Annotated in this window: 57 protein-coding genes, 5 tRNA genes and 2 riboswitches; of the genes, 48 read left to right on the forward strand and 14 right to left on the reverse strand. The window is 47.3% G+C overall.

The features are described 5' to 3' along the window. Window positions 1-220: 220 nt before the first annotated feature. Window positions 221-796: a hypothetical protein gene (locus B0H94_RS13295; RefSeq protein WP_106589758.1), complete on the reverse strand. Its 576-nt coding sequence runs from the start codon at window positions 794-796 to the stop codon at window positions 221-223. 123 nt (window positions 797-919) lie between these two features. On the opposite strand from B0H94_RS13295, the gene B0H94_RS13300 reads away from it, so the two are divergent. Further along, window positions 920-1,294, forward strand: a complete 375-nt coding sequence (locus tag B0H94_RS13300) for a hypothetical protein (protein WP_106589759.1) — start codon at window positions 920-922, stop codon at window positions 1,292-1,294. A 59-nt stretch (window positions 1,295-1,353) separates the two neighbouring features. Here the strand turns inward: B0H94_RS13300 and ispG are convergent, their stop codons facing one another. After that, the gene (gene ispG, locus B0H94_RS13305) at window positions 1,354-2,445 is read right to left on the reverse strand and encodes a flavodoxin-dependent (E)-4-hydroxy-3-methylbut-2-enyl-diphosphate synthase (RefSeq protein WP_106589760.1); all 1,092 of its coding nucleotides are present in this window, start codon (window positions 2,443-2,445) and stop codon (window positions 1,354-1,356) included. A 167-nt stretch (window positions 2,446-2,612) separates the two neighbouring features. Beyond that, a complete protein-coding gene (locus B0H94_RS13310) occupies window positions 2,613-2,933 on the reverse strand; it encodes a LysM peptidoglycan-binding domain-containing protein (protein ID WP_106589761.1) in 321 nt (106 codons plus the stop codon). A gap of 155 nt (window positions 2,934-3,088) precedes the next feature. Here B0H94_RS13310 and B0H94_RS13315 point away from each other — a divergent pair, with 155 nt between their 5' ends. After that, window positions 3,089-3,979, forward strand: a complete 891-nt coding sequence (locus tag B0H94_RS13315; RefSeq protein WP_106589762.1) for a DUF1002 domain-containing protein — start codon at window positions 3,089-3,091, stop codon at window positions 3,977-3,979. 149 nt (window positions 3,980-4,128) lie between these two features. Then, window positions 4,129-4,821, forward strand: a complete 693-nt coding sequence (locus B0H94_RS13320) for an NfeD family protein (protein ID WP_106589763.1) — start codon at window positions 4,129-4,131, stop codon at window positions 4,819-4,821. 665 nt (window positions 4,822-5,486) lie between these two features. Here B0H94_RS13320 and B0H94_RS13325 read toward each other — a convergent pair. Further along, window positions 5,487-6,275, reverse strand: a complete 789-nt coding sequence (locus B0H94_RS13325) for a DUF1189 domain-containing protein (protein ID WP_181315413.1) — start codon at window positions 6,273-6,275, stop codon at window positions 5,487-5,489. Between the two features lie 186 nt (window positions 6,276-6,461). Here B0H94_RS13325 and B0H94_RS13330 point away from each other — a divergent pair, with 186 nt between their 5' ends. The 9 genes from B0H94_RS13330 to B0H94_RS13370 all read left to right on the forward strand — a co-directional run bounded on the left by B0H94_RS13330 (window position 6,462) and on the right by B0H94_RS13370 (window position 13,320). After that, a complete protein-coding gene (locus B0H94_RS13330) occupies window positions 6,462-8,087 on the forward strand; it encodes a Na/Pi cotransporter family protein (protein WP_181315414.1) in 1,626 nt (541 codons plus the stop codon). Between the two features lie 948 nt (window positions 8,088-9,035). Beyond that, on the forward strand, window positions 9,036-9,515 hold the full coding sequence (locus B0H94_RS13335) for a DUF456 domain-containing protein (protein ID WP_106589766.1): 480 nt from the start codon (window positions 9,036-9,038) through the stop codon (window positions 9,513-9,515). Window positions 9,516-9,656: 141 nt separating this feature from the next. Beyond that, a tRNA-Met gene (locus B0H94_RS13340) sits at window positions 9,657-9,733 on the forward strand. Between the two features lie 8 nt (window positions 9,734-9,741). Beyond that, window positions 9,742-9,817 (forward strand) — tRNA-His (locus tag B0H94_RS13345). Window positions 9,818-9,826: 9 nt separating this feature from the next. Then, window positions 9,827-9,902: transfer RNA gene (locus B0H94_RS13350), tRNA-Ile, on the forward strand. 14 nt (window positions 9,903-9,916) lie between these two features. Next, window positions 9,917-10,009: transfer RNA gene (locus B0H94_RS13355), tRNA-Ser, on the forward strand. A gap of 110 nt (window positions 10,010-10,119) precedes the next feature. Next, complete coding sequence (locus B0H94_RS13360; protein ID WP_106589767.1) at window positions 10,120-10,353, forward strand: hypothetical protein; 234 nt, start codon at window positions 10,120-10,122, stop codon at window positions 10,351-10,353. Window positions 10,354-10,428: 75 nt separating this feature from the next. Beyond that, on the forward strand, window positions 10,429-11,043 hold the full coding sequence (locus B0H94_RS13365; protein ID WP_106589768.1) for a superoxide dismutase: 615 nt from the start codon (window positions 10,429-10,431) through the stop codon (window positions 11,041-11,043). 171 nt (window positions 11,044-11,214) lie between these two features. Then, window positions 11,215-13,320 (forward strand): peptidoglycan D,D-transpeptidase FtsI family protein, encoded by a 2,106-nt coding sequence (locus B0H94_RS13370; protein ID WP_106589769.1) that lies wholly within the window; start codon window positions 11,215-11,217, stop codon window positions 13,318-13,320. Between the two features lie 47 nt (window positions 13,321-13,367). On the opposite strand, the gene B0H94_RS13375 is transcribed toward B0H94_RS13370, so the two are convergent. Together B0H94_RS13375 and B0H94_RS13380 are read right to left on the reverse strand one after the other, a co-directional pair. After that, a complete protein-coding gene (locus tag B0H94_RS13375; protein ID WP_106589770.1) occupies window positions 13,368-13,865 on the reverse strand; it encodes an endolytic transglycosylase MltG in 498 nt (165 codons plus the stop codon). Between the two features lie 15 nt (window positions 13,866-13,880). Next, window positions 13,881-14,231, reverse strand: coding sequence for a hypothetical protein (locus tag B0H94_RS13380; protein ID WP_106589771.1), 351 nt, complete (start codon window positions 14,229-14,231; stop codon window positions 13,881-13,883). 177 nt (window positions 14,232-14,408) lie between these two features. Here B0H94_RS13380 and rpmG point away from each other — a divergent pair, with 177 nt between their 5' ends. The 7 genes from rpmG to B0H94_RS13410 all read left to right on the forward strand — a co-directional run bounded on the left by rpmG (window position 14,409) and on the right by B0H94_RS13410 (window position 19,690). Then, window positions 14,409-14,558, forward strand: coding sequence for a 50S ribosomal protein L33 (gene rpmG / locus B0H94_RS13385; protein ID WP_106589772.1), 150 nt, complete (start codon window positions 14,409-14,411; stop codon window positions 14,556-14,558). A gap of 100 nt (window positions 14,559-14,658) precedes the next feature. Beyond that, complete coding sequence (locus B0H94_RS13390) at window positions 14,659-15,219, forward strand: 5-formyltetrahydrofolate cyclo-ligase (protein WP_106589773.1); 561 nt, start codon at window positions 14,659-14,661, stop codon at window positions 15,217-15,219. Then, the gene (locus B0H94_RS13395) at window positions 15,216-15,989 is read left to right on the forward strand and encodes a DUF92 domain-containing protein (RefSeq protein ID WP_106589774.1); all 774 of its coding nucleotides are present in this window, start codon (window positions 15,216-15,218) and stop codon (window positions 15,987-15,989) included. Before B0H94_RS13390 ends, B0H94_RS13395 begins: the two co-directional genes overlap by 4 nt. A 15-nt stretch (window positions 15,990-16,004) precedes the next feature. Next, window positions 16,005-17,030 carry a ThiF family adenylyltransferase gene (locus B0H94_RS13400; RefSeq protein WP_106589775.1) on the forward strand — a complete coding sequence of 342 codons (1,026 nt, stop codon included), beginning with the start codon at window positions 16,005-16,007 and terminating at the stop codon, window positions 17,028-17,030. Window positions 17,031-17,089: 59 nt separating this feature from the next. Further along, the gene (locus B0H94_RS15275) at window positions 17,090-17,260 is read left to right on the forward strand and encodes a hypothetical protein (RefSeq protein WP_181315415.1); all 171 of its coding nucleotides are present in this window, start codon (window positions 17,090-17,092) and stop codon (window positions 17,258-17,260) included. Window positions 17,261-17,391: 131 nt separating this feature from the next. After that, window positions 17,392-18,138, forward strand: coding sequence for an HAD family hydrolase (locus tag B0H94_RS13405; RefSeq protein WP_106589776.1), 747 nt, complete (start codon window positions 17,392-17,394; stop codon window positions 18,136-18,138). A 4-nt stretch (window positions 18,139-18,142) separates the two neighbouring features. Further along, window positions 18,143-19,690, forward strand: a complete 1,548-nt coding sequence (locus B0H94_RS13410; RefSeq protein WP_106589777.1) for a rhomboid family intramembrane serine protease — start codon at window positions 18,143-18,145, stop codon at window positions 19,688-19,690. On the opposite strand, the gene B0H94_RS13415 is transcribed toward B0H94_RS13410, so the two are convergent. After that, the gene (locus B0H94_RS13415) at window positions 19,677-20,465 is read right to left on the reverse strand and encodes a hypothetical protein (protein WP_106589778.1); all 789 of its coding nucleotides are present in this window, start codon (window positions 20,463-20,465) and stop codon (window positions 19,677-19,679) included. The two genes, B0H94_RS13410 and B0H94_RS13415, sit on opposite strands and share 14 nt — an antisense overlap. Window positions 20,466-20,557: 92 nt before the next feature. On the opposite strand from B0H94_RS13415, the gene B0H94_RS13420 reads away from it, so the two are divergent. The 5 genes from B0H94_RS13420 to aspA all read left to right on the forward strand — a co-directional run bounded on the left by B0H94_RS13420 (window position 20,558) and on the right by aspA (window position 24,705). Beyond that, on the forward strand, window positions 20,558-21,049 hold the full coding sequence (locus tag B0H94_RS13420) for a hypothetical protein (protein ID WP_106589779.1): 492 nt from the start codon (window positions 20,558-20,560) through the stop codon (window positions 21,047-21,049). Window positions 21,050-21,067: 18 nt separating this feature from the next. Continuing rightward, the gene (locus tag B0H94_RS13425) at window positions 21,068-21,304 is read left to right on the forward strand and encodes a YqgQ family protein (protein ID WP_106589811.1); all 237 of its coding nucleotides are present in this window, start codon (window positions 21,068-21,070) and stop codon (window positions 21,302-21,304) included. Next, on the forward strand, window positions 21,291-22,253 hold the full coding sequence (locus B0H94_RS13430) for an ROK family glucokinase (RefSeq protein ID WP_106589780.1): 963 nt from the start codon (window positions 21,291-21,293) through the stop codon (window positions 22,251-22,253). Before B0H94_RS13425 ends, B0H94_RS13430 begins: the two co-directional genes overlap by 14 nt. Before the next feature lie 77 nt (window positions 22,254-22,330). Then, window positions 22,331-23,227 (forward strand): arginase, encoded by an 897-nt coding sequence (rocF, locus tag B0H94_RS13435; RefSeq protein ID WP_106589781.1) that lies wholly within the window; start codon window positions 22,331-22,333, stop codon window positions 23,225-23,227. 62 nt (window positions 23,228-23,289) lie between these two features. Then, the gene (aspA, locus tag B0H94_RS13440) at window positions 23,290-24,705 is read left to right on the forward strand and encodes an aspartate ammonia-lyase (RefSeq protein WP_106589782.1); all 1,416 of its coding nucleotides are present in this window, start codon (window positions 23,290-23,292) and stop codon (window positions 24,703-24,705) included. A 673-nt stretch (window positions 24,706-25,378) separates the two neighbouring features. Here aspA and B0H94_RS13445 read toward each other — a convergent pair. Then, a complete protein-coding gene (locus B0H94_RS13445; RefSeq protein WP_106589783.1) occupies window positions 25,379-26,572 on the reverse strand; it encodes an ornithine--oxo-acid transaminase in 1,194 nt (397 codons plus the stop codon). Window positions 26,573-26,771: 199 nt separating this feature from the next. Between B0H94_RS13445 and B0H94_RS13450 the strand changes: the two genes are divergently transcribed. From B0H94_RS13450 to B0H94_RS13485, 8 genes are all read left to right on the forward strand, one after another. Continuing rightward, window positions 26,772-28,166, forward strand: a complete 1,395-nt coding sequence (locus tag B0H94_RS13450) for a sigma-54 interaction domain-containing protein (protein ID WP_106589784.1) — start codon at window positions 26,772-26,774, stop codon at window positions 28,164-28,166. A gap of 58 nt (window positions 28,167-28,224) precedes the next feature. Beyond that, window positions 28,225-28,336, forward strand: a riboswitch (TPP riboswitch). Window positions 28,337-28,409: 73 nt separating this feature from the next. After that, the gene (gene thiE, locus B0H94_RS13455; RefSeq protein ID WP_106589785.1) at window positions 28,410-29,045 is read left to right on the forward strand and encodes a thiamine phosphate synthase; all 636 of its coding nucleotides are present in this window, start codon (window positions 28,410-28,412) and stop codon (window positions 29,043-29,045) included. Next, window positions 29,045-29,245 carry a sulfur carrier protein ThiS gene (gene thiS, locus B0H94_RS13460; protein WP_106589786.1) on the forward strand — a complete coding sequence of 67 codons (201 nt, stop codon included), beginning with the start codon at window positions 29,045-29,047 and terminating at the stop codon, window positions 29,243-29,245. The genes thiE and thiS overlap by 1 nt, the downstream gene beginning before the upstream one ends. Window position 29,246: 1 nt before the next feature. Continuing rightward, window positions 29,247-30,020, forward strand: coding sequence for a thiazole synthase (locus tag B0H94_RS13465; RefSeq protein WP_106589787.1), 774 nt, complete (start codon window positions 29,247-29,249; stop codon window positions 30,018-30,020). A gap of 26 nt (window positions 30,021-30,046) precedes the next feature. Beyond that, entirely contained in the window at window positions 30,047-31,156 is a 1,110-nt protein-coding gene (thiO, locus tag B0H94_RS13470) for a glycine oxidase ThiO (RefSeq protein ID WP_106589788.1), read from the forward strand. A gap of 24 nt (window positions 31,157-31,180) precedes the next feature. Then, a complete protein-coding gene (gene thiD, locus B0H94_RS13475; RefSeq protein ID WP_106589789.1) occupies window positions 31,181-31,981 on the forward strand; it encodes a bifunctional hydroxymethylpyrimidine kinase/phosphomethylpyrimidine kinase in 801 nt (266 codons plus the stop codon). Between the two features lie 136 nt (window positions 31,982-32,117). Next, window positions 32,118-32,774 (forward strand): hypothetical protein, encoded by a 657-nt coding sequence (locus B0H94_RS13480; RefSeq protein WP_106589790.1) that lies wholly within the window; start codon window positions 32,118-32,120, stop codon window positions 32,772-32,774. A gap of 2 nt (window positions 32,775-32,776) precedes the next feature. Then, window positions 32,777-33,073: an MTH1187 family thiamine-binding protein gene (locus tag B0H94_RS13485; RefSeq protein WP_106589791.1), complete on the forward strand. Its 297-nt coding sequence runs from the start codon at window positions 32,777-32,779 to the stop codon at window positions 33,071-33,073. Window positions 33,074-33,713: 640 nt separating this feature from the next. Here the strand turns inward: B0H94_RS13485 and B0H94_RS13490 are convergent. Continuing rightward, window positions 33,714-33,788: transfer RNA gene (locus B0H94_RS13490), tRNA-Gln, on the reverse strand. A 311-nt stretch (window positions 33,789-34,099) separates the two neighbouring features. On the opposite strand from B0H94_RS13490, the gene comGA reads away from it, so the two are divergent. The 10 genes from comGA (at window position 34,100) to B0H94_RS13535 (ending at window position 38,776) form a co-directional block, all read left to right on the forward strand. Then, on the forward strand, window positions 34,100-35,122 hold the full coding sequence (gene comGA / locus B0H94_RS13495; protein WP_181315416.1) for a competence type IV pilus ATPase ComGA: 1,023 nt from the start codon (window positions 34,100-34,102) through the stop codon (window positions 35,120-35,122). Beyond that, the gene (comGB, locus tag B0H94_RS13500; RefSeq protein ID WP_106589793.1) at window positions 35,119-36,153 is read left to right on the forward strand and encodes a competence type IV pilus assembly protein ComGB; all 1,035 of its coding nucleotides are present in this window, start codon (window positions 35,119-35,121) and stop codon (window positions 36,151-36,153) included. The genes comGA and comGB overlap by 4 nt, the downstream gene beginning before the upstream one ends. A 25-nt stretch (window positions 36,154-36,178) precedes the next feature. Next, a complete protein-coding gene (locus tag B0H94_RS15280) occupies window positions 36,179-36,331 on the forward strand; it encodes a hypothetical protein (protein WP_181315417.1) in 153 nt (50 codons plus the stop codon). Next, window positions 36,315-36,623: a competence type IV pilus major pilin ComGC gene (gene comGC / locus B0H94_RS13505; protein ID WP_106589794.1), complete on the forward strand. Its 309-nt coding sequence runs from the start codon at window positions 36,315-36,317 to the stop codon at window positions 36,621-36,623. The genes B0H94_RS15280 and comGC overlap by 17 nt, the downstream gene beginning before the upstream one ends. Next, window positions 36,616-37,065 carry a competence type IV pilus minor pilin ComGD gene (comGD, locus tag B0H94_RS13510; protein WP_106589795.1) on the forward strand — a complete coding sequence of 150 codons (450 nt, stop codon included), beginning with the start codon at window positions 36,616-36,618 and terminating at the stop codon, window positions 37,063-37,065. The genes comGC and comGD overlap by 8 nt, the downstream gene beginning before the upstream one ends. Then, window positions 37,052-37,393 (forward strand): prepilin-type N-terminal cleavage/methylation domain-containing protein, encoded by a 342-nt coding sequence (locus tag B0H94_RS13515; protein WP_106589796.1) that lies wholly within the window; start codon window positions 37,052-37,054, stop codon window positions 37,391-37,393. The genes comGD and B0H94_RS13515 overlap by 14 nt, the downstream gene beginning before the upstream one ends. Further along, window positions 37,362-37,787: a ComGF family competence protein gene (locus B0H94_RS13520; RefSeq protein WP_146139955.1), complete on the forward strand. Its 426-nt coding sequence runs from the start codon at window positions 37,362-37,364 to the stop codon at window positions 37,785-37,787. Before B0H94_RS13515 ends, B0H94_RS13520 begins: the two co-directional genes overlap by 32 nt. Continuing rightward, window positions 37,784-38,176: a hypothetical protein gene (locus B0H94_RS13525; protein ID WP_106589798.1), complete on the forward strand. Its 393-nt coding sequence runs from the start codon at window positions 37,784-37,786 to the stop codon at window positions 38,174-38,176. The genes B0H94_RS13520 and B0H94_RS13525 overlap by 4 nt, the downstream gene beginning before the upstream one ends. 36 nt (window positions 38,177-38,212) lie before the next feature. After that, complete coding sequence (locus B0H94_RS13530; RefSeq protein ID WP_181315418.1) at window positions 38,213-38,374, forward strand: YqzE family protein; 162 nt, start codon at window positions 38,213-38,215, stop codon at window positions 38,372-38,374. 165 nt (window positions 38,375-38,539) lie between these two features. Continuing rightward, window positions 38,540-38,776: a DUF2626 domain-containing protein gene (locus B0H94_RS13535; RefSeq protein ID WP_106589800.1), complete on the forward strand. Its 237-nt coding sequence runs from the start codon at window positions 38,540-38,542 to the stop codon at window positions 38,774-38,776. 56 nt (window positions 38,777-38,832) lie between these two features. On the opposite strand, the gene B0H94_RS13540 is transcribed toward B0H94_RS13535, so the two are convergent. Next, window positions 38,833-39,468, reverse strand: coding sequence for an MBL fold metallo-hydrolase (locus tag B0H94_RS13540; RefSeq protein ID WP_106589801.1), 636 nt, complete (start codon window positions 39,466-39,468; stop codon window positions 38,833-38,835). A 324-nt stretch (window positions 39,469-39,792) separates the two neighbouring features. Here B0H94_RS13540 and B0H94_RS13545 point away from each other — a divergent pair, with 324 nt between their 5' ends. Beyond that, window positions 39,793-39,963 (forward strand): DUF2759 domain-containing protein, encoded by a 171-nt coding sequence (locus B0H94_RS13545; RefSeq protein WP_106589802.1) that lies wholly within the window; start codon window positions 39,793-39,795, stop codon window positions 39,961-39,963. A 39-nt stretch (window positions 39,964-40,002) separates the two neighbouring features. On the opposite strand, the gene B0H94_RS13550 is transcribed toward B0H94_RS13545, so the two are convergent. After that, window positions 40,003-40,794, reverse strand: coding sequence for a YqhG family protein (locus B0H94_RS13550; protein WP_106589803.1), 792 nt, complete (start codon window positions 40,792-40,794; stop codon window positions 40,003-40,005). Further along, window positions 40,784-42,295, reverse strand: a complete 1,512-nt coding sequence (locus B0H94_RS13555) for a DEAD/DEAH box helicase (protein WP_106589804.1) — start codon at window positions 42,293-42,295, stop codon at window positions 40,784-40,786. The genes B0H94_RS13550 and B0H94_RS13555 overlap by 11 nt, the downstream gene beginning before the upstream one ends. Before the next feature lie 126 nt (window positions 42,296-42,421). After that, window positions 42,422-42,516, forward strand: a riboswitch (glycine riboswitch). A gap of 178 nt (window positions 42,517-42,694) precedes the next feature. Here B0H94_RS13555 and gcvT point away from each other — a divergent pair. Genes gcvT through gcvPB form a run of 3 tightly spaced genes read left to right on the forward strand, consistent with a single transcriptional unit; the run spans window position 42,695 to window position 46,650 of the window. Further along, window positions 42,695-43,801 (forward strand): glycine cleavage system aminomethyltransferase GcvT, encoded by a 1,107-nt coding sequence (gene gcvT / locus B0H94_RS13560; RefSeq protein ID WP_106589805.1) that lies wholly within the window; start codon window positions 42,695-42,697, stop codon window positions 43,799-43,801. 18 nt (window positions 43,802-43,819) lie between these two features. Beyond that, window positions 43,820-45,169, forward strand: a complete 1,350-nt coding sequence (gcvPA, locus tag B0H94_RS13565; RefSeq protein ID WP_106589806.1) for an aminomethyl-transferring glycine dehydrogenase subunit GcvPA — start codon at window positions 43,820-43,822, stop codon at window positions 45,167-45,169. Continuing rightward, the gene (gene gcvPB / locus B0H94_RS13570; protein WP_106589807.1) at window positions 45,166-46,650 is read left to right on the forward strand and encodes an aminomethyl-transferring glycine dehydrogenase subunit GcvPB; all 1,485 of its coding nucleotides are present in this window, start codon (window positions 45,166-45,168) and stop codon (window positions 46,648-46,650) included. The genes gcvPA and gcvPB overlap by 4 nt, the downstream gene beginning before the upstream one ends. 710 nt (window positions 46,651-47,360) lie before the next feature. Here gcvPB and B0H94_RS13575 read toward each other — a convergent pair. After that, window positions 47,361-47,750 (reverse strand): rhodanese-like domain-containing protein, encoded by a 390-nt coding sequence (locus tag B0H94_RS13575; RefSeq protein ID WP_106589808.1) that lies wholly within the window; start codon window positions 47,748-47,750, stop codon window positions 47,361-47,363. A 156-nt stretch (window positions 47,751-47,906) separates the two neighbouring features. On the opposite strand from B0H94_RS13575, the gene B0H94_RS13580 reads away from it, so the two are divergent. After that, window positions 47,907-48,743: a lipoate--protein ligase family protein gene (locus B0H94_RS13580; RefSeq protein ID WP_106589812.1), complete on the forward strand. Its 837-nt coding sequence runs from the start codon at window positions 47,907-47,909 to the stop codon at window positions 48,741-48,743. A 2-nt stretch (window positions 48,744-48,745) separates the two neighbouring features. Here the strand turns inward: B0H94_RS13580 and dat are convergent, their stop codons facing one another. Continuing rightward, window positions 48,746-49,597 carry a D-amino-acid transaminase gene (gene dat, locus B0H94_RS13585; protein WP_106589809.1) on the reverse strand — a complete coding sequence of 284 codons (852 nt, stop codon included), beginning with the start codon at window positions 49,595-49,597 and terminating at the stop codon, window positions 48,746-48,748. 386 nt (window positions 49,598-49,983) lie between these two features. On the opposite strand from dat, the gene B0H94_RS13590 reads away from it, so the two are divergent. Beyond that, window positions 49,984-52,548 (forward strand): vitamin B12-dependent ribonucleotide reductase, encoded by a 2,565-nt coding sequence (locus tag B0H94_RS13590; RefSeq protein WP_106589810.1) that lies wholly within the window; start codon window positions 49,984-49,986, stop codon window positions 52,546-52,548. The last annotated feature ends 453 nt before the right edge of the window (window positions 52,549-53,001 follow it).

The raw sequence follows: 53,001 nt of genomic DNA on the forward strand, positions 1-53,001 counted from the left end.
CAGGCAACTCCAACAAACCCTAATGTAACGGTGGTTTGAAGCTTCAAATAACAGAAATCAAACGCTACCAACGTGTCCGAAAATAAATTTGAAATCTATGGTTACTGCCGGCCGTGCCAAAAAGAAAACGAAGCAGTTCCTTCTCCTTAAAAACAAGCCCCGGTTCATTTATGAGCCGGGGCTGTTTTAATTCGAATGAGCATATGAAAAAAGAAAGGTGTTACATTGTGAGCCACGCATCGACCCAAGCTTTTGCTTCGTTCCAGTTATTGGCGCGCACAACTTGCTCTGGTGCCGGTTTACGGTTGTAAGGGGTATCGAGGAGCACCACTGGAATATTACATGCTTCAGCAATGTCACATGCATTATCGTGTTTATCTTCAAAAAAGATATCGATGTTGTGGTTTTGGATACTTTCGAGTTTGTCGTGTTTTCCGATCAGTTCGATATGGTGATAAGGAAGGTTGTTCGTTTCCAGCCATTGTTTTGTCGTTGACAACAGGTGCTCACCTCGAGCGCTGACATATGTCAAACGGCCATGCTGCTGCCAACTCTCAAGTGCCTTGTCTACACCGACAGCTAAGTCAGCTTGTTGGTAAATGTGGTGCTCATGCTGCTGCATCCAATTCCAAAAGTCCTCTTGCGTAATATTTAACACATTCGTTAAGTCATACTCGGTAATATCTTCTAAACGGATGGAACGATTAAAGTGATCATTTAAATATGGAACAAATGTAGCTGGATCGGTAACAGTTCCGTCGATATCAAAACCAAAATGAACGTTTGGTGTCGTCATGTATATCACTCCTAGTTATGTGAAAATCTTTAAAGGAACGGGAAACACTTCCTCGATAAAAATCAATGATTGCGTTCATCCTAACCGTATCCGGGTCCTACCGGATAGAAGGGGGAGAGGTAAATGGCTGAACGCTACAACGAGTATGGCGGCGAAGATGTCCGTGAGCCGGATTATTCTGAAGAAACGGCTTCTGAAGCAGCTGCAACAGGATTAGGTGACCGGCGCAATATTGAAGAGCCGGAGCGGCCTGAAGAAGAACAGCGGTCAACAATGGAATCAAACGTTGATGACGATTCAGTAGGCAAAGGTTTAGGGGTTACAGCCTTAATTTTAGCCATTTGTTCACTGTTTTTCTTGCCGATCCTGCTTGGCGCAGGTGCCGTGATTTTAGGTTTCTTTGCTGCCGCCAAAGGCGCACAGTCCCTCGGTTACTGGGGTGTTGGTCTCGGCGCGTTCTCGATTATTATCAGCTTATTTTTCCAGCCGTTCTTTTAACTGCGAAAAAAGCCCGCTCTAGGCGGGCTTTTTTTGTGGAGTTATGTGGTCGGTGTAGACTAAGATTCAGCTTGGGCTGCATATTCTTCAGCTAGTTTGTCTACTTCTTTTTTCAGCTCATCGACCATTGTTTCTTCTGGTACTTTACGGATGATTTCGCCGTGACGGAAAAGAAGCCCCTCGCCTCTGGCACCTGCAATTCCAATATCGGCTTCACGTGCTTCACCTGGTCCGTTAACAGCACAACCGAGCACAGCAACTTTAATTGGTGCACGGATGCTTGAGATGTATTCTTCTACATCGTTTGCAATACTGATTAAATCAATTTCAATCCGGCCGCATGTTGGGCAGGCGATCAATGTTGCAGCATTAGAAGCAAGGCCGAACGTTTTTAACAGTTCACGACCGACTTTAACTTCCTCAACAGGGTCAGTGCTTAATGAAACGCGCAGCGTGCTGCCGATGCCTTTATGCAAAATCGTTCCGAGCCCGGCTGAGCTTTTTACTGTGCCGGCAAACTGTGTGCCGGATTCAGTAATGCCAAGGTGTAATGGATAGTTAATTGCTTGTGCACCTTTTTCATACGCTTCAACAGCAAGATCCACATCAGAAGCCTTTAACGAAACGATAATATCGTGGAAATCGAGTTCTTCAAGAATTTGAATGTGGTGCAAGGCACTTTCAACCATGCCATCAGCTGTAGGGTAACCGTATTTTTCTAAAATGTGCTTTTCAAGTGAACCAGCGTTTACACCGATACGGATCGGTACGCTGTTAGCTTTGGCTGCTTCTACAACCGCTTCGACTTTCCAGCGCTTGCCGATGTTACCAGGGTTAATCCGGATTTTATCAGCGCCGCCTTCAATCGCTTTTAACGCCATTTTATAGTCAAAGTGAATGTCGACAACAAGCGGGATGCTAATGCGTTTTTTAATTTCAGGAATCGCTTCAGCATCTTTCATTTCCGGGCAGGCAACGCGGACGATCTGGCAGCCTGCTTCTTCAAGCCGTAAAATTTCTTCAACTGTAGCTTCAACATCGTGGGTTTTCGTTGTCGTCATGCTTTGAACAACAACTTCATTGTTACCTCCGATGGTTAAGTTGCCGACTTTAACAGCTCTCGTGTTTGTACGGTGGGTCAATTCTGTCATGAATGAATTCGCTCCTTTATTTTTCCAAGCTTTGTGCTTAAGTTTTTAACAAGCACCAGCAGGAGACTACACATCTTCACGTATTCGAACTTATTGTAGCAATAGCTGTTGCTGATTAGCAACCAAAACGTGTAATTGAATAAGAAACATAGATTAACTTTAAGTTGTTAATCGCTTTCATGATATAATGGGAAACGGTACGCTGTTCCCGGTTGAATGTGTTTTGGAGCTTGTCCGTTGTTAAGGGCGGTAAAATCTGTTTGTATTTCCTCAATTGAGACGGGCGGCTGTGTATGATGAATTTTTTCAACAATGGTGAGTACCGTTTCACCAGGCTGTACTTCATGTTTGATATAGTCTGCATCGACTGCGGTTGTATCGGTTTTTACGACAGGTTCATGACTTGAAGGCAGTGTGCCTTGCTGCAGGTCATAAGTAACCGCTAAGCCTATTGTGATTACTGCAAAAAGCCAAAGCCATTTCTTCATATGACATGCCTCCTTCATTCATATATATGCGGGCATTTTGAGGTTTAGACCGAACAATTAGAGATTTCTACAAATGAAAAAAGGTTTCAAAAAAGAGGAAAATATGATAAATAAGAAAGAGCAATAGATCACTGAATAAGAAAAGGAGTGGCCGCATGGCTAAACAAATGGGGAAAAGTCTGCTCGCGCTACTGATTATATTGCCTGCAATTTTCGGAGGTCAGCCTGCAGGGGCAGCTGATCCTGGGGATGAGATTTTCACACTCGGTGAGGATTTGAGTCCAGAGCAACGTGAAGCAATGCTTAATGAAATGGGCGGCACGGAAGAATCAACCATCGTTGAGGTAACAAATGAAGAAGAGCACGATTACTTAGGAGCGTTCATTGATGCGAGCGTCATCGGTTCAAATGCCTTGTCCTCCTCGCGAATTACGATCGGGGAAGAAGGTGACGGGATCGATATTGAGTCAAATAATATCGACTGGGTATCTGATAAAATGTATGCCAATGCTTTAATCACAGCCGGCGTGAAAGATGCGCATATTTATGTCACTGCCCCTTTTGAGCTCTCCGGCACCGGTGCATTAACCGGACTTTTGAAAGCATATGAAACGGAGACAGATATTGAGATTCCAGAAGAGAATAAACGTATTGCCAATGAAGAAATGGTACGTACCGGTGAACTTGCTGATAATGAGAACATTGAAGAGGAAGAAGCTTCAGAACTCATGGCCCGGATTAAGGAAGAGCTCGCTGACCGGGATATTCAATCCGAAGCAGATTTACGGGAACTTATTGAAGATGTGGCTGATGAACTTGGCATTACATTAAGTGAAGAAGAAATCGAAGGGCTGGTATCATTATTTGATCGAATGCGTGACTTAAACATTGACTGGGATCAAGTTCAGGACCAAATTGGCGAAGTACGCTCGAATGTTGAGGACTGGCTGCAATCTGACGAAGCACAATCCTTTTTTGATCAAGTTGCAGACTTTTTCGAGGAGTTAGTTGAAACCATTCGTGGCTGGGTGACGCAGGAGAATTAAGTTGAAAAAATCCTCTCTGGAAATAATACCGGAGAGGATTTTTGTGTCATTCGAAACGAAACGGGGAAATGAACGTATGACAGGATGAAACAAGCTGATGTGTGGTATGATGCAGATAAACAACACGTATACAGAAAGGAGATGTCGTAATGACCTGGCTGGATATTAATAGTTTTGGCTTTCTTGTCGTGTTTTTAGCAACGGCGTTTCTCGTTGGTGAGCTGCTCGTGAAGGGCCGCGGTTTGTTTGCGCTCCTCGGGGTTGCTTTAATGGCAATGTATTTTTCTCATCACATTGATACGACAACAAGTCTTTGGGTGATCGTTTTATATGCTGCAGGGATTCTTTTAATCTTGCTTGACGGCAAGGTGTTTAGTGATGGCACAGTAGCAATAATGGGGATTGTGTTAATGATTGCTGGTGTTGGTGTGGCAGCGCCCGGCTGGATGTATGGGGTTCTTGCCTCAATGGGTGTGGTACTCGGTGCCGCTTCGTCGCTCGGGTTTCTAAAAGTGTTTCCGCGGCGGGAACTGTGGACAAAGATCACGTTACGCGACCGTCTCAGCGGTGAGGAAGGTTACAATTCCATGAATCAAGCTTATGGTGAACTTGTAGGGAAGCTTGGCCGTGCTGAAACGGACTTCCGCCCGACAGGGACTGCTGTTATTGACGGAGAGCCGTACAGTGCGACGAGCGGAGGTTTATGGGTTACAAAGGGTCAGGAAATCGAGGTTGTGAAAGTAGATGGCACACAAATCAGGGTGCGCCCAGTTGCTTCAGCTTCTGAAGAGAATGACTCCTCTAATGAAACAGATGCATCAGATGAAGAACGTTATTTATAAAAAAGAGCCGCCTTACTTAGGGCGGCTCTCAGCGTGTAGACAAACTACACAACTTAACATTAACTCACAACTTACGGCTCCAACCGCCGCGGGCTGCCCTATTAAGAAGACAAAACCCGGATCATGAACGTAACCTTCACCTCAGACGGACGCTTTCCCGAGGGCTTGGCTTCAGCTAACTTGTTCGATTTGATTGCCAATCGAACAAGTGGATCTTCAGCCTGCGCTTAATCCTCTGGGAGTCGCCGTCTTTTGTTTCGGTTACTTGTTAATTAACGGATCATTAAGGATTTCCAATGAATATGGTTCGCTTGATCGCTCATTAAGCGTCATGATGAAATTGATTCATCTAAATATCGCTTGATCAAAAGGCTCTCTACAATTCATGACCATCAAATGACGCAAGGCTGACGAGCGCCGGCGGCGACGCCACCAGGAACAGCGCGAGGCGAAAATCCCGCAGGCAGTGACTTTCTGCCGAGGAAGTTGAGGCCGTGACGGGGGGGCTAAGAAGACACGGTGACTTCAAGCGTAAGCGCAGATCAAACCGATGTCGCACTTGTGCCCCTCGGGTGCAAGCGTCCGCCGAAAAGCGACATCAGCCTCCGCTTTGCTTGAAAGTTTGTCTACACACATAGAGCCGCCTTGTTTAGGGCGGCTCTTTTTTAATGTTCATGCGTTTGTTGTTTTGATTTAGGCACTGGCAGCTTACGGAAGACAAGGGCAAACATCGTGATTGCAAGCACCCAGTACAGCCAGAATGTGAAAGGTACGCCAGGTGCAAGTACATCAATAAACGCTAAGGTTATTGTTGGTAAGGTCACGGTATAAGCCGCCATAACCCAGATGTTTTTATAATTCAAACGCGTAGAGACAAAGCGTCGGAAGATAAGTCCGAAAAGAGAAAGAACTGTAATACCGACAAACTTCATCCCACTGGTAAATACATAGATCCCTACAAGCACAATGGGGATAAACAGCCATAAAAGGCTGCTGAATGTGTCGGCGAACCCGGCAATATCTTCATCGCTTAAATTGACATCACCCAGCTGTTCATACGTAATGGTCTGCCGTTCACCATCTGTTACAACAAACCCTTTCGTATCAAGTAAAACAATGCTGTTATCTTCAGCTATCCATTCTGCTTCTGAAAGCTCCCGCTCGGGATCGATGATCATACGGCCTTCGTCAAGTTCCTGAATGTAAGCTTCTTCCTGCTCAGTTTCAAGTGTTCCGCCGGAGATTGCAAACGAAGGGAGTTCTTCATTTAATGCTTCTTCAGCCTGTGTCACCGTTGTTGCTGTAGAAACAGCAAATGTAACAGCTGCCGGGATTTGAGTAAGCAGCATTAAGAAGAATACAAAGCCGATCGTTTTACCAATTCCTTGAAAACGGAGTCGGCCGATAATGTCCGGCCGATAAAGGCTGTAAAAAAACTTTTGAAACACATTCACAAAAACCGCCGCCTTTATTTAGAGTCATATCCGCTACACATTGTAAGTGAGCAAGTGGGCAGACTGCAAATATGCCGCCCTTGATCAAATCTTAATAAAATCTTTACATTCAATTTACAATAACTTAATAAAAGATCGTTATGATGTGTTGTGGCTTGATTTTGATAGATGAAGGGATGGACGCTGTTGGATTTGCAGGAGATTATCTTCACATTTATAGGTGGCCTGGCCATATTTTTATTCGGAATTAAATTCTTAGGTGATGGTTTGCAGAAAGTTGCCGGAGATCGTCTCCGTGATATTTTGGACCGGTTTACAAGCAATCCGATTATGGGTGTGTTTGCCGGTATTTTTGTTACAATTCTTTTGCAGACAAGTACCGGAACAACAGTGTTAACGATCGGGCTCGTTAACGCCGGTTTCATGTCACTAAGACAGGCGATCGGGGTTATTATGGGAGCCAATGTCGGTACAACGGCAACAGCGTTTATTATCGGCATTGATATTGCTGCTTACGCCTTACCGATCATGTTTATTGGTACGATTATTTTATTCTTTATCAAACATAAAAAAGTTAATAACTACGGTCAGGCCATTTTTGGCTTTGGCGCTTTATTTTACGGCTTGGAGTTAATGGGAGAAGGCGTAAGCCCGCTTAGAGATGTAGAAGGTTTTCGTGATTTAACGATCAGCATGAGTGAAAACCCGTTGTTAGGTGTTGTTATTGGCGCAGTATTTACCGTGGCCGTGCAAAGTTCAACAGCGGCGATTGGCTTACTGCAGCAGCTTTATGACTCAGGTGCAATTGAACAGTTGAGTGCAGCTTTGCCGGTCTTGTTTGGCGACAATTTAGGGACTACGATCACGGCAGTGCTTGCTGCTATCGGCTCTTCACTTGCGGCGAAGCGTGCAGCTTTGAGTCACGTAATATTCAATGTGATCGGAACTTCAATTGTACTTTTGATGCTTGTGCCGTTCACAGCGTTTATTGAATATATGCAGCAGCTGCTTGACTTAAATCCTCGGATGACAATTGCGTTTGCCCACGGCAGCTTTAACGTGACAAACACACTCATTCAACTGCCATTCGTCGCAGTACTTGCTGTCATTGTGACGAAGCTGATTCCGGGGAATGAAACAGAAATTGAATATAAGGCGAAGCACTTAGACACGTCGTTTATTCAAAGATCCCCTGCAATTGCGCTTGGACAAGCCCGAGCAGAAACGGTGCGGATGTCAGAACTTGCCGAGCAGGGACTGATTGAAGTTAATCAATATTTAAAAACGAATCAAAAACGGCATGCAGAGCTTTCGGTGCAGTATGAAGAAGCGATTAACAATTTAGACCGCAACATTACCGAGTATTTGATGAAAGTATCCGAGCGCTCATTGTCAGATGAAAACTCCCAGCTGCATTCGATGTTAATGAACACGGTGCGGGATGTTGAGCGGATTGGCGACCATATGGAAAATGTGATGGAACTTGTGGATTATCAGCTTACAAATAAAGTCCACATTTCTGAAGATGCTTTAAGTGACTTGGATGAAATGTTTGACGTAACGATTGAAACGCTCCAAGAAGCCATTCAGGCGATGAACCACAACGATGTTGAAGCAGCTAAGCTTGTTATTGAAAAGGAAAATGAGATCGACAGCATGGAACGTAAACTTCGGAAGAAGCACATTTTACGTGTGAATGAAGGACGTTGTACAGGTTCTGCAGGTATTGTCTTTGTTGATATCGTAAGTAACCTTGAACGTATTGGTGACCACGCCGTCAACATTGCAGAAGCTGTTATTCAAGAGCAGTAATCAAATAAAGCCTCTGCAGTCAAAGCTGCAGAGGCTTTCAACGTATAAACAAACTTTTAAAAAAAGCGAAGGTGTCGCCGCCGATGTTTGTCAGCCTTGCATTATTTGATGATCATTCATGTAGAGATCCTTTTTATCAAGTAATATCTACATGAATGAATTCCATCACTTGTCATAAGAGAATAAAATTGAACAATGAACGTAACCAACACTACCGACGGACGCTTTCCCGAGGGCTTGCCTTCAGCTAACTTGTTCGAATATAAATCATTCGAACAAGTGGATCTTCAGGCTGCGCTTGATCCTCTGGGAGTCGCCGTCTTTCGTTTCGGTTACTCTTAAATTTTGCGGATCATCAATCATTTCCAATGTCCGTTTTAAAGCTCTGAAGCACCATTATAAAATTGATTCAGGTGAAATCTCAAAAACTGTTAATGCTTTTAACAAAGGCAGGGTGTTGATGACTGTAATGCGTCCATATCGGAAAGCGTGTCTCTTCGTGCGTGAAATGTATTAGGTTGTAACCATACTTCATGATGTTTTGTATTTACGCACAGCTCTCTTAGACACCACTAGGACACTAGGAATAGCAGCAGCCGGCCCCCTCCTTCAATGAGCAGTTTTTTCACGTGCAAGCTAATACGTTATCCGGTGACAAAGCAGACACGACAAAATCAAGCGTAAGTGCTGATTGAGTCGATGTCGCACTTGTGCGATTGGTGCAAGCGAGTAGATTTCCTGTGCTTATCATATCTAATATGTCTTATGAAATAGTGCTCGGAGCTCGGGGGCAGTAAGCTGGGCGTGGAATTTTAGATTTTGTACTTTGTCGACAGTTTGAAAGCTGCAGGGGGGGTTCAATGATGATAAATTAAAGGTTGGGTAGGTGCTTCTTGCCTTTTCCAGTGCTGCCAAGGATAATAAGAAAGAAAAGGTGGAGGTGAGTGTATGGAATGGCTTTGGTTGGTGCTCGCTGTATTGTTTTACGGAGGGGCTTGGCTCGGGTTAATCTATCCGATTGTGCCGTCCGGATTGATGTATATACTAGCTGCTTTAGCTACAGCTGGTTATTTTGGTTTCAGTGATGTCGGCATCATTTTTTATTTCGTGCACGCGGTGCTCATCATATTGTTATTTTTGATTGATCATCTTATCAGCATTTTAGGCATTCAACGCAGCGGCGGCTCGAAATATGCTGTGTGGGGGAGTCTGGCAGGAGCCTTGATCGGTCCATTTATCATTCCCGTTTTCGGGCTTTTTGTGGGTCTTGCAGTTGGTGCTGTCGCAGGTGAATTGTTTGCGGGTACGAAGGAATGGCAGAAAATCGGCAAAGTCGGTGCAGCATCGCTGATCGGTTTTGTTGTCGGAGTTATTGTGAAAAGCATATTGTTAATCACTGGACTTTTACATGTCTTTTTCTTTCTTTAAGAATAAATTTCAAATTAAATCTTGCGTGAGTATTTTTCATGTGCTATATTTTATTGTGTCGGTTTTAGTGACTGAACAGATAAGTAGCGGTATTGACAGCTTGCTTGTCTGTTGATAGGATAAACATTCGACAAAACAAACGGCGGCGTAGCTCAGCTGGCTAGAGCGTACGGTTCATACCCGTAAGGTCGGGAGTTCGAGTCTCTCCGCCGCTACCAAACATATGGCGGTTGTGGCGAAGTGGTTAACGCACCGGATTGTGGCTCCGGCATTCGTGGGTTCGAACCCCATCAACCGCCCCATGTGATTTTGGACCCTTAGCTCAGTGGTCAGAGCAGACGGCTCATAACCGTCCGGTCGTAGGTTCGAGTCCTACAGGGTCCACCAAAAAAAGTCCATATGGAGGAATACCCAAGTCCGGCTGAAGGGGACGGTCTCGAAAACCGTTAGGGGCTTCACGGCCCGCGTGGGTTCGAATCCCACTTCCTCCGCCATTACTTATATAATGATATTTCCGCTGGTGATAAGCAATGACGAGATATGAGGCATAAATAAAATAAACGCGAAATTATCAACCCTCCATGATATAAAGGAGGGTTTTTTAGTGTCTGATAAATGCAATTTATCTCTTGGGCACATGCGTTATTTTACGATGTTTAACGATACGGTTGGAAGTGCGCTGAAATTAATGATTCCTGCCGTGCTTCTACGTTTAAACCTGCACATAGGTGGGTATAGTTTCAATGGTTCATCTAGTATGGACAGTTTATTTTTGTTGAAAAGTATTCTGCACTTTGGTAGGCTCAGTTTTGCAGGTGTTTCCGCGAAAGAAGTGTGAGCGGCATTTGCATGCATAACTTCAAGACATCGCAGCTGAGACGAAACTACTCAATTTTTTAAGGAGGAGATTCACATGGCAAATCATCAACTCCCGGAACTGCCGTACGACTTTAACGCATTGGAACCTCATATCGATGAGGAAACAATGAAGATTCACCACGGCAAACACCATAACACGTACGTAACAAAGCTGAATGCAGCACTTGAAGGACATGACGAACTAGCTGCAAAATCCGTTGAAGATCTTATTAAAGATCTCGACAGCGTACCGGAGAACATCCGCACAGCTGTACGGAACAACGGTGGCGGTCATGCCAACCATAAACTGTTCTGGACGATCCTCAGCCCAAATGGCGGCGGTGAACCAACCGGCGATATCGGCGATGCGATCAAGAGCAACTGGGGCAGTTATGAAGCATTTAAAGAAGAATTCAAAAACACAGCACTTGGCCGCTTCGGCTCCGGCTGGGCTTGGCTTGTCGTAAATGAAAACGGTGGAGTGGAGATTCAGGATACGCTGAACCAGGACTCCCCGTTGATGGAAGGCAAAACGCCAATCCTCGGTGTTGATGTGTGGGAGCACGCATACTACTTGAAATATCAAAACCGTCGTCCTGACTATGTTGATGCGTTCTTTGAACTAATCAACTGGGACGAAGTTAACCAGCGCTTCAAAGCAGCAAAGTAATTAAGAAGTTTTTAATAAAACCGCTCCTTTTCTAGGGGCGGTTTTTTGTATGCCATGACTTCAGACATGTGCAGAACGGCCGGGCAGTGTGCTAAACTATGAAAGAATAAAAGTAAACGCGTAATATTTAAAAACATGAGCACTTACGGTAACGAACATAAGGAGGAGGCTATGGCACAAAAGAAACGTAAATCGCGCCTGCCGCTTCGGTTAAATCTGCTGTTTTTCATCATATTTTTATTATTTTCTGTGATTATTCTCCGGCTAGGTTATATCCAAATTGTTGAAGGGGAAAGTTTTCAGGAAGAATTAGAGCAGAGCACCCAGGCGACAGCACAAATTGATGCGCCACGCGGTTTAATGTATGATCGACACGGCAATGTCGTTGTAAATAATGAATTGGATTTGTCCTTAACATACACAAACACCCCGGGTAATGAGGAAGAACGTCTTGAAGTAGCAGAACGTTTGTCTGAATACATCGATATGGATATTGAAAGGGATGACCTCCGTGAGCGGGAAATGCAGGATTACTGGCTGCAGACCCGTGAGGAAGAACGGGAATCTCTCTTGTCGGATGAAGAAATTGAAGCGAATCAAGGTGAGGACGGAGAACTTTATGAGCTTGAGCTTGAGCGAATCACTGATGCAGAGCTAGCTGACATAGAGGAAGATGAACTAAACACTGTAGCGATCTGGCGGGAAATGCTGAGTGGCTACAATCATGAGCCGCATCGATTGAAGCGTGGTCTTGAAGAAGAAGAAGCACATGCCATCAGTGAGCAGATGGAGCAGTTCCCAAATGTAGATATTATGACAGATGCTTCTCGCAGTTACCCGTATGGTGAAAGCTTTCCAAACTTATTTGGAAGTACCGGTTCAATCCCTAGCGAGTCGCTGGATGAATATTTAGCCCGCGGCTATGAGCGTTCTGATATCATCGGTACAACATTTTTGGAATATCAATATGAAAACGCCCTGCGCGGGGAAAAAGGGGTGCGTGAAGTCAACCGCAGCGGTGGTGAAGAAACGGTAATTGAAGATCCGGGGTCGCGCGGGGATGATCTCATCCTTACCATTGATATGGCACTGCAGCAGGAAATTGAAGCGAGCATCGAGCAGGAAGTTAGTGCTTCCCCAGGGGCGTTCATTACAGATCCAGAAGCTTATGTCGTGATGATGGAGCCGTCAACTGGTGATGTTTTAGCTATGGCCGGCTATGACAATCAGCTCGGTGTCATGATGCGTTCCTATGAAATGGGTTCAACTGTTAAGGCAGCCACAGTTCTTGCTGGCTTTGATGCAGGGGTGGTGCAGCCGGGTAGTGTCATTAATGATCAGCCGATTGACCTTCCGGGTGCACCGACGTTAAGTTCTTGGCGTAATTTTGGTCCGATTAATGACTTAAAAGCTTTAGAAGTATCCTCAAACATTTATATGGCTGAAATTGCGATGCGCATTGCCGGTTATGATGGGCAGAGCTTCCCGACGGCGCAAACTGCCCGCGGGTTTCAAACATTGCGCAACTACTATGCAGAGTTTGGGCTTGGTGTGCCGACACATGTTGATCTTCCGCAGGAGACAACCGGTTTCACAAGTGAATCCACCAATCCAGGTAACTTACTGGACTTAAGCTTCGGTCAGTATGATAACTATACACCGCTTCAGCTGGCGCAGTACATTTCAACAATTGCAAATGATGGGTACCGGATGGAGCCGCGGCTTGTGAGAGAAATTCGGGAGCCAGACCCTGATGCCGGGGCATTTGGCGCTGTGAAAAAACAATTTGAGCCAAACCCATTAAACCGCATTTCGGCCACGGATAACCATATCGATCGTGTGCAGGAAGGTCTCCGGCGCGTCGTAGAAGGTCCAGAAGGCACGGCTGCAGATGACTTTGAAGGTGTGGATTATGCACCAGCAGCTAAAACAGGTACCGCAGAGATTGTTGCAGATGGTATTGAAGGGGTGAACCAGGCACTCGTTGGTTACGCACCGCACGATGATCCAGAAGTTGCATTTGCAGTAATTGTGCCGAATGTGCACGGTGAAGATAGTGGGGGTCAGTCTGGTGTGGCAAATAATATTGCCCGAAGTGCGCTTGACTCGTACTTTGAAGTGCAGGACGACCGCCCGGATCCAGATGAAGCAGATGAAGGAACAACCATGGAAGAGTACCAAGAAGGTGAAGATTTAGAAGATGTTGAAGAAGAGATGGAAGAAGGCGCAGAGGACGAGATGCTCGAAGAAGGTCCATCGATGCTGCCTGATGATTAAAAAGTTGAAGCTGCCTCAACGAGGCAGCTTCAACTTTTTTGGTTACATCAGCGGGAGATATGTTGAATAATTTCTTCTTCTTCCATTTCGCTCTCGAGTTCGAACGTACCGGTTTGAATGCTTTCAGCTGTTCCGGCTTCGTATAACCGTGATTCAAAACGACTTGCATCTTCAATGATGTTTGCGCTCTCGAGCCGGCTGGCTACTTCGTTTGAGGTCATACCATCTTCAACTGTTAAATGGTATTTGTAAATGGGGTCATTTTCTGTTTCGGTTTCGCTGTTTGCTTCTTCCTCTGCTTCATCATCACCTTCAGCTTCATCACTTTCTTGGGTGTAAGCTTCCTGGAGCATGGCGTTAATGTCTTCATCGCTCATAACTTCATAACCTTCCACTTCAAGCACCTGTCTTGCTTCATCTTGAGTTACAGCAGATTCTTCTGCTTCAGACGCCGTAAGCGAAGGTTCAAGAAAAGTTTGGGCGGCAAGCAACAGCATCGCGCTGACAAACAGGCCGGCTGCAGCCCCGCGGAGCCAGTTATGCATGAGGGTGCCTCCTTTCTAAGCGAGCCGGCTGAGAATGTTTTGGACTTCGCTTTCTGTCAGTTTCATTTCCCGGGCAATTGCCGGTATGGCGTAGCCGGACCGATACATTGCACCGGCTTCTTCAAAAAGTTCTGCTTGTCCGGTACTTTGTGCTTTTGCGTAGTCAGGCTGGGGGTCAAGTGTACCTCCGAGTAGTTCTTCCTCGAGGACTTGTACTTTCTTTTTCAATTGATACATTTCACCCATGAGTGATAAATTCATTTGTTCAAGCTGCTGTTTTTCTTCACGCTCTTTTTTGGCAGGTATAAATGATAGCAAAAATAATAAAGCTGCCACTGCAATCAGGCTGGTTATGAGCCAAAGCATGCGCTTCACCTCCTATAATTCTATTATACATACTTCATGAAGGATCGCGAAATGTTGATCAGTGTAATTTTTTTCGTAAGTTTATTTGTAATCAGACATTCAATCCTTGATCCTCTTCGATCACTTTGCTATCATTAAAAAGTATGATGAAGAACGTAAGATAGGGAGGGAAACAACATGCGTGTACAAGTGACCATGGCTTGCACGGAGTCAGGCGACCGTAACTACATCACGACTAAAAACAAGCGTAAAAACCCTGAACGCATTGAGCTTCGTAAGTTCAGCCCGCGTTTGAACCGCTATACGCTACATCGCGAAACGAAGTAATCAAAAAAGTAACCGGCCCTTTGAAAGGGCTTAGGTTGCTTTTTTTACCTTCATAGGGGATGATTAGCGGCAGAAGTGATATAAAGGGGGGGGGCATCCGGTGGCGACAAAAGAAATTTTGCGGTCTGATGTGAAGCGGCAGTTTCTCAACCTTTCTCGGACCGAATATCAGCTGCGCTCTAAGCAGGTACAGGCAGCATTGCTGGCTGATCCGGCATGGCAAAGGGCTGATATGATCGGTTTAACCGTATCCACCCCGCAGGAAATCGACACATATGGTCTGCTTGAAGCGGCCTGGGCGAGTGGCAAGCGGACCGCTGTACCAAAAGCAGACGCTGAACATAAATCATTGGCCTTTTATGAAATTAAAGATTTTGACGAACTTTCACCTGCGTTTGCCGGTATTTTAGAGCCAAAAGCTTCCCGCGAAAAGTATGTGGCAGCGCAAAGATTAGAGCTTTTGGTGGTGCCCGGGTTTGTTTTTGATGCGAAGGGGTATCGTATTGGCTTTGGCGGTGGGTTTTATGATCGATTTCTTGCTGAGCACAAAATACCGTCCTGTAGTATAGGGCTTAATTTTCAATATGTTGACCGCCTTGAGCCTGAAGTGCATGATATGCCGGTGGATCAGGTGTTCATTGAAGGGAAGGAAGAACTTTGACCGCTTTTTATATCATAGGTGTAGCCCTCCTTACGTTTGCAGCCTACAGACGGGGCTGGCTCTCATTAAGCGGCAGTATTGCTGCGATGCTGCTTGGCTCTGTTATTGCTTTCGCATTTGGCGGAGCAGGCCTGCTCTTATTAGGTGTCTTTTTCGTTCCGTCATCGCTGTTAAGTAAACTGCAGCCGGCGAGTGCGGATAAAGAAGGAAGCAAACGGACGGCAGGGCAGGTGCTTGCCAACGGGGGTGCTGCCGGCGCTGCCGCATTTGGTGCACTTTTGTTTCCTCATCCGTTCTGGCTGGCAGCTGCAGCTGGTGGACTTGCAGCGGCTTCAAGCGATACATGGGCGTCAGAAATCGGCCGGATGAAGCGGCAGATTCCTTGGCACGTCCGGGAAAGAAAACATGTTATGCCCGGACGCTCCGGTGCGGTTTCAAAGGCGGGAACACTCGGGGCTGCCTATGGTGCAGCTTTTGTTGCCATCGCTGGTTCTGCGGTAACAGAAGGCTCCGCACTACAAGCGTTTATCATCATTTTTGCCGCCGGCTTTCTTGGCCATTTTATTGATACACTCGCCGGTGCTTATGTTGAAGCTGAGTATCAATGTAAAGCGTGCGGACGTCTCGTTGATACCTCTGTTCACTGCAATCAAACAACAATGCGCGTGCGAGGCTTTGCCTTTTGCACAAACGAGGCGGTAAATACGCTCTGTACATTGAGTGGTGCAGGTTTTGCGCTTCTCGGCTTTTGGCTTTTTGACCTTGTGTAGAAAGAAGGGATCCGGATGCAGGAGTGGATGGAGGAACGTTTTTCTCGTCAGACACGGTTTGCGCCGATTGGCGTGAACGGACAGTTGAATTTATGGGAAAGCCAGGCGGTCATTATCGGTGCCGGCGCTCTTGGTACGGTAGCAGCCAACCATCTCGTACGCGGTGGTGTGGGGACTGTGACGATTGTGGACCGGGACTTCGTTGAACCGAGCAATTTACAACGGCAGCTATTGTTCGATGAGCGGGATGCTGAAGAAATGAAGCCAAAAGCAGCCGCAGCTGAAGAGAAATTAAAAGCCATCAACAGCCGTGCTGAAATTCGCGGGATCATCAGTGATGTAAATGCAGGCAATGTTGAAGACTTCATTCTAGGTGCTGATGTGGTCATTGACGGAACAGACAATTTCCAGACACGTTTTCTTGTAAACGATGCTTGCTTTAAACACAGTATCCCGTTTCTATACGGTGGTGCTGTCAGCTCACGCGGGATGATGGCGCCATTTGTGCCCGGTGAAACACTCTGTTTCCGCTGCCTGCTCGGCGGTGGACAGGACACAAGCGGAGAAACGTGTGACACGGTTGGTGTGCTGGCACCGCTTGTTGATATGACAGCGTCGCTGCAGGCTGTTGAGGCGATGAAACTTCTAAGCGGGGCCGGGCAGGCCCTGCGCCGGTCACTCGTACAATACGATATTTGGTCGTTTTCGTTCCGGGAGTTTCCCTTTCCTCAACCGCGTCCTGATTGCCCGACGTGTGCAACGTTAGAATATCCGGACTTAAATCGCTCTTTACAAAGTGAAACGGCCGCTCTCTGCGGTCGTGACAGTGTGCAGGTGCAGGCGGCGGAGGCATTTGACCTTGAAACTTGGGCAGAAAAGCTTGAACGGGCGGCTGAAGTGAAAAAAACCCCATTTCTGCTCCGGGCGGATATTGAAACTGGTGAGCGTTTAGTCGTGTTTCCTGACGGTCGTGTCATTGTGCAGGGCACAGAAGATCCGGCTCGGGCAAAGTCTCTCGTTTCACGGTATATCGGTGTATAATTCCATAGCAGCGTGGAAACCTTATCCGTAAACAACGCCGCAAAAATGAGGTGATGTGGATGCGGATGATGTTATTTTGGCTGCTTGTCATAGCCGGTTTAAGTGCTGGGTGGAAGATGCGTAAACGCTTAGTGCCGATGCTTTTAGCTTCAAAGCGGTTTCGTAAATACGGCTTACAGCTTGCATTTTCTGTCCCGGGTTTCCGCCGGCTCGCGTGGCGGATGATATAAGCGCCTGCGAGGACATTTACAGCGACTTATGTTACGTTAAGAGAAAGAAAGGCTGTTCTTCCTAAAGATGGGGAAACAGCCTTTTTCTCTAATGTATGCTTCGGCGTACGAATAAAGGTTGGTGAAAGCAGATGAAACAGTGGAGCGTTATATGTTTTGATCTTGATAATACATTGCATTGTCATGAAACGGCTTTTCGACGGGCCATTTCTCATTTATTTAACGAAAAAAAACAATTTGATCCGGTTTTTCAAAAGCGGATGGAGATTAGTGCAAATGATTGGTATGAAACGTTTAAGCATTATAGTGATGCGTTATGGCCGGCTTATGAAGACGGTGAATTATCCACAACAGAATACCGCCGTGCGCGTTACGGAAAAACACTTGAAACACATGAGCTGGATTGGACAGATGAAGAGGCAGACGCGTTTCAAAATGCATATGAAGAGGTGATTCCTTCGTTCAGCACGGCATATGAAGGAATGAAGGAGCTTTTAAAACAACTTCAAAGAGAGAATATGAAACTAGGTATTATTACAAACGGAAGAACAGAAACGCAGTGGGAAAAAATTAAATGCTTACAGCTTGCAGATTACATACCTGAAGCTCATATGTTCATTTCCGAAGAGGTGGGAGTTAAAAAACCAGCGCCGGGCATTTTTAATACAGCTTTACAAAAGCTGAATGCTCATCCTTCCGAAGCGTTATTTATCGGTGACTCCTGGGAATTAGATGTGGCAGGAGCGATGGATGCGGGCTGGGAAGCAGTGTTTTTAAATACTCGGAGTGAAAAGCCAAATACAAATCATACTCCATTTGCGATATGTGACTCGCTTCAAGAAGTTTACCGCACAGTTGTTAAGCCGGAGGAAGGATGAGTTCATGGAGATTGAGCGTCAAAATCGCCTATTTTGGGAATTTGTTTATCATTTTGTTGTGAACCGCGGCCTGCGGATCGTTTCAGCAAGTAAAGATAAAAAAAAGCTGTGGCTAGAAAACGATGATGTGAAAAATCCATTAATTATCCGGCTCTCGCGGGTTGATGTTGATTGGAGCCGCGAGCTTGAAAACGATCAAGAAACAATGGCAAAAGAATTTGTGAAAGTCCGGGCGAAGGTTCCGGTACGTAAGCCGAAAATGGTAAATGTCTATGTCACGGTTTATCCGACGATTGATGATCATGCACGTGTCCTTGCAGATGAGAATGGTCCGGCGGCACGGCTTGGCGTGCAAAACTTTTTAGTCCCCGGGTCCGGACCTGAGTGGCAGGCACCGGCAAAACCTGAGGATGTCCTCGAACATTTGTCTTTAAAAGCGGGCTGGGAGGAGCAGACGCCGGTTCGTGAAGATCTTGAGACGCAAGAGCTTTATCAGCAGGCGATGAATCAAGCTGAAGCGAAGCAGAAAGAGGAGCAGGCCGTTTTTTTATACAGCAAGCCGAAGCTAACGCTCATCCTTATGGGCTTAATCGCTGTCATGTATGGACTGCTTGAAGCCACAGGTGGTTCCCAGCATATCTTAACGCTCGTTGAATACGGCGCAAAATACAACCCGGCCATTGCAGATGGTGAATGGTGGCGCCTGATTACGTCGATGTTTCTTCACATCGGTTTTTTCCATTTCTTTATGAACTCGCTTGCTTTATTTTTTATCGGCGGACTTGTTGAGCGGATTTTTGGTACGTGGCGGTTTATGATCATTTATTTCGCTGCTGGCATCGTTGGTTCGGCAGCAAGCTTTGCTTTAAATATTCAAATTTCAGCCGGCGCTTCCGGTGCGATTTTTGGATGTTTTGGTGCACTTCTTTTTTTCGGAATGATGCATCGTAAGCTATTTTTCCGAACGATGGGTGTTAGCGTAATTGTGATTTTATTGATCAATCTCGGCTTCGGTTTTGTTGTCCCAATGGTGGATAACGGCGCACATATTGGTGGCTTGATCGGCGGCTTGCTTGCGGCGATGCTCGTTGGGATGCCAAAAAGCGGGACGAAATTTCCGCGGCTGCTTCCAGCCGGGCTGCTTGTGGCACTTTTTGTCGGTTTGTTTTGGTATGGGAACTTTGTTGAAGAGGACCGCGAAGGTGGTGTGATGCAGGCACAAATGGCCCAGGAGATGGCCCAGGAGGGGGACATAGGCCAGGCGGAAGAGACCCTTGCTCCTGTGCTCGATCAAGAGAACCCGCCGGCTGAAGCGTTATTTGTTCAAGGAAATTTAGAAGCTGAAACAGGGGATTACGAAACAGCACGCACTTATTTTGAACAGACGCTTGATCGCCGGGCAGATTTCCATGAAGCCCACTATAACCTGGCGCTTGTACTCCATGAGCTTGGTGAAGATGAAGAGGCGCTCAATCATGTAGAAGAAGCGCTTCAAATTGAGCCAGGTGAAGAACGTTATGAAGATTTAAGAGAAGAGATCAGTGGCAGCTAAGCGGCCGGCGCAGTTGATAAGGTGTATTGTCTTCTAGCACCATGAACAGGTGTAAGTGTTCATCGCTTACAGCAATGATGGGCATTGAACTCCCTTCAGGAGACTCATCAGGTGCATTTTTACGCTTGACCCGCGGTAAAAAAGCCTCGCGGTACATGGACCAGGCAGAAGTTTGCAGCTTCTCAACAGAGCATGAGAGCTCTGCTTCGTTTGTAAAAATATCGCGCCAATTGTAAAATGTGATATCTCTTGGCAGGTCAAACGCCTGCGCATACATGTGAATTTGATGCTGCACTTGTTCATTTAAAATATGATCAAGTGCTTTTTTATGCTCAGCTTCTTTTTCGTTAACTGGGTGATGAAATGCGTACGTATTTTGATGAGCAGAGCTTGCCATATAAAGTTGATCAGTGGAAAAAGCATACCGCCTGCTCTGCTCATCCGGCCGCCACTGGTGCAGTGAGAATGCATCATACCGTGAGCTTCCTTCACCTGCCACTTTCTTTTTGCGCGCAATTGTAGAATCCTCTTCACGCCAGCGTGACATCGTATCAATTAAAATACCGTCTTCAAATAAAATACTTTCTTCAAGACGGTCGGAAAATAATTCACCGCTTCCTCCTGTTGTTTCCCACGAGATTTCGTAAGCGTTTGGTGGGGAGATTTTAACAACATCAAGCCGCGTTTCAGTCGTCTCCAGCTCGGCTGCAGCTGCATCACTAACAAACAAAGGTAAGCAAAACATGAAACTTAATCCGAGCATCAAGTACTTCAAAATTGAGGACTCCTTTCTATTTTCAACCTGCAGATGTATGTATGTGCAGTTTGTGCATACATATGAGCACAGCCTGTCATAAGGAGGCGCTTATGCTGAATTTGTGTATTGTGGCTGCGGCACTTGGGGCATTGTCCGGAAGCCAGCGGACATGGCAACCGCAGACAATGATTGGGATCTTTCTTTGCATGGCGGTCATCTTTTATTATGTTGGCTATCTTGCGTCAGATTATGCAGCTTTTGGTTGGCTTCAGCTTGCCGCTCAAGTGATGTTCACCATATTTCTCGTCGTTTTAATTTTGCTGTTGTTTCTTTATGCAGGAGATGACGTTACATTGTTTCATCAAAATGGAAGTTTGATCTGGATTGCAGCTGCATCCCTCATGCTTTTAAACAGTTTTATGATTTCCGGGTTGGTTCCACACGGCTTAGCCCTTTTATTTATTTTATTATTATTTCTTGGCGGGTTATTATTTGGTTTGTATTTGCAGGAGAACTTATACCATGTTGTTAATAGGACAAGAATCAAGCATCTGCTTCCGCTTTTAATCTTTGTTGTAGGAGTTGTTCTTCAGTTGGTATAATGTAAGAGGTGATGTATGATGGAAACAATGCAGGATGTTCGGTCATTGCTTCATTCTTTTGGCTCATTTATTTATACAAAAGATCAAGCAATGGATACACAGCTTATGGCTGACGAGCTTGATGAGCTTGCCGGCTACGGAATCATTGATGAATCTACGAAGGCAAAGGCGAAAATCATTTTGCGCCGGGCTGAAAAACAGCCAAGTCCGCTTGCCTCGCGAATGGAGAGAACAGAAAACCATGACAACGGATAAAACGTATCTTGCCGGGATTGATATCGGCGGCACGTCGATCAAACTTGGTTTATTTACGACAGAGAAAGAAAATGTTGCTGTCTGGCAGATTCCTACATCAACTGCTGATGGTGGTCGGGCGATTGCCCGTGACGTGGCCGGGGCGATTGAAGAAAAATTAAATACGCTCGGCATAGAAAAAGATTCACTCGCAGGCGCAGGCGCCGGTGCACCGGGATACGTCCGGCCAGATGACGGCGTGGTCACAAAAGCTGTTAATATCGGCTGGGAAGAGTATCCGCTTGCTCAAGCATTAACAGAAGCGCTTGAGCGCCCGGTGTTTGTACAAAACGACGCGAACCTTGCTGCAGCAGGTGAAGCTTGGCGCGGCGCAGCGGCCGGGATTGATGATGTGATCTGTATCACGATTGGTACAGGGGTTGGTGCAGGTTTGTTAGTTAATGGTGAAATTATTGCCGGCAGGCGTGGAACAGCAGGTGAAATTGGTCACCTTACTGTTGAGCCGGACGGTCGTCGCTGTAACTGCGGCCGCTACGGATGTTTAGAACAGTATGCATCTGCTACAGCTGTCAAGGAAATCGCTGCCGAAGCGTTGACTCATTATCCGGATTCCACGCTGCATCAAGCTGAAGCACTCACGGCTGCGGTGATTTATCAAGAAGCCGCCGCAGGAGACGTTTTAGCTCAACAAGTCGTTGATCAAGCTGCAGCATATTTAGGGCTTGCCCTTGGCAACTTGGCGACAGCCTTAAATCCAGAGCGGATTTTAATCGGCGGCGGGGTTTCAGCGGCTGGCGATACGTTGATGGTGCCGCTGGCGGAGCAGTTTGAACGCTTTGCACTTGATGAAGCGGCAGGTGCTGTACAGTTTTCGATTGCAAAACTTGGTAATGAAGCTGGGATCAGCGGTGCAGCCTGGCTCGCGGCGAAACGCCTCGGTTTTCTTTAAATAAAAAAATGGCATCAGTTTTGCATTATTTTTTAAGTGTAGAACCATTTCACTTAAAGAAAGCGGGGTACATAATTATGAAAAATGAAATGACCATTGTAAGTGTACCAATGGACCTTGGACAGGCACGGCGCGGTGTTGATATGGGACCGAGCGCGGTTCGTTATGCCGGTGTGTTTGAGCGTCTTGAAGCCTTAGGCTACAACATTAAAGATGGCGGGGACGTAGCAGTCGCAACCGAGAAAGCGGGTATGAAACAAGAGGCCGCTTTAAAAGACTTAGAAGCGGTTGCTGAAACGAGTCAACGGATTGAACAGCAGGTAACTGAGATTCATGAAGCGGGCCGCTTTCCGCTTGTGCTCGGTGGTGACCACAGTATTTCAATCGGAACACTTGCTGCTCATGCGGCCCAGGCAGAAAATTTAGGGGTCATCTGGTATGATGCGCACGTTGATTTAAATACAGGCGAGACGTCACCTTCAGGCAACATTCACGGCATGCCGCTTGCAGTTGCGCTCGGTTACGGCGATAAAAAGTTGACCTCAATCGGGAGCGGACCTAAGCTGAAGCCGGAAAACATTGTGATTGTTGGAGCCCGTGCGCTTGATGAAGGTGAAAAAGCGTTTGTACAAGAACACAATATTTGCGTATATACGATGCACGACATTGACCGGCGCGGGATGAGTACGGTGATGGAAGAAGCAATCAATTACTTGCGCAGCCGCTGTGATCAAGTTCATCTTAGCTTGGACCTGGACGGGCTCGATCCGCAGGATGCTCCGGGCGTGGGTACACCGGTTGTCGGAGGCGTCAGTTACCGGGAAAGTCATTTAGCTATGGAAATGCTTGCAGAGGCGGAAATGATTACCTCTGCTGAATTTGTAGAAGTCAATCCGATTCTTGATGAACGAAATAAAACAGCAGAAGCCGCAGCAGCCTTGATGGGATCGTTGTTCGGTGAAAAGCTGAAATAAACAAGCTGCTTACCCGTATACATCAAGCTTGGAGCAGCAGATGAAAGGAAAGGGCGTTGGTTATGACAACTTACCGGACGGAACAAGACTATATTGGAGAGAAAAAAGTCCCGAAAGAGGCGTATTACGGGATTCAAACAGTTCGTGCTGTAGAGAACTTCCCGATTACCGGATATCCGCCGCATAAAGAAATCATCCGTGGTTTCGGTTTCGTTAAAAAAGCAGCGGCGCTTGCCAATCGCGATGTCGGCGGATTGCATCCGGATCTTGCAGAGGCGATTGTTGAAGCAAGTGAAGAAGTCCTTAACGGCGACTTTGATAGCGAGTTTATCGTCGATGCGATTCAAGGAGGGGCCGGAACTTCCTTCAACATGAACGCAAACGAGGTGATTGCTAACCGGGCGATTGAGCGTCTTGGTTATGAAAAAGGAGATTACGCGCGTTTGAGTCCAAATACGCACGTGAACATGGCCCAATCCACCAATGATACGTTTCCAACAGCCATTCATATTGCTTCAATTCGGCTCGCTCAAGGACTTGAAAAAGCATTAAAAGATATTATCGAAGCTTTCAAGGAAAAAGAGCGGGCGTTTGATGATGTGTTAAAGATGGGGCGGACCCACTTACAGGATGCAGTTCCGATTCGTCTTGGTCAGGAAATGGGTGCATACCGCCGCGTACTTGAGCGTGACTTAAAGCGGCTGCGTCGTTCATTAGATCATTTATACTCCATCAACATGGGGGCAACTGCTGTAGGCACCGGCTTGAATGCCCAACCGGAGTATATCAAAAAAGTAACCGAACATTTATGTGACATTACAGAGATGCCGTTTTATCAAGCGGATGACCTTGTTGATGCAACGCAGAATACAGATGCTTACACGGAATTGTCCAGTTCCTTGAAAGTGCTTGCGATCAACTTATCAAAAATGGCAAATGACTTGCGCATGATGAGTTCCGGACCGCGTACGGGCCTAAATGAAATTAATCTGCCGTCGCGGCAGCCGGGTTCTTCGATTATGCCGGGAAAAGTGAACCCGGTCATGTGCGAAGTGATCAACCAAATTTCTTTTCAAGTGATGGGCAACGATCAAACGGTTTCTGCAGCTTCTGAAGCAGGTCAGCTGGAGTTGAACGTGATGGGGCCTGTGCTTGTGTTCAACCTCTTGGAGTCGCTGTCTGTGCTGCAGAACGGTTTAAACGTATTCCGTGAATATGCGGTTGAAGGTATGAATGCTAATGTAGAGCACTGCCGTGAAATGGTTGAGCAGAGTGTCGGTATCATTACGGCAATCAACCCGCATGTCGGTTATGAAACAGCTTCGCGTATTGCTCGTGAAGCGATCGAAACAGGTCGGTCTGTACGCGAAATTTGTATTGAACGCTCAATTTTAACGAAAAAAGAGCTCGACGAAATTCTTGATGCAAAAGAAATGACAAAGCCGGGCATTGCCGGTGCGCACTTTATGTATCAATAGTAAAAAACTCGCTATGCGCAGGCATGGCGAGCTTCAGACTGTTGACAAAGTAAAAAACCTAAAATTTACGCGCAGCTTACTGCTCCGAGCCGCGGGCTGCCCTTAAAAACCGAACCATGAACGTGACCGGAGCGAATGACGGACGCTTACCCGAGGCTTGGCTTCAGCTAACTTGTTCGATTTGATTGCCAATCGAACAAGTGGATCTTCAGCCTGCGCTGAATCCTCTGGGAGTCGCCGTCATTTTTCGGTAACTTGTCAATTGAAAGATCATCTAGTCTTTCCGATGTATAGGGTTCGTTTGCACATTCATGAAGCATCATGATGAAACGGATTCATGTAGCTATTGCTTGATTAAAAAGATCTTTACAATTTATAACGATCAAATAACGCAAGGCTGACGAGCATCGGCGGCGACGCCTACGCAGAACAACGAGTGAGAAAATCCCGTAGCATTGATATTCTGCCGAGGAAGTTGAGGCCGTGACGGGGGCTAAGAAGACACGGTGACTTCAATCGTTAGCGCAGATCAAGTCGATGTCGCACTTGTGTCCTCCGGGTGCAAGCGGCCGCCGAAATGCGAATTCAGCTAAAGTTTGTCTATACACTAAAGCTCGTTATGCGCAAGCATAGCGAGCTTTTTAACGTGTTTAATAAAAATAGCTGATGGTGTTTAAGCAGACAATACGTCTTTAATTTCATCAATGGCAAAGCGTAAGTCTTTTTCAGAGATGATTAATGGTGGTGCAAGACGGAGCACGTTGTCGTGTGTTTCTTTGCACAAAATGCCGCGCGCCTGCAGTGCTTCACAAAACGGACGGGCCGCTTCGCTCAACTCAATCCCAATAAACAAGCCGCGTCCGCGCACTTCTTGAATCCGCGGATGCGTCACACTTTGAAGCTCCTCCATCACCCAGTCGCCGAGGTTGCGTGAACGATCCCAGAGCGCTTCGTCTTCAAGTACTTGTAAAGCTTCCAAAGATACCGCACAGGCTAGCGGATTACCGCCAAATGTAGAACCGTGGGAGCCCGGCTGAAACACATTCATCACTTCTTCATCTGCTGCAAGTACAGAGATTGGCATCACGCCGCCGCCAAGCGCTTTACCAAGAATGTACATATCCGGTGTTACATCTTCCCAGTCACACGCAAATGGCTTCCCGGAACGGCCAAGCCCGCTTTGAATTTCATCAGCGATATATAAAACATTATTTTCTTCACATACCTCTTTAGCTTTACGCAAAAATCCTTCCGGTGGGATGTTGATGCCAGCTTCTCCTTGGATCGGCTCGAATAAAAAGGCAGCTGTGTTTGGCGTGATCGCTGCTTTTAACGCTTCTACATCACCGTAAGGCACAATTTTAATGCCAGGGAGCAGTGGCTCAAAGCCTTTTTGGTATTCTTCATTTGAAGAAAGCGAAACGGCACTCATCGTCCGGCCGTGGAAGTTATCTTCACAAGCAATAATTTCTGCTTTGCCAGCTTCCACGCCTTTATGCCAATACGCCCAGCGGCGAGCTGCTTTTACAGCTGTTTCCACTGCTTCAGCGCCAGTATTCATCGGAAGTACTTTTGCCTTTCCGGTAAGTTCGGCAACTTTTTCATAAAACGGGCTGATTTGGTCATTGTGAAACGCCCGGGATGTTAACGTCAGCCGGCCGGCCTGCTCCGTTAAAGCTTGAATAATGCGCGGGTGGCGGTGTCCTTGATTCACCGCAGAGTAAGCACTAAGCATATCAAGGTATTGGTTTCCTTCAACGTCTGTCACCCAGGCCCCGTCACCGTGAGAAATGACAACAGGAAGTGGTTTATAATTTGGTGCGCCATATGCATCGTGGGTCTTCATAAGCTGTTCTGATCTTGTCATTGAAAAAACTCCCTTCATCCATATACTAACCTTTATTAGAATTGCAAAGTTTATGCCAAAACATCCGGTAAAGCTCGAGCAATTATTTTTAAAAAAAGTGAAAAATAAATTTGCGTACGAAAAATAATTTTTCAAAGAAGTGACAAATGATTTTTCATGTTCGGCGGCGTGCGGTAAAATGTTCACCAGGAGGGGAAATATGTTTACGAAAGAAGATGCGCCTGAAGTGCTTGCAACACTTGTGGATCATTTAGACACTGGTGTACACATGATCGATGCGCAGGCACAAACCGTTTATTACAATGAGAAAATGGCTGCAATTGAAGGAATGTCGCGCGAAGAAGTGATTGGAAGCTTTCTACATGATGTGTTTCATTTTGAAATGAACGACCGGAGTACGTTAATGCGCGCACTTGAAAGCGGCGAGCGCCGTAAAGGGGAACGGCAGACGTATTACAACGCCCGGCGCGAAGCAATTACAACCATCAACGATACGTTTCCAGTACTGTCAGGTGGCCGAATTATCGGCGCAGTGGAACTCGCCCGGGATGTGACAAAGGTAGAAAAACTCATTCAAAAAAACTTAGAAAATCAAAGTGGGCCGTCGTTTACATTTGATTCAATTACCGGAAGCTCAACAAAGATGCAAGAAGTGATTAATGACGCGAAACGCTCGACAAGAACAACGTCTTCCGTCTTAATTGTTGGTGAAACCGGCACAGGAAAAGAGTTGTTTGCCCAAAGCATCCACACCGGCAGTGAACGTTCGCGCAAGCCGCTCATCTCGCAAAACTGTGCGGCAATTCCGGAGCAGCTGCTTGAAAGTATGTTGTTTGGCACAAAAAGCGGCGCCTTTACCGGGTCTAAAGAGCGGCCCGGCTTGTTTGAAGAAGCGCACGGAGGCACACTTTTGTTAGATGAAATTAACTCGTTGTCCCCGGCGCTGCAGGCGAAGCTTTTGCGGGCGATTCAAGAAAAGGTGATCCGACGGGTTGGGGGAACAAAAGATATTTCAGTCGATGTGCGGATTATTGCAACGATGAACCAGGACCCAGTTGAAGCAGTAAATGAAGGGTTTCTGCGCAAAGACTTGTATTACCGTTTAAGTGTTGTTTCTTTGTTTGTGCCGCCTTTGCGTGAACGTTTATCTGATATTGATGAGCTTGTGGAAGGCTTTTTAGCAAAATATAATGCGTTGTTCCGCATGGATGTCACGTCGCTTTCTCCAGAGGTGCACTCGTTTTTTTACCAATACGACTGGCCTGGAAATGTCCGCGAGCTTGAGCACGTCATTGAAGGTGCCCTCAATTTTATGGAGGACGGCGAAAAAGTAATCCAACAGCGCCACTTACCGCCGCAGTTTCAAAAGCAGGCGTCCCTGCCTCCGAAACTTGCCTATGAACCGGAAGCTGTTGAAGCTGTGCGTCCGCTCCATGAAGTATTAGCTGATCAGGAGCAGGCGTTAATTCAACGAGCGCTGACTGAAACGAAAGGAAATGTATCTGAAGCCGCCGAGCGTCTTGAGCTGCGCCGGCAGAGCCTGCAGTACCGTCTGCAGAAATACGGCATCTCACCGCAGCAGTTCCGCCGGTAAAGCCTGCATCTTTTCATAAGCTTTGAACTATGTCATAATAAATGTACAAACGAAGCAAAGAAGCGACTGGGGGTGCCTGCCCGAGAGCAGGCTGAGAAAAAGGTGTGTTCCTTTTACCCTGCGAACCTGAACTGGCTAACACCAGCGGAGGGAAGTCGGTGCGAGCGAAGTGTGCGGCCGTCTCCTGTATGTTGGAGGCGGTTTTTTGTATAGACCGATTGTTGAATGAAAGGATGTTGTGTTGTGAAAGAATTCGAACTGTACGTCATTACAGGTGAAAATTTCCATCCGGGCCGTGCGATGGAAGATGTGATGGAAGAAGCAATGCAGGGCGGAGCGGATATTATCCAGCTGCGCGATAAGAAAAGTTCAAAACTTGAAGTACTTGAAAAAGCGCGCAAACTGCGGCAGCTGACCTATGATTACGGGGTGACGTTTATTGTAAACGACCACATTGATGTGGCACTTACAGTTGACGCAGACGGGATTCACCTCGGGCAGGATGACCTGCCGCTTGCAGACGCTCGTCAAATCGTCGGACCAGATAAATTGATCGGCATTTCCACACACGCCATCGAAGAAGCGAAAGCAGCTGAAGCAGGTGGTGCTGACTACATCGGGGCCGGGCCTGTATTTCCGACAAATACGAAAGAAGATGTGGTTGATCCGGTGGCAACAAGCTACGTGCAGGCTGTAAAAGCTGAAGTGAACATTCCATTTGTGGCGATCGGCGGTATTAAGCTGCACAACGTCGATGAGGTGCTTGAAGCAGGCGCAGAACGAATTTGCGTTGTTAGTGAAATTGTTGGTGCAGAAGACGTGAAGGGCACGACCGAGATGTTCAAAAAGCGGCTTGCTGCGGCGAAAGGAGAAGCGTAATGGAACTTTATATTAACGGACAACTTGAAACGTTAGAAAACGTCGAAACGTTGTATGATGTAGTAGCTCATTACGGTTTGACAGACCGGATGGTAGCTACAGAAGTAAACGGTACCATTGTTGAACGGGAAAAATGGGAGACAACCAAGCTAGAAGATGAAACAGCTATCGAGCTTGTTCATTTTGTAGGAGGTGGGTGAAATGCCAAAAGATCCATTAGTGATTAACGGTACGACCCTTAGCTCCCGCTTCTTTCTCGGTACCGGGAGATACCCAAACCCGTTTGTACAAAACGAAGCGATTCAAGCAAGCGAGGCAGAAGTTTTAACATTTGCGATCCGCCGCGTGAATCTCGAAGCACCGGATGATGATGCAATTTTACAGCATGTCACCCACAACAATTTTCAATTTCTGCCGAATACGTCAGGCGCAAAAACAGCAGATGAAGCGGTGCGCATTGCCCGGCTTGCGAAAGCTTCCGGCTTAAGTGACTGGATTAAAATTGAAGTAAGCGTGAATGAGCGTACGTTAATGCCGGACCCGATTGAAACGCTGAAAGCAACAGAAATTCTTGCTGAAGAAGGGTTTACTGTTCTTCCGTATACGTCGGATGACCCTGTCCTTGCCAAACGGCTTGAAGAAGCAGGGGCAGCCGCTGTAATGCCGGGGGCTGCACCAATCGGTACCGGACTTGGTGTGCTTAACCCATACCACTTGTCACTCATTATTGAAGAAGCAGAAGTGCCGATTATTATTGATGCTGGACTTGGTTCGGCAAAGGACGTAACTGAAGTGATGGAGCTTGGGGCAGACGGCGTTTTAATGAACACCCCGGTAGCAAAAGCGAAGGATCCGGCGCAGATGGCAGAAGCAATGAAGCTTGCCATTGACGCCGGCCGTAAATCCTATAAAGCGGGGCGGATTCCGAAAAAACGCTACGCGACAGCTTCGAGCACGCTTGATCACACATTGTAAAAGCAGGGAAGAAACGAGGGGTTCACATGGAAGAACACGTGACAGTGATCGGCGGTGGAATTATTGGTTTAGCAGCTGCTTATGAGTGCCGCCGCCGCGGCTTCAGCGTCACCATCATTGAGGCAGGGGAGTTCGGCGGCCAGGCATCCGGTGCAGCAGCCGGCATGCTTGCGCCTTTCTCCGAAATTGAAGAAGATCCGGATGATTTTTTCCGGCTCGCTTTTGAAAGCTTAACGTTGTATGAACCTTGGGTGAGCGCTGTACAACAAAGTTCGAATACGTCATTTGAGTACGCAAATACCGGAAGCCTGCATGTTGTGTATCACGAAGCCGACCAACTTGCGCTTGAAACCCGGCAGAAGTGGCAGGGAGACTTTGGTGTGGATGCGCGCATTTTAGATCAGTCCGCCCTGCAAAAACTTGAGCCCGAGCTCTCCAGTGAGATTATAGGAGCCATGCATTATCCAGAAGAAAGCCATGTCTACACACCGGATTATGTGAAAGCTCTTGCTAGCGCGTGTGCAAATGAAGGGGTTACGATGTATGCCAAAGCAGGGGAGCCGCGGCTGACCCGGACAACAGAGCCTTATGAAATCAAATTAAATAACGGCACCGTGATCGAAACAGAACAAATCATCGTTGCGAACGGTGCCTGGGCAAAGTCATGGGAAGAGACGCTCGGGATCCGGATTCCGGTGCATCCAATCCGCGGTCAGATTTGCAGCTATCAGCCGGACACACCGTTGTTATCCCACATCGTATTTTCACCGCAAGGATATTTTGTGCCAAAAGCAAATGGCACCCTTGTAAACGGTGCTTCTGAAGACTTGGCCGGTTTTTCAACCGAAGTGACCGAAAAAGGCATCAACCGCTTGAAAAATTGGGGCCCGCACGTGCTTCCGGCACTAGAGGAGGAACCGCCGGTACATACGTGGGCCGGGATTCGTCCGGCAACACAGGATGGCTACCCGCTGATTGGCGAAGTGCCTAATCTCCCGGGCGTTCAGCTTGCCGTAGGTCATTACCGTAACGGGATCTTGCTAAGCCCGGTAACAGCGGCAGTGCTTGCTGACCGGATCGAAGCTAAATCGGACCGGGTGCCGATGACGTTGTTTCAACCAGCGCGCTTCACGTAATTACTGTTTAGAAAGAGGGGTAGCATGACAAAACCAATCGCTTTAACGATCGCCGGCAGTGACAGCGGCGGCGGTGCCGGCATTCAAGCTGATTTAAAAACGTTTCAAGAACGTGATGTGTTCGGTACAACTGTGATTACCGCACTTACTGCTCAAAACACTGAAGGCGTGCACGGCGTGTTTCCGGAAAGTCTTCAGGCTATAGATGCCCAGCTTGAAGCTGTTTTAACGGACCTGCGGCCGGATGCAGTCAAAACGGGCATGATGTTTTCAGCTGAAATCATTGAGCGGGTCGCGTTTTATTTAAAAAAGTATCACGTCGAACGTATCGTCATTGATCCTGTCATGATCGCGAAAGGCGGTGCACCGCTTTTGCAGCAGGAAGCAGCGGATGCGTTAAAAACTGAGCTGCTCCCGCTCGCTCATACCATTACGCCGAACCTGCCGGAAGCTGAAGTGATCAGCGGTTTATCCTCAATTCAAAGCGAAGATGCAATGAAAGAAGCTGCAAGCCTGTTGCATGATTTAGGTGCAGCGCATGTTGTCGTCAAAGGCGGGCACCGAGAGACTGAAGATGCGCGCGATTTGTTTTCTGATGGACGTGAAATCACGGTACTCCCGTCTCCACGCATAGCTACAAAGCATACGCACGGTACCGGCTGCACGTTTGCTGCTTGCATTGCTGCTGAACTTGCGAAAGGTGAAACAGCGCTTGCTGCGGTACAAACGGCCAAAGCTTTCATTACCTCGGCCATTACACACGCACTCCCGCTTGGCGGCGGCATTGGTCCGACCGATCACAGCGCTTACCGGTATAACAGCTAAATTGCCAGTTTTACCCGCAGGTTTTTCACGACTGCAGAAAGTTTTCAAAAAGCTGCGGTTTCACTTTACAACAACAGAAAAATCGCGCATGATCTACATGAAGAGAACGTTAAGTTAAAGGTGCGTGAACATAGCTATGTCGTGGAACAACAAACTTGTCGTCTTACTGCCGTTATTATTGATGGTGATCTTATTTGCCGGCGGCTGGTTTTATATTCAACAGGCGGATACGATCACGAATGAAGATTTAAGTAATCACGTTCAACTTGAAGTGGAAAAAACAGAAACTTCTCCTTATGTCGTTGAAGCAGAATGGAGCTGGAGCGAAACCCCTGAAGACGGCTTAGCTGGTGATGATTATATCGGTGTAAGTTTAAAAGATGAAGAAGGGGAGCCGCTTTCAGGTGAAGTGCTGGAGCAAGCCGAACTTACGTTGGATCATGCAGGAGAAACCGTGTATGAAACAGAAGGTGAAGTACTTGATACCGGGATCATTTTTTCTTTTCCAAACGCAACAGAGGAAAATGAAGTGTATGGCAGTTCCGGTAAGATGACGGTTACAACAGAGGAAGAGACAACAGAAACTGTAATTAGTTACTTGCATACCTGGGCAGAACATGAAGGACTCGACAAACAAGATCCTAGGTTTTTTGATCCTGCTTTTTTGGGTAATGATAATATTGAGGATGCTTACTGGGTCATTGATCGGTTTGTTGAACCCGGTGATGATTTGTCCGGGCAGGATGCGGTCGATGAGGGTCAGGGGCAGACACCCATTGAAGGAGGCAGTTAAATATGGCGATTATTGATTTAACCGTTGTACCTTTAGGAAAAGAAAGTATGAGTGAAGATGTTGCAAAAATTCAGCAGGTCCTTGAGGAGCACAGCGATCAAGTCAGTTACGAATTAACGCCGATGAGCACTATCATTCAAGGGGATATGGATGATTTATTTGAGATTGTGAAAAAGCTTCATAACGTGCCCATCGATAACGGCGCACAGCGTGTATCCACAACGATCCGCATTGATGACCGCCGTGACAAATCTGAATCGATGCAGGAAAAAGTTCAGAAAGTCCATGATAAAAAATAACACTAACAGCCTCTGCGTTAACCTTAACGCAGAGGTTTTTTAGCGTGTAGACAAAGGACAAAACCAAACATTCACGGACAGCTTACTGCTCCGAACCGCTGGCTTCAGCATGAAGGGAATAAAACCGAATCATGAACGTGACCAACACTACCGACGGACGCTTTCCCGAGGGCTTGGCTTCAGCTAACTTGTTCGAATGTAGCCATTCGAACAAGTGGATCTTCAGCCTGCGCTTGATCCTCTGGGAGTCGCCGTCTTTCGTTTCGGTCACTTGTAAATTTGAAGATCAGCAAGTATTTCCAATGTGTATGGTTCGCTTGATCGTTCATGAAGCATCATGATGAAACTGATTCATGTAGATATTGCTTGGTCAAAAAGGTCACTACAATTCATGACTATCAAATAACGCAAGGCTGACAAGCGTCGGCGGCGACGCCTTCGGGAACAGTACGAGCCGAAAATCCCGCAGGCAGCGATTGTCTGCCGAGGAAGTTGAGGCCGTACCCGAGGCAAGCGTCCGCCCAAAAGCGATGTCAGCCTCCGCTTTTCTTAAAAGTTTGTCTACACGCTGACAGCCTCTGCGTAAATACGCAGAGGTTTTTAAATAAAAAGCCCCTGCGTATTCACGCAGGGGCTGCATTGGCTGGGGCGGCAGGATTCGAACCTGCGCATCGTAGAGTCAAAGTCCACTGCCTTACCGCTTGGCTACGCCCCAACGTTTGTTGACTGTACATTCATTATGACCGACTGTAAGCTGTGCTATACATACGAAAACAAATTTTTTACTTACAATGAGCGTCAAGGATTAAACCTTGACTTTTATCCTCCGACATTTTAAGATAAGGATGTAACTTCCTCATGTTACAAAACCTGCTTGCCCCAAAGCAGTTGAAGCACAGCTTGTTTATCCTCATACAAGCTTTATTTTCTCCTTACACACCCTTTATTTCATACTGCAGGAGGTGATTTTACTTTCAAACCATTGTTTCAACAAATCCACTTTATGAGTTGAAAGCAGGTGAAGCGTTGAATGTCATAGAGCAAGAAACATCGAAACTTATTGAGCGAGCGCAGCAATTAGAAGCAAGTGATATCCATCTGCATCCAAGTGAGTCACGAACAAACGTGTGGCTGCGCATGCAGGGGGAGCTCGTACCATGGATTACGATTAATCAAGGACGTGCTTCAAAATGGATTGCCCATTTAAAATATAAAGCCGGCATGGACTTAGGAGAGCGCCGGCGCCCGCAGCATGGTGCAATTCAACACCCGCTGCCTGGTAAAGAGCTGCATATTAGACTCTCTACGCTCCCTTCTGACGGTGTGGAACGCCTCGTGATCCGCCTTCTTCCGCAGCATGAACATCACCCCTTGCAAAAACTCGCCTTATTTCCTGAAGATGCAACCCGCCTTGAAACGCTTTTAAAGCGGCCGCACGGTTTAGTTTTATTCACCGGCCCTACAGGTTCCGGCAAGACAACGACAATGTATACACTTCTACACCACCTTGTAACATCAAAGCTCCGGCAGGTAATTACGATTGAAGACCCCATTGAGCAAACCCACCCGTTATTTACCCAAATGCAAGTAAATGAACATGCCGGCTTAACGTATGAATCCGGTTTGAAGTCTGCCTTACGCCACGATCCTGACGTGTTAATGCTTGGTGAGATACGCGATGTAAATACAGCAGCTATGGCAGTCCGGGCTGCCATGACAGGTCACTTAGTGTTATCCACCCTGCACACGAAAAGTGCAGCAAGAGCGGTTGAGCGTTTATGTGAGCTCGGCATTCCAAAGTCCGACGTCTTAGACGTAACTGAGGCTGTTGTGAGTCAACGCCTCGTGTCGATGAAATGCCCGTACTGCAAAGATACTTGCCACTTGTATTGTCCGAGCAGGCAGCGTCTCGGTCGCCGGGGAATTTATGAGATTTCTCATCAGCAGGATTTGTTTACCAGGCATCATTCAGACCAAATCCGCAGGCGGCTTTATAAAGCAGCAGCGCTTGGGTATATTTCGCATGCTGAAGGAGGTGCAGACGGATGAGCCGCTCGTTTCCACCGCTTGTGAAGGCGCAGTTTTTAACGAAACTCGGCCGGCTGTTAAGTGAAGGTTATACGCTGCATGATGCTTCAAGACTTATTTTTTTCGACTTAAAACCAGAAGCAAAAGGCCGGGGGGAGCGATGGCTGCAGGCGGTAAGACAAGGAACGCCTCTGCATGAGAGTTTCAGCTTACTTGAAGTGCCATCAGATGTACAGGCTTTGATTTATACAGCGGAGAAAAACGGAAAGTTATCCGACGGATTAATTGAAGCAGGACGCACCTTCACAGCGCGGGAAACGTTTAAGCGCGATGTACGGCGGATGCTCAGGTACCCGCTTGCGCTATTGTTTTTATTTGCGGTGATGGTGATGTTTATTCTGTTTTATATTTTACCGGCGTTTCAAGAGCTATTTCGTTCATTATCAGCGGATCTGCCGCCTTTAACAGTGTTTGTCATTCAAATACTTCATTTACTCCCTGTCCTAATGTTTGCTGCAGTTGTCCCCGTTGCCGGTGCGCTCGTTTGGTATTGGTATAAAGTTCACCCCCGTCCCGCCCTTGAAAAACTATGCCTCTTCTGCCGCGTTCCTGGTCTCCGACGTTTCGTGAAGCGTTATGTAACGTACCGGTTTAGTGAACAGTTTGGGCAGCTGCTTTGCGGTGGTTTTTCAACGAAAGAGGCGCTTCATATTTTGTATGTGCAAGCTCATGTGCCTTTTCTCTCTGAAGAAAGCGAGCGCTTGCAAACCGAGCTGAAAGGAGGTGAAACATTGAGTGACGCTTTAAGTGTTGTCTCGTTTCATCAGCCAGAGCTTGCAGCTGTTACTGCGCACGGGGAGCAGAGCGGCAGGCTCGGCCGGGATCTAACCCATTATTCAGCGTGGCTTCGTGAAGATATTGAACATGACTTAAGAGCTGCTTTGCAGCTGTTGCAGCCGATCATGTTTGCCGGGATCGGCCTGTTAATCTTATGTTTATTTCTTGCCGTATTTCTACCGGTATTTCAGTTAATGGGGCGGATGGATATGTAGCAGAAAACAAAAGGGGGGAAGCGATGTGGAGGCTTATGATACGATGATGCGTCAAATTCAAGTATTGGAAAAACGTTTAGAGCGCATGGAGAACGACCAGGAACAAAATGTTTTATCGCTTATGCATTGGGTGAAGCAATCGAAACAAGGAGGCTGTATAAATGAAAAAACGAAATGAAAAAGGTTTTACTTTAATCGAAATGGTGATCGTCCTCGTGATTATTTCTGTTTTACTTTTAGTTGCGGTACCGAGCATGGTCAAAAACAGTTCTGTCGCAGAATCAAAAGGCTGCGAGGCAACCGTTGATTTAGTGCAGGCACAAACTGGAGCTTATCATATTGAAATGGGCGAGCAGGTGACAGATCTTCAAGATTTAGTCGATGAAGATTTTGTGGATACGCTTGAATGTCCAGATGGCACACCGCTGAACCTTGTTGAGGGCCGCGTCGGCATTGGAGACAATGACTGAGCCCGTTTATAAAAACGGCTTCAGCTTTGTTGAGCTGATCATTGTATTATTTCTGCTTACGGTGTTTATTTTGCTGCCGGCGGTTTATGTACCGGCAGCCCTTTCAAAAGCTGAAGGTCGCGCATTTGTGCAGCAATTTGAGGCAGATCTGTATTACGCTGAACAGCTTGCGAGAACACATGAGCAGCGCGTGGTGCTGCCACTGCCGCTGCACCCGAGCGCACAGAGCTATTCAATTATAGCTGCAGACGGCGCTGGTTTACAGCGGGACATCCCGTCACAAGTACGTTTTTATGAAGGATCGATGCTCGGTTCGCGTATTGCATTTTCTTCTTCAGGTAACATTCATAACCCTGGATCGTTTTATATTGAAACAGCTGAAGGGTTTTATGAGGTGATGATTTACTTAGGTAAAGGGCGTGTCCGGATTGAACAACAATAACGGAATGACGCTTGTGGAAGTATTGATTAGTTTTTTTATTCTGTTGATTGTCACAGCAGCTGCTGTACCGGTATTTACTCAGCTGACATCAGAACGAACTGCCTTGGCGCAAGAGTATGAAGCGTGGGTGCTGCTGCGTGAGCAAAATGAGGCGTGGCGTTATGGTAACGTAAGCGAAGATCAAGCTGTATTTGTTGCGCAAGATGTACAATTTGTATGGGAGGTGAAGGGGACCGGCCGAGCGTGTATGCGTTGGACGGCTGCAAACCAAAGAAATTATCAAGCGTGTGAAGATATTGAAAGAACAAACGGGCACAACATTAATTGAATTATGTATAGCACTCAGCTTGCTCTTAGTCATCGCGCCGCTTCTCGTCTTTGGGAGTCGTGTGTTGATGGATGCCTTTGATACGCCGGGGATGGAGCGTGATGTACATGTATTTTTGCAAGAACTACGCGATGAAGCAGCGGCTTCTGAACGTATAACGACAGCGGACGGTCAAATTGTGCTTCATTCAAGCGAGCGGACCATTATGTATGAACACCGCAGTGACCGGATTATCCGCCGGGTGGATTACGCAGGCTTTGAAGTGGCACTTTTGGATGTAAAACAAATGCAAGCGCGGGAGGAAGGGAAGAACCTAAACGTCCGCGTCCTTGTACCGGAGGCGGTTGATGTTATTTTATACCCGCGCCTCGTTCCTGGGGAGGTGCAGTTTTGAATGAGCGTGGTGGTGTGATGCCGTTTCTGCTATTCTTTTTACTTACTGCGATGCTTGTGATGGCGCATCAAACGGCAATGTATCAAAGCGAGCGGGTACACATTGAGGGCGTGAAAGCAGAACGGCAGCTTGAGGCGCTGCTGATGAATGGAGAGGTGTACATTCATCAGCGGCCGATGCTTGTTCGTGCGGGCACAGAGAAAACGTTAACTTATGAACACGGTCGTGTTGACTTTGAGAGTACAGCTGTCGGCAGTGACCGCGTTCGCCTAAGATGGGAATCAACCCTTCATGACGGGCGCAGTAAAACGAGAACGTACAATGTAAAGATTCGTGAGGTGGAAGAAGAAGAAAAAGCGTATAATGAGCATAACGACGGGCAAGACTAGCAGTGTCAAAGCACAATCCGAAAAGGAGGATGCCATTTGACACCGAATCCATTGTTAAAAGAACTTGCTGCCCGCTTCACCCGCCTCCTTGAAAAAAGACCGAACCGTCAAGCGAAACGAGATAAGCGGCTGCCCCGTTCATACCGCTGGTTTGGAATGATTCCACTTGCTGTTCGCACGATGCGTCGAAAAAAGTAACGCTTTCACACTTTTGTACGTTTGTCGCCGTCCCCGGCATTTACAAAAAAAGCGTTGCTCGTATATAATAAAGTATAGCCGGACTGCGTCTGTACATACTGCGCGGCACGAGCCCCGCCGTGTGGCGGACGATCGCAACCTGCATCAAAGAGGGGGGGACAAGGCATGGATCGAATGTATCGCGTATTGGCGTTTTGGACAGGGATTTTCGCTGTACTGTTTTTCGTCGGGGACATGTATAATATGTCTTTATTCTTCTTTGCACAAACCGCGATGTTTTTACTGCTCGGTTACATGAAATTGAACGAGCGCGTCTACGTCTACATTTTCGCTGCTTACTTAACGGTCTTTTTCGTTGGATATACGTATTACACGTCATTCCTCTGGGAGCCGCCATTGTAGACCAATGCTTGAAAAATCCCTCCGGTGGTCTGCCGGGGGGATTTTTCAAAAGCTGTTTACGATAAGCCGTTTAAAAACGGGTTGCGGTCCATTTCTACACCGATCGTTGTCGTCGGGCCGTGGCCTGGAGCTACTGTAGTTTCTTCCGGCAGTTCCAACAGCTGGTGGTGAATACTGTCTAACAGCTGCTGATGATCGCCGCCGGGAAGGTCGGTACGGCCGATACCTTCTTGAAACAATGTATCGCCGGCAAATACCGTTGCGGTTTTTTCATGGTAGAAAGAAACGCTTCCCGGAGAATGACCTGGCGTTAAAAGCACCTTGAAAGAGAATGGATCAATATCAAGTAATCCGTCAGTAGTTATAAAGCTGTCCGCTTCTTTTGCGGTGATGCTTTGGCCAATGAATAGTGAAGAGCCGTTTTTTGATGGCTCCGGCAGCCAGCCTGCTTCGTCCTCGTGTAAATAAACAGGTACGTTGTACGTTTTACGGACAGCATCGACAGCTCCGATATGGTCAAAGTGGGCATGGGTTAAAAGAACTGCCTGTGGGGTTAAGCCTTCATCATCAAGAAAAGCTTGAAGTTTTTCAGCATCGCCGCCCGGGTCGAAAATAACGGCGTGCTTAGCATCATCAAAAAGCACGTAACCGTTCGTTTGCAGCGGCCCGAGGGGTAATTGTTTCCATTGCATAGAGACAGCTCCTTTATATGCGTAAGTTCACCGGTTGCTACCGGCAGACACTTCGTATTTTACAGGACAATGCCTCGTTTAAAAAGTCAACAAATTGTTGAAGTCTTTATGCTGGAAAAACAGAAGACGCAACGGCACGGATCATTTTAAAAGTAGTCGTCGTGATCAGCCTCGACAAACGTTCGAAGACGAGGTAAAATGTTAGCAGATACCGCTATGATCAATATGATCTTTCTTAAAAACCAGTGCTCGCTTGTACATATTCACAGGGCGGGGCTGCATTTGAACCAAGTGACATTCCTTTGCAGGAAGGAGGAGAATCGTATGGCTTTTGGTACAATTATGCTTGTCGTTGCAATTTTATCTGTCATTGCGGTGTTCCGCGAATTGAAGCGTCGTAATTTCCTCGCTGTCGGTTTTGCCGGAATTACAGCGTTGATTTTAGGTTGGTTTGGTGTAATGACGCTGTTTGTCAGCGGTGGCCCGTTAATTTAAACGCTAAAAAAGCTGGAAGCTTATAAGCTTCCAGCTTTTTTACGCTTGGAAATGATGCAAAATTGATTTCGGCAAATAAAATAAACCGCCATTGATCACCTGTACAGAAATCTTCGGCTGCAGCCGTTCTTCAATCGCCCTGCGTTCGTTTTGATATGTTGGGTCATCTGGTGTGTCTTGAAAAAATTGATCTAAAAGAGACAATTCCGCTTCTTTTTTAATTATTGCTTCTTCAGCCCAGCCTTTCGGTTTATGTGATAATGTTTCAGTAATGAAAAGTTCAATTCGGCGTAGCGCTGCTGTTGGTGTAATTAATGGCCGCACAGGATACGTATAGGCTGATGGCGCTAGACTGAACGACCGCTCTGTGACATTATCCATAAACCCTTCGACGCGTGCGCCACTGATCAAGTGAAGACCGATTGATAATGGGGTATCTTCACGAAGACCGTTAAACTTTGAGATTGTGACGTTGACATTCAACCAAGGTTCGAGCGGTTCCGGCTGTTTGCCTGCCGGAGCCTGATCGTATAAACACGTCCAGGCTCCCTGGCTTTTTGCATACCTGAATAGTTGGTGCAGACGTGGTGAGCCTTGATGAAGATGAGCATCAGCTTTTGCCTCGGTATCTGTCGTTAACGTTAATGTTTTCGGCTGCTTGATGCCATTTGTTTTTTCAATGTAATGCCAGTAAAACGGACGGTTCATTAACGCTTTATCTAAATCCTCGGTCAGTTGTACGGTGATTGTTTGGTGTGTACGGTCAATGACCTTTGCCCCGCATGTTGTTAGCAGCGATTCTGAAAAATTAAGCATGGCTTTATCGTCCATAAGACTGCTCCTTTGTGTCTTCACTTTGTCCTAAAATCGCATCAATCCGTCCGATCACATTTTCAAACATGCCGATTTTTTGCTGCAGCCGGGCTAAAATGTCTGCTTCAATTGTCGCCTCTGCGGCAAGGTTCAATACTTTAACGTCCTTCGTCTGTCCGTGCCGGTGGAGGCGCCCGATTCGCTGCTCAAGCCGCATTGGATTCCACGGCAGGTCGTAATTCACTAACCGGTGGCAAAACTGCAGGTTTAAGCCTTCACCGCCTGCTTCGGTCGCAATCATGACCGGGACTTTGCCTTGAAACAACTGCATCATCCAATCTTTTTTACCCCGCTTAAACCCACCGCGGTACGGAACAGATGGAATCCCGTGCTGCTTTAAAAACCATTGCAAGTACAGCTGGGTGGCTCGGTATTCAGTAAACACGAGAACTTTTTCGTCTTCTTGCTGGACGAATTCAAGCAAAGCTTCAGCTTTTGAGTTACGTGAGCATGCCTGCATTTTTTTAAATACGGCGTTTAGCCCTTCGGCCGGCAGGTCCATTTCTTTTAAAGTTAAAAATGCTGCTTCTTTGCTGCTAGCAAGCTCCCGTTTTAACAACGTGCGTGAAAACCCAGGGAGTGCGGCATGTTCTGCAAGGGTGCATAAGCTTTCGTATAAATGCTCTTCTTCTTCAGACAGGGTAACCGTTTGATTGATCACGTTACGTTTCGTCCAATTGACAGGGGTTTCATCGCGCCGGTTGCGAATCATCACTTGATGAATTAAACGCTGCACATCACCACCGCTTTCATAACGCTTCTTAAAATCTGCTTTTGTACCGAGCCAGCCCGGTTTTAATATCGTAATTAAATGATAAAGCTCTTCAATCCGGTTTTGTACAGGGGTTGCTGTTAATAAAAGACAAAACTTCTTTTGCAGCGAACGAACGAACGCAGCGTTTTTCGTTTGGTCGTTTTTTAACTTATGCGCTTCATCAATAATGAGACAATCGTAATCAATGGATTGAATGATTTCGTTATGCGGGGGCCGTTTTGCGGTATCAAGGGAGGCAATTGCTACATCCGCATGTTCCCATACAGGCGCTTTCCGCTGCACAACAGCTGGGATTGAAAATGTTTGATTAAGCTCGCGGCTCCATTGATTGACAAGTGAAGCCGGTGCAAGGATCAACGCTTTTTTCACAAGGCCGCGAATCATGTACTCTTTTAAAATCAACCCAGCTTCGATCGTTTTACCGAGACCGACTTCATCAGCAAGGATGGCTTTACCGTTCATCTCTTCAACAACGCGGCGCGCCGTTTCTAATTGATAGTCATAAGGTTGAATATGATATAAGTGTTCAGGTGCTTTAAGCCCGGTAAAAGAGGGCACGAGCTGTTCGCAGGCCGCTTGATAAGCCAATTGATATAATTCAAACGACGCCCACGGTCCTTCTTGATGCAACCGATGTTGAAAGTCTTGTTTCCAATCTTCATCAAACTGAATATCGATGAACATAAGCGGCTCCTTAAAAAAAAGATTGTCAGAAAAGCGTGATAAGTGATAAACTGATGACGTCTTTAGTATAGACAGACGCTTTAAAACTTACACATGTAAAAAGCTTTGACAATTACATATCGGCGGATGACGGCAGGGGGAGAGACTGCAGCTGATGCTGCGGCGCCGAAGGAGCAAGCGCTGTGCGCGAATCTCTCAGGCAAAAAGACTTCTGTCGGACGCACCTCTGGAGAGCGGTACGCTGAGTATTCAGCTGGTACCCACCTACGAAGACATACTTCCTGATATAAGGAAATGAAACTTTCTGGTGAGCGGACAGAGACCTTTCAATGACAATCAATGGAGGGCTCTGTCTTTTTTTTGTGCCTTGAGCCTTCACATGAAAGGAAGGATGAAAATATGAGTGAATTAAAAGAAACCCCGTTGTTCGGGCAGCATCAGCGTGACGGTGCGAAGATGGTTGATTTTGGCGGCTGGCATATGCCGGTGTCGTATGCAGGCATTAAAGAAGAGCACCGGGCGGTACGAGAAGAAGCCGGCTTGTTCGATGTCTCGCATATGGGTGAGGCGATTGTTGAAGGAAAGGATGCAGAAGCGCTCTTGCAGCGTGTGATGACAAATGACATCTCCAAACTTGCGCCGGAAAAAGCCCAATACAATTTAATGTGCACAGAAACCGGCGGCACCGTTGATGATCTGCTCGTGTATCAGCTTGCAGAGAACCGTTATTTTCTCGTCTTAAACGCTGCAAATACCGATAAAGATGTCGCCTGGATTCAGCGTCACATCCAAAGTGATGAAGACGTAGAAGTAAACGATGTTTCAAGTTCGTATGCACTCATTGCGCTGCAGGGGCCAAAAGCTGAAGCCATATTAAATGATTTAACCTCCTTTGATGTACGTGAGATTAAATTTTTCCGCTTTAAAGAAAATGTGGACTTAGCCGGGGTGCCGGCCCTCGTTTCGCGTACCGGTTATACCGGGGAAGACGGTTTTGAAATTTATTGTCCGGCAGAAGAAGCTGAAGCTTTATGGGAAGCGCTTTTAAGTTACGGTGAGCCCCTTGGTCTGCAGCGGGCAGGCCTCGGGGCGAGGGATACGCTCCGTTTTGAAGCAAGGCTCCCGCTGTATGGACAGGAAATTACAGCCAACATCTCACCACTTGAAGCAGGGCTTGGTTTTGCGGTGAAAGTGAAAAAAGAAACACCTTTTACTGGTCAAAAAGCACTCGCTGTGGAAAAAGAAGCTGGACCGGCGCGGCGGCTTGTCGGTATTGAAATGCTCGACCGGGGCATCCCGCGTTACGGTTACGACGTCTATGACAGTGAAGGAAACCACGTCGGCACAGTGACATCCGGTACCCAGTCGCCCACCCTTGAAAAAAATCTCGGTCTTGCACTTGTAGATACCTCGGTTGCAGAGAAAGGGACATCGCTCTACGTGCAAGTGCGTAAACGCCGGCTTGAAGCGGTCGTGACAGAAACGCCATTTTATAAACGAAGCTAGTGAAAGGTGCGGATCCATATGTATCGTTATTTACCGATGACTGATCAAGACCAACGTGACATGCTTGAAACTGTTGGAGCAGCGTCAATTGAGGATTTATTTCACGATGTGCCAGAAGACGTACGCTTAAAGCGGCCGCTTGACCTTCCGAAGGCTTTAACAGAACCGGAGTTAAAGCGTACGTTTATGCAGCTTGCAAAACAAAATGTCACAACGAGTGAACAACCTTCGTTTTTAGGCGCAGGCGTCTATGATCACTACATCCCGAGTGTTGTGAACCACGTGATTTCTCGTTCTGAGTTTTATACCGCCTACACCCCTTATCAGCCGGAAATGTCGCAAGGGGAGCTGCAGGCCATTTTTGAGTTTCAATCAATGATTGCAGAGCTAACCGGGATGGAACTTGCCAATTCTTCCATGTACGACGGTCATACCGCACTCGCTGAAGCAGCTGTGATGGCAAGCACCCAGTCCAAAAAAGGAAAGCATAAAATTTATCTTTCTGAAACGGTTCACCCTGAAGCGCGCGATGTGCTCACAACCCACGTGAAAGGCCCGGGCTGTGAAGTTGAACAAGTGGCAGCGCGCGGCACAGTGACAGACGTAGAAGCTTTAAGTGAGGCGTTAGATGAAGAAGCCGCATGTGTTGTTGTGCAGTATCCAAACTTTTTCGGCTCACTTGAAGATTTAAAAGCTTTGCGCCGCATTTGTGATGAACATGGAGCGATGCTCGTTGTAAAAAGCAACCCGGTCACACTCGGTGTACTCACACCACCGGGGCACTTTGGTGCAGATATTGTTGTCGGTGATACACAGCCGTTTGGGATTCCGGCGCAGTACGGCGGGCCGCATTGTGGTTACTTTGCAACGACGAAAAAGTTAATGCGCAAAGTGCCGGGCCGTTTAGTTGGTGAAACGGTGGATGAAGACGGCAAGCGCGGCTTCGTCTTGACGCTGCAGGCGCGGGAACAACATATCCGCCGCGATAAAGCAACGTCGAATATTTGCTCCAACCAAGCCCTGAATGCGCTCGCTTCTTCTGTCGCCATGACCGCTCTTGGAAAGCACGGGGTAAAAGAAATGGGTGAGCAGAGCCTGCAGAAAGCGCACTACGCTAAAAAAGCGCTTGAAGGCGCAGGTTTTACTTGTCAAAATAACGGCCCGCATTTTCATGAGTTTGTCGTGGAACTCGGCGTGCCGGCAGATGTCGTTGTAGATCGTCTCCGAGACCGCGGCATTATTGCCGGGTTTGACCTTGGCAGAGTGGATACCAACCGCCGTCAGCAAATGTTGATTTGTGTTACCGAACAGCGGACGAAAGCAGAGATTGATGAATTTACAGAAGCACTAGTGGAGGTGGCAAAATGAGACAGCCGGAAATGTCCCTCATTTTTGAAGAAAGCGAGCCGGGTCGGCGCGGAGCGGTCCTTCCGGCGTTAGATGTTGACGAAGCACCGCTTGAGGAGCTTTTGCCGCAGGATATGATCCGCGAAGCGCCGCCTGAGCTTCCAGAAGTGTCTGAACTGCAGGTGATGCGCCATTATACAGAGCTTTCCACCCGCAACTACGGAGTTGACTCCGGGTTTTATCCGCTCGGTTCGTGCACGATGAAATACAACCCGAAAATTAATGAAGATGTTGCCCGGCTTGATGGTTTCACAAACATTCACCCGTATCAGCCGGAAGCAGATGTGCAAGGCGCTATGCAGCTGATGTATGAGCTTGAAGCTTCGCTTGCTGAAATTACCGGGATGGACCATGTCACTTTGCAGTCTGCTGCAGGAGCGCAAGGGGAGTGGACCGGATTGATGCTCATCCGGGCGTATCATGAAGCGAACGGGGATACGCACCGGACGAAAGTTGTTGTACCGGATTCCGCTCACGGCACGAACCCGGCGTCCGCCGTTGTTGCCGGCTTTGATGCAGTGACGGTGAAAACGGATGAGCGCGGCCTTGTAGATTTAGATCATCTGCGTGAAGTGACCGGTGAAGATACAGCGGCGCTTATGTTGACGAATCCAAATACGCTCGGCTTGTTTGAAGAAGATATTGTGGAAATGGCAAACATTATTCACGAAGCAGGGGGTAAGCTGTATTATGACGGTGCAAACTCCAACGCTATTCTCGGCTGGACACGGCCGGGAGATATGGGCTTTGACGTTGTGCATTTAAACTTGCATAAAACGTTTACCGGCCCGCACGGCGGCGGTGGGCCGGGGAGCGGTCCCGTTGGTGTTAAAGCGGATTTAATGCCGTATTTACCGCATCCACTGCTTACGCATAATGGTGAGAAATATACGTGGGACTATGACCGTCCAAAAGCGATCGGCCGGATTAAGCCGTTTTACGGCAACTTTGGGATTAACGTGCGCGCCTACAGTTACATCCGGACGATGGGTGCAGAAGGGTTAAAACAGGTGTCAGAAAATGCGGTGTTAAACGCGAACTATTTGCTTAAGCGGCTTGCGCCTTATTATGATGCGCCGTACAGCCAGTACTGTAAACACGAGTTTGTCATTTCCGGCCGCCGGCAGAAAAAGCTCGGCGTACGCACGCTTGATATTGCGAAGCGGCTGCTTGATTTTGGGTATCATCCACCGACCATTTATTTTCCGATCAATGTGGAAGAGTGCATGATGGTGGAGCCGACTGAAACGGAAGCAAAAGAGACGCTCGATGCGTTTGCTGAAGCAATGATTGCGATTGCCCGTGAAGCTGAAGAAGAGCCGGAAACGGTGCAGGAAGCGCCGCATCATACGCCGGTGGCGCGCCTGGATGAAACAACCGCCGCCCGGAAACCAGTGCTCACATATCAAGCAAGCCTCGAAAAAGATACAGCCAAGTCTTAAGCAGAAGCCGAGCGTGCTGTCTTTGCATGTAAAATACGCTTCTAGCGTAGTTGTCTGACATGACACTCACCGCAAAATGACGTCATGACCAGCTTAGCTTCACAAAAAAAGGCGGCCCCGATTCAATGACGGGGCCGCTTATCTTGTAGACAAACTCTTGAAAAAGCGAAGGCTGACGTCGCTTTTCGGCGGACGTTTGCACCCGGAGGCACAAGTGCGACATCGGTTTGACCTGCGCTAACGCTTGAACGCACCGTGTCTTCTTAGCCCCCGTCACGGCCTCAACTTCCTCGGCAGAACGTCACTGCCTGTGGGGTTTTCGGCTCGCGCTGTTCCTGGTGGCGTCGCCGATGCTCGTCAGCCTTGCGTCATTTGCTGGTCATGAATTATAGAGATCTTTTTTGATCAAGCGATATTTACATGAATCAATTTCATCATGATGCTTCATGAACGATTAAGCGAACCATATCCATTGGAAATGATTAACCTGTAAATTGACAAGTAACCGAACTAAAAGACGCGACTCCCAGAGGGTTAAGCCAAGCCCTCGGAAAAGCGTCTGTCTGAAAGTGAGGTTACGTTCATGATTCGGTTTTTGTCCTCTTCATGCGTAGCCCCTGAAGCTCGGAGCAGTAATCTGTGCGTGAATTTTAAGTTTTGTACATTGCAGACAGTTAAAGCGGCCCCGGTTCTATGACGGGGCCGCCTTCTCATTTTTTCTGTTTAATTTTACCGTCCCAGCGCTTGAAGCCTTTTTTCAAGTGGTTCAAGTCCTCGTGACCGTGCTTTTTCTTCAATAGTCTTGCTGCCTGGCGGCTGCGCGCGCCGGACTGGCAGTAAAGATAAACAGGCTGGTCGGTGCGGATTTCATTTAAACGCTGCTTCATCTGCGATAGCGGGATGTTTCTCGCTCCTAAGATGTGACCGCCGTTATATTCACGCGGCTCGCGCACGTCAATAATTTGAGCTTTCCGGTAGTTTTCACGGAACTCACTTGGTGTGAATTCAGTTAAATATTTCGGTGTAGCCAATCGGCGGTAAAGCATGAAACCGATAAAACCGATCAACAGCCCCCAGAGAATGAGTGTAAAAATATCCATGTGGAGTGTCTCCCCCTTTGTACAAATTCGCTAAGTCCAATAGCTATTATAAAAGGAAACGCCCGGGTGATGCAAAACAAATCCGTTCACTTTCTTTTTTTTTCGTCGTCTGCTAAACTTCTTTCTGCAGTCATTGCAGAAAGGAACGTGGAAGCTATGACGAAAGAACAATGGTATTTTATTGATTCCGGAGCATGTTCACCGGCTTATAATATGGCACTTGATGAAATGTTGTTATCATGGCACAGCGAAGGGAGAATTCCGCCGGTTGTCAGGTTTTATGACTGGGACCCGGCCACGCTTTCCATCGGATATTTTCAAAAAGTAGATAAAGAAATTGATACAGAAGCCGTGTCTAAGCATAACCTTGGCTTTGTGCGCCGGCCGACAGGTGGACGGGGCGTGCTACACGACGATGAGTTAACGTATAGTGTGATTGTTAGTGAAGAACATCCAGCGATGCCAGCAACGGTGACAGAAGCGTACCGTGTCATTTCTGAAGGAATTCTGCAAGGGTTTCGTGAGCTCGGATTTCAAGCAGAGTTTGCCGTGCCGCGTACAGAAGAAGAAAAAGAAGCTTTAAAAAATCCGCGTTCAGCCGTGTGCTTTGATGCACCAAGCTGGTATGAACTTGTCGTTGAAGGACGGAAAGTTGCCGGCAGTGCACAAACGCGGCAGCGAGGCGTCATTTTACAGCACGGCTCCATTATTCTTGATGTGGATGAAGAGCAGCTGTTTGATTTATTTAAATACCCAAGTGAACGGGTGCGCCGCCGGATGCAGGATGCGTTTAAAACAAAAGCGGTCTCGCTTCGTGAGCTTGCCGGTCAAACCGTACCAATGAAAGATGTCCGCCCGGCATTTTACCACGGCTTTCAAAAAGGGCTTGATGTTGAGCTTGTGCCGTACGAATTAACGAAAGAACAAGAAGAAGAAGTCCAGGCCCTGGCTGCCTCGCGTTATGGCAGTGAAGCCTGGACGTACCGGCGGTAACACTACTTGGCTCCGGTTTCATGCTCTACAGCGGCGTCAAAGGCCCGCTGGAGGGTGCGGGTGATTTCTCCTGCCGGAACATTTGCTGTGAGGTCACCTCTTAGTGTTGTAACCGGGGTCACTTCAAACGAAGTGTTCGTCATAAAAATTTCATCACTCGCGGCAAGCTCCTCAAGGCTGAAAGCTTCCTCGCGGACAGGAATCCCGGCTTTTTCTGCTTCGTTGATCACATATTGACGGGTAATGCCGTTTAAAATAAAATGATTGGCCGGATGGGTGAAGAGCGTTCCGTTCTGAACGATAAATACGTTGGAAGAAGCACCTTCGGTAACGGTGCCGTCGCGGTGCATTATCGCTTCTTGAGCACCGGCATCCTGGGCTTCTTTCTTCTTGAAAATATTGCCGAGCAGGTTAATCGTTTTAATATCACAGCGCAGCCAGCGGATATCATCAGCCACCCAGGCGGTGATCCCTTCCTGCTGCAGTACGACCGGGACTTCTGCTTCCTGAGCAAAGCCTGTAACCACAGGGGTCAATTCTTGGCTGTAAACGTGGCTGCGTTCTTCAGCGCCGCGGGTGATCTGTACGTATATGTAGCCGTTCGTTAAATCGTTGGCATCGACGATCTCCTGCATGCGCTTGGCGAGTGTTTCTGCTTCGTAAGGCATAGGCATGTCCATTTCCTGCATGCTTCGCTTAAGTCGGTTTAAATGCGGGGTTAATGCAAAAATTTTGCCTTGATAAACGCGGACGACTTCATAAATGCCGTCACCGAAAAAATAGCCGCGATCATAAAGTGGCAACTGTACATCTTGTTCTGTCATAATACTTTCATGGAAAAGTACATAGCGCATAAGACAGCCTCCTTCATTTAGATATCTTTATGTTATAGGATGAACGGTGGTTTGTACACAAGAAAGCTCTGCAATAACCGCCAGAGGTGCGTTTTAGGTTTGTCAACAGGCAAACCGCTTATTTTTCGGTTTCAGGACAATATATAGTAGGGAATTGTGAAAACAACACACTATATATTGAATTGTTTGAAGCTGTTGTGATATGTTGAATGTAGAAGAAGTTGCTTTGATTTTGGTAAAAGATGAAGTATCATATCAATTGGATTTTTCAAATCACAAGTAGTTGAAAGACAGTGCAAGCCCGGACTTAAAAAGTTGTAGTCTGGCGTATTAAAAGCAGCCGGTACCGCCGGTTGCTGATGTTGATTTTCGAGGAGGTAAGCGTTATGGCGACGGCAATGACACAAACAGCCATTAATGTTGAAAAGCTGAATGAAGATATTGCGAAGTTCCCCCAGGTACACCCGATCACACCGAATATGAACACGACCCAAAGCGGTGTTTCCCGGCTCGTGATGCTCGACCGTTACACGTTCAAAGACACAGAGAAAAAGACGCTCACTGAAGGAGATTTTGTTGTCTTAACGGTGAAAGACGACCCGAAGTTTCCGGCCCGTGGGTACGGCTTTATTACCGCGGTTGATGTTGATGAGAACCGGGCGGATATTCGCGTTGATGACGATTTTAAAGGTGTACTGACTGACGAAACGGAAGCAGAAACCGGGATCGTCCGCCGTTCACTAGATGTTGTTGAAAAGCCGCTTGAGATTTACTATGAGCAGATCGCTAAGCGTAACGCTACAGGCCTTGCTTCGGTAGAGGCAACACCTGAACAGCGTGAAGAAGCGTTTCAACAGTTTTATAAACAGCTTGTTAACATGAACTTTGTCCCGGCCGGACGCGTATTGTACGGCGCAGGGGCAGAAACGGATGTAACGTATTTCAACTGTTACGTAATGCCATTTATGGAAGATTCTCGCGAAGGGATTTCTGAACACCGTAAGCAGGTGATGGAAATTATGAGCCGCGGTGGTGGTGTTGGGACAAATGGCAGCACCTTGCGTCCACGCAATGCACTTGCCCGCGGGGTGAACGGCAAATCTTCCGGCAGTGTTTCCTGGCTTGATGATATCGCTAAGCTTACCCACCTCGTTGAACAAGGCGGTTCACGCCGCGGTGCCCAGATGATTATGCTGGCTGACTGGCACCCAGATGTTTTAGAGTTTATTATTTCAAAAATGCAGAATCCTCGTATTCTCCGGTATTTACTTGAGCACATCGAGGATGAAGAAATTCAAGGCTTAATTCAAGAGAAACTGAAATTCACACCGCTCACAACGGTGGAAGAATCGATGTACATGAGCATTCTTAATTATAAAACAATGCCGGGCCGCGGCGGTTTTGATGACAAAGTCATTGAAGAAGCTGAAACGAAGCTGCGCGACGGCGGCACGTATGCGGTACACAACCCTGAATTTCTATCAGGTGCGAATATTTCTGTCTGTCTTACGAAAGAATTCATGGACGCTGTGGAAAACAATGAAGTTTATGAACTCCGTTTTCCGGATGTAGAAAACTACTCTTCAGAAGAAATGAAAGCTTACAACGAGCGCTGGCAGGAAATTGGCGATGTTCGCGAATGGGCGGATGAAGGTTTCGGCGTAAAAACGTACCGCAGCATTCAAGCGACAGATTTATGGCAGTTAATCAATATCTGTGCCACATACTCTGCAGAGCCGGGCATCTTCTTTATCGACAACGCCAACGAACAAACGAATGCCCAGGCGTACGGCCAGAAAGTTGTAGCGACGAATCCGTGCGGAGAACAACCCCTGGCGCCGTACAGCGTATGTAACTTAGCTGCGGTTAATTTGGCACACATGGCTGACAAAGAAGCGAAGCAAGTCGACTTTGCGCAGTTGAAAGAAACTGTAGCAACCGGGGTTCGAATGCAGGATAACGTGATTGATGCCACCCCGTATTTCTTAGAAGAAAACACAAAGCAGGCGAAAGGCGAACGCCGGATCGGTCTTGGCGTCATGGGGCTGCATGACCTGCTCATTTACGCCCAGACAAAGTACGGTTCTGAAGAAGGAAACGCCTTAGTCGATGAAATTTTTGAAACGATTGCGACAACAGCGTACCGGACGAGTATTGAACTTGCGAAAGAAAAAGGGAGCTTTCCATTTCTCGTTGGTGAAACAGAAGCAGAAACGAAGCAGCTGCGTGAAGCGTTTATCGCTACCGGCTACATGCAGAAAATGCCGCAGGACATTAAAGACGGCGTCCTTGCTTACGGCATCCGCAACTCACACTTGTTAACTGTTGCACCAACAGGAAGCACCGGTACAATGGTCGGGGTTTCCACAGGGCTTGAGCCGTATTTCTCCTTTAAATATTACCGCAGCGGCCGGCTCGGTAAGTTTATTGAAGTGAACGCAGATATTGTTCAGGAGTATTATGATGAACACCCTGAACAAGAAGGAGAACCGCTTCCTGATTGGTTTATTTCTGCGATGGATCTACCGCCGGAAGCACACGCGGATCTGCAGAATGTCATCCAGAAGTGGGTGGACAGCTCCTTGTCCAAAACGGTAAACGCACCGAAAGGGTACACCGTGGAACAAGTACAAAATGTATATGAGCGCTTGTACCGCGGCGGTGCCAAAGGTGGCACAGTGTATGTTGATGGCAGCCGTGATGCTCAGGTGCTTACGCTGTCTGCTGAAGAGCCTGAACAAGAGCAGGGCTCGCTGCTACCGGAAGAGGAGCAGGAAGAAGAACAGAAAGTAGTCGTCGTTGATACGATTCAAGACGTTCGTTCCACATCAGTTAATGTCGGCGGTGAAGTCGGGGACACATGCCCGGTATGCCGCTCAGGTCACATTGAAGATATCGGCGGATGCAACACGTGCACAAGCTGCGGTGCGCAGCTGAAGTGCGGATTGTAACGCCTGTAAGCCTCCGGAGATGATTCCGGAGGCTTTTTTTGGTGTGCTGCCCAGCGCATTGGCGAAGCGAGGCACGACCTCAGGCTGGCGAGGCACGACCTCGGCGAAGCGAGGCACGATCTCAGGGGAGCGAAGCACGACCTCGGGTGAGCGAAGCACGACCTCAGGGGAGCGAAGCACGACCTCAGGGGAGCGAAGCACGACCTCGGGTGAGCGAAGCACGATCTTAGGGGAGCGAGGCACGATCTCAGGTGAGCGAGGCACGATCTGGACTCCTGTCAATAAAGTGGACACTATATGCCACAGATTGGCACATTTATAATCGTAATCTGCTGCTGAATTTTCTCAAAAAACGGGACTCTCTCCGGGCTCTTCGCTTTCTCCCTGATCTTACGATACCGAGTGTGCTTCTTTGGTTATGGTGTACGCTGAATGTGCCTTTGTATACGCCAT

This window comes from Salsuginibacillus halophilus (assembly GCF_003014715.1).
GTDB lineage: Bacteria > Bacillota > Bacilli > Bacillales > Marinococcaceae > Salsuginibacillus > Salsuginibacillus halophilus.

Bases quoted from the DNA above. Each gene is read 5' to 3' on its own strand.
- B0H94_RS13295 (WP_106589758.1), bottom strand. From the start codon at position 796: ATGACGACACCAAACGTTCATTTTGGTTTTGATATCGACGGAACTGTT.
- B0H94_RS13300 (WP_106589759.1), top strand. From the start codon at position 920: ATGGCTGAACGCTACAACGAGTATGGCGGCGAAGATGTCCGTGAGCCG.
- ispG (WP_106589760.1), bottom strand. From the start codon at position 2,445: ATGACAGAATTGACCCACCGTACAAACACGAGAGCTGTTAAAGTCGGC.
- B0H94_RS13310 (WP_106589761.1), bottom strand. From the start codon at position 2,933: ATGAAGAAATGGCTTTGGCTTTTTGCAGTAATCACAATAGGCTTAGCG.
- B0H94_RS13315 (WP_106589762.1), top strand. From the start codon at position 3,089: ATGGCTAAACAAATGGGGAAAAGTCTGCTCGCGCTACTGATTATATTG.
- B0H94_RS13320 (WP_106589763.1), top strand. From the start codon at position 4,129: ATGACCTGGCTGGATATTAATAGTTTTGGCTTTCTTGTCGTGTTTTTA.
- B0H94_RS13335 (WP_106589766.1), top strand. From the start codon at position 9,036: ATGGAATGGCTTTGGTTGGTGCTCGCTGTATTGTTTTACGGAGGGGCT.
- B0H94_RS13365 (WP_106589768.1), top strand. From the start codon at position 10,429: ATGGCAAATCATCAACTCCCGGAACTGCCGTACGACTTTAACGCATTG.
- B0H94_RS13370 (WP_106589769.1), top strand. From the start codon at position 11,215: ATGGCACAAAAGAAACGTAAATCGCGCCTGCCGCTTCGGTTAAATCTG.
- B0H94_RS13375 (WP_106589770.1), bottom strand. From the start codon at position 13,865: ATGCATAACTGGCTCCGCGGGGCTGCAGCCGGCCTGTTTGTCAGCGCG.
- B0H94_RS13380 (WP_106589771.1), bottom strand. From the start codon at position 14,231: ATGCTTTGGCTCATAACCAGCCTGATTGCAGTGGCAGCTTTATTATTT.
- rpmG (WP_106589772.1), top strand. From the start codon at position 14,409: ATGCGTGTACAAGTGACCATGGCTTGCACGGAGTCAGGCGACCGTAAC.
- B0H94_RS13400 (WP_106589775.1), top strand. From the start codon at position 16,005: ATGCAGGAGTGGATGGAGGAACGTTTTTCTCGTCAGACACGGTTTGCG.
- B0H94_RS15275 (WP_181315415.1), top strand. From the start codon at position 17,090: ATGCGGATGATGTTATTTTGGCTGCTTGTCATAGCCGGTTTAAGTGCT.
- B0H94_RS13405 (WP_106589776.1), top strand. From the start codon at position 17,392: ATGAAACAGTGGAGCGTTATATGTTTTGATCTTGATAATACATTGCAT.
- B0H94_RS13410 (WP_106589777.1), top strand. From the start codon at position 18,143: ATGGAGATTGAGCGTCAAAATCGCCTATTTTGGGAATTTGTTTATCAT.
- B0H94_RS13420 (WP_106589779.1), top strand. From the start codon at position 20,558: ATGCTGAATTTGTGTATTGTGGCTGCGGCACTTGGGGCATTGTCCGGA.
- B0H94_RS13425 (WP_106589811.1), top strand. From the start codon at position 21,068: ATGGAAACAATGCAGGATGTTCGGTCATTGCTTCATTCTTTTGGCTCA.
- B0H94_RS13430 (WP_106589780.1), top strand. From the start codon at position 21,291: ATGACAACGGATAAAACGTATCTTGCCGGGATTGATATCGGCGGCACG.
- rocF (WP_106589781.1), top strand. From the start codon at position 22,331: ATGAAAAATGAAATGACCATTGTAAGTGTACCAATGGACCTTGGACAG.
- aspA (WP_106589782.1), top strand. From the start codon at position 23,290: ATGACAACTTACCGGACGGAACAAGACTATATTGGAGAGAAAAAAGTC.
- B0H94_RS13445 (WP_106589783.1), bottom strand. From the start codon at position 26,572: ATGACAAGATCAGAACAGCTTATGAAGACCCACGATGCATATGGCGCA.
- B0H94_RS13450 (WP_106589784.1), top strand. From the start codon at position 26,772: ATGTTTACGAAAGAAGATGCGCCTGAAGTGCTTGCAACACTTGTGGAT.
- thiS (WP_106589786.1), top strand. From the start codon at position 29,045: ATGGAACTTTATATTAACGGACAACTTGAAACGTTAGAAAACGTCGAA.
- B0H94_RS13465 (WP_106589787.1), top strand. From the start codon at position 29,247: ATGCCAAAAGATCCATTAGTGATTAACGGTACGACCCTTAGCTCCCGC.
- thiO (WP_106589788.1), top strand. From the start codon at position 30,047: ATGGAAGAACACGTGACAGTGATCGGCGGTGGAATTATTGGTTTAGCA.
- thiD (WP_106589789.1), top strand. From the start codon at position 31,181: ATGACAAAACCAATCGCTTTAACGATCGCCGGCAGTGACAGCGGCGGC.
- B0H94_RS13480 (WP_106589790.1), top strand. From the start codon at position 32,118: ATGTCGTGGAACAACAAACTTGTCGTCTTACTGCCGTTATTATTGATG.
- B0H94_RS13485 (WP_106589791.1), top strand. From the start codon at position 32,777: ATGGCGATTATTGATTTAACCGTTGTACCTTTAGGAAAAGAAAGTATG.
- comGB (WP_106589793.1), top strand. From the start codon at position 35,119: ATGAGCCGCTCGTTTCCACCGCTTGTGAAGGCGCAGTTTTTAACGAAA.
- comGC (WP_106589794.1), top strand. From the start codon at position 36,315: ATGAAAAAACGAAATGAAAAAGGTTTTACTTTAATCGAAATGGTGATC.
- comGD (WP_106589795.1), top strand. From the start codon at position 36,616: ATGACTGAGCCCGTTTATAAAAACGGCTTCAGCTTTGTTGAGCTGATC.
- B0H94_RS13535 (WP_106589800.1), top strand. From the start codon at position 38,540: ATGGATCGAATGTATCGCGTATTGGCGTTTTGGACAGGGATTTTCGCT.
- B0H94_RS13540 (WP_106589801.1), bottom strand. From the start codon at position 39,468: ATGCAATGGAAACAATTACCCCTCGGGCCGCTGCAAACGAACGGTTAC.
- B0H94_RS13545 (WP_106589802.1), top strand. From the start codon at position 39,793: ATGGCTTTTGGTACAATTATGCTTGTCGTTGCAATTTTATCTGTCATT.
- B0H94_RS13550 (WP_106589803.1), bottom strand. From the start codon at position 40,794: ATGGACGATAAAGCCATGCTTAATTTTTCAGAATCGCTGCTAACAACA.
- B0H94_RS13555 (WP_106589804.1), bottom strand. From the start codon at position 42,295: ATGTTCATCGATATTCAGTTTGATGAAGATTGGAAACAAGACTTTCAA.
- gcvT (WP_106589805.1), top strand. From the start codon at position 42,695: ATGAGTGAATTAAAAGAAACCCCGTTGTTCGGGCAGCATCAGCGTGAC.
- gcvPA (WP_106589806.1), top strand. From the start codon at position 43,820: ATGTATCGTTATTTACCGATGACTGATCAAGACCAACGTGACATGCTT.
- gcvPB (WP_106589807.1), top strand. From the start codon at position 45,166: ATGAGACAGCCGGAAATGTCCCTCATTTTTGAAGAAAGCGAGCCGGGT.
- B0H94_RS13575 (WP_106589808.1), bottom strand. From the start codon at position 47,750: ATGGATATTTTTACACTCATTCTCTGGGGGCTGTTGATCGGTTTTATC.
- B0H94_RS13580 (WP_106589812.1), top strand. From the start codon at position 47,907: ATGACGAAAGAACAATGGTATTTTATTGATTCCGGAGCATGTTCACCG.
- dat (WP_106589809.1), bottom strand. From the start codon at position 49,597: ATGCGCTATGTACTTTTCCATGAAAGTATTATGACAGAACAAGATGTA.
- B0H94_RS13590 (WP_106589810.1), top strand. From the start codon at position 49,984: ATGGCGACGGCAATGACACAAACAGCCATTAATGTTGAAAAGCTGAAT.